This is a genomic window from Gemmata sp. (assembly GCF_051859125.1).
In the GTDB taxonomy this organism is placed as follows: Bacteria; Planctomycetota; Planctomycetia; order Gemmatales; family Gemmataceae; genus Gemmata.
This window is the reverse complement of sequence record NZ_JBHYGG010000035.1, coordinates 1-56,752: the sequence shown is the minus strand read 5'-3', so window position 1 is coordinate 56,752 and position 56,752 is coordinate 1. Positions and strand designations below refer to the sequence as shown.

General features: G+C 69.8%; 48 protein-coding genes (1 of these 48 cut by a window edge). 20 read left to right on the top strand and 28 right to left on the bottom strand.

From position 1 onward, the window contains the following. Positions 1-497, bottom strand: the 5' portion of a protein-coding gene (locus ACTIGN_RS05045; RefSeq protein WP_439621714.1) for a hypothetical protein. The gene continues 430 nt to the left of window position 1, outside the view; the window shows 497 of its 927 coding nt (coding positions 1-497); it begins with the start codon at positions 495-497; its stop codon lies off the left edge, out of view. Between the two features lie 286 nt (positions 498-783). Here ACTIGN_RS05045 and ACTIGN_RS05040 point away from each other — a divergent pair, with 286 nt between their 5' ends. After that, on the top strand, positions 784-2,895 hold the full coding sequence (locus tag ACTIGN_RS05040) for a YgiQ family radical SAM protein (protein ID WP_439621713.1): 2,112 nt from the start codon (positions 784-786) through the stop codon (positions 2,893-2,895). Between the two features lie 76 nt (positions 2,896-2,971). Here the strand turns inward: ACTIGN_RS05040 and ACTIGN_RS05035 are convergent, their stop codons facing one another. From ACTIGN_RS05035 to ACTIGN_RS04990, 10 genes are all read right to left on the bottom strand, one after another. Further along, positions 2,972-4,042, bottom strand: coding sequence for a beta-propeller fold lactonase family protein (locus ACTIGN_RS05035; protein ID WP_439621712.1), 1,071 nt, complete (start codon positions 4,040-4,042; stop codon positions 2,972-2,974). Positions 4,043-4,066: 24 nt separating this feature from the next. Further along, the gene (locus ACTIGN_RS05030; protein ID WP_439621711.1) at positions 4,067-4,450 is read right to left on the bottom strand and encodes a c-type cytochrome; all 384 of its coding nucleotides are present in this window, start codon (positions 4,448-4,450) and stop codon (positions 4,067-4,069) included. Further along, positions 4,447-5,415 carry a cytochrome c oxidase assembly protein gene (locus tag ACTIGN_RS05025; RefSeq protein WP_439621710.1) on the bottom strand — a complete coding sequence of 323 codons (969 nt, stop codon included), beginning with the start codon at positions 5,413-5,415 and terminating at the stop codon, positions 4,447-4,449. Before ACTIGN_RS05025 ends, ACTIGN_RS05030 begins: the two co-directional genes overlap by 4 nt. Beyond that, on the bottom strand, positions 5,412-5,777 hold the full coding sequence (locus tag ACTIGN_RS05020; protein WP_439621709.1) for a hypothetical protein: 366 nt from the start codon (positions 5,775-5,777) through the stop codon (positions 5,412-5,414). Before ACTIGN_RS05020 ends, ACTIGN_RS05025 begins: the two co-directional genes overlap by 4 nt. 225 nt (positions 5,778-6,002) lie before the next feature. Then, positions 6,003-6,740, bottom strand: coding sequence for a cytochrome c oxidase subunit 3 (locus ACTIGN_RS05015; RefSeq protein WP_439621708.1), 738 nt, complete (start codon positions 6,738-6,740; stop codon positions 6,003-6,005). Then, positions 6,737-8,701, bottom strand: a complete 1,965-nt coding sequence (gene ctaD / locus ACTIGN_RS05010; RefSeq protein ID WP_439621707.1) for a cytochrome c oxidase subunit I — start codon at positions 8,699-8,701, stop codon at positions 6,737-6,739. Before ctaD ends, ACTIGN_RS05015 begins: the two co-directional genes overlap by 4 nt. Continuing rightward, positions 8,698-9,720: a cytochrome c oxidase subunit II gene (gene coxB, locus ACTIGN_RS05005; RefSeq protein WP_439621706.1), complete on the bottom strand. Its 1,023-nt coding sequence runs from the start codon at positions 9,718-9,720 to the stop codon at positions 8,698-8,700. Before coxB ends, ctaD begins: the two co-directional genes overlap by 4 nt. After that, on the bottom strand, positions 9,717-10,250 hold the full coding sequence (locus ACTIGN_RS05000; protein WP_439621705.1) for a c-type cytochrome: 534 nt from the start codon (positions 10,248-10,250) through the stop codon (positions 9,717-9,719). Before ACTIGN_RS05000 ends, coxB begins: the two co-directional genes overlap by 4 nt. Continuing rightward, positions 10,247-11,182, bottom strand: a complete 936-nt coding sequence (locus ACTIGN_RS04995) for a substrate-binding domain-containing protein (protein WP_439621704.1) — start codon at positions 11,180-11,182, stop codon at positions 10,247-10,249. The genes ACTIGN_RS05000 and ACTIGN_RS04995 overlap by 4 nt, the downstream gene beginning before the upstream one ends. A gap of 8 nt (positions 11,183-11,190) precedes the next feature. Continuing rightward, on the bottom strand, positions 11,191-13,035 hold the full coding sequence (locus tag ACTIGN_RS04990; protein WP_439621703.1) for a methanol/ethanol family PQQ-dependent dehydrogenase: 1,845 nt from the start codon (positions 13,033-13,035) through the stop codon (positions 11,191-11,193). Between the two features lie 204 nt (positions 13,036-13,239). Here ACTIGN_RS04990 and ACTIGN_RS04985 point away from each other — a divergent pair, with 204 nt between their 5' ends. From ACTIGN_RS04985 to ACTIGN_RS04950, 8 genes are all read left to right on the top strand, one after another. Continuing rightward, positions 13,240-14,301: a DUF892 family protein gene (locus ACTIGN_RS04985; protein WP_439621702.1), complete on the top strand. Its 1,062-nt coding sequence runs from the start codon at positions 13,240-13,242 to the stop codon at positions 14,299-14,301. Positions 14,302-14,588: 287 nt separating this feature from the next. Next, complete coding sequence (locus ACTIGN_RS04980) at positions 14,589-15,146, top strand: peptidylprolyl isomerase (protein ID WP_439621701.1); 558 nt, start codon at positions 14,589-14,591, stop codon at positions 15,144-15,146. 253 nt (positions 15,147-15,399) lie between these two features. Continuing rightward, positions 15,400-16,290 carry an alpha/beta hydrolase gene (locus ACTIGN_RS04975; RefSeq protein WP_439621700.1) on the top strand — a complete coding sequence of 297 codons (891 nt, stop codon included), beginning with the start codon at positions 15,400-15,402 and terminating at the stop codon, positions 16,288-16,290. A gap of 59 nt (positions 16,291-16,349) precedes the next feature. Further along, positions 16,350-16,826: a hypothetical protein gene (locus ACTIGN_RS04970; RefSeq protein ID WP_439621699.1), complete on the top strand. Its 477-nt coding sequence runs from the start codon at positions 16,350-16,352 to the stop codon at positions 16,824-16,826. Next, positions 16,823-17,164 (top strand): hypothetical protein, encoded by a 342-nt coding sequence (locus ACTIGN_RS04965; protein ID WP_439621698.1) that lies wholly within the window; start codon positions 16,823-16,825, stop codon positions 17,162-17,164. The genes ACTIGN_RS04970 and ACTIGN_RS04965 overlap by 4 nt, the downstream gene beginning before the upstream one ends. Before the next feature lies 1 nt (position 17,165). Beyond that, positions 17,166-17,492, top strand: coding sequence for a hypothetical protein (locus ACTIGN_RS04960; protein ID WP_439621697.1), 327 nt, complete (start codon positions 17,166-17,168; stop codon positions 17,490-17,492). A 5-nt stretch (positions 17,493-17,497) separates the two neighbouring features. Continuing rightward, positions 17,498-18,469 carry an RluA family pseudouridine synthase gene (locus ACTIGN_RS04955; protein ID WP_439621696.1) on the top strand — a complete coding sequence of 324 codons (972 nt, stop codon included), beginning with the start codon at positions 17,498-17,500 and terminating at the stop codon, positions 18,467-18,469. Between the two features lie 24 nt (positions 18,470-18,493). Next, positions 18,494-18,715 carry a hypothetical protein gene (locus ACTIGN_RS04950; RefSeq protein WP_439621695.1) on the top strand — a complete coding sequence of 74 codons (222 nt, stop codon included), beginning with the start codon at positions 18,494-18,496 and terminating at the stop codon, positions 18,713-18,715. A gap of 162 nt (positions 18,716-18,877) precedes the next feature. Here ACTIGN_RS04950 and ACTIGN_RS04945 read toward each other — a convergent pair whose 3' ends face one another. From ACTIGN_RS04945 to ACTIGN_RS04920, 6 genes are all read right to left on the bottom strand, one after another. Then, positions 18,878-20,830, bottom strand: a complete 1,953-nt coding sequence (locus tag ACTIGN_RS04945; protein WP_439621694.1) for a sigma 54-interacting transcriptional regulator — start codon at positions 20,828-20,830, stop codon at positions 18,878-18,880. 286 nt (positions 20,831-21,116) lie between these two features. Continuing rightward, positions 21,117-22,031: a DUF1559 family PulG-like putative transporter gene (locus ACTIGN_RS04940; protein ID WP_439621693.1), complete on the bottom strand. Its 915-nt coding sequence runs from the start codon at positions 22,029-22,031 to the stop codon at positions 21,117-21,119. Between the two features lie 316 nt (positions 22,032-22,347). Then, positions 22,348-23,493, bottom strand: a complete 1,146-nt coding sequence (locus ACTIGN_RS04935; RefSeq protein WP_439621692.1) for a lysostaphin resistance A-like protein — start codon at positions 23,491-23,493, stop codon at positions 22,348-22,350. 3 nt (positions 23,494-23,496) lie between these two features. After that, entirely contained in the window at positions 23,497-25,029 is a 1,533-nt protein-coding gene (locus tag ACTIGN_RS04930; protein ID WP_439621691.1) for a hypothetical protein, read from the bottom strand. Positions 25,030-25,265: 236 nt separating this feature from the next. After that, on the bottom strand, positions 25,266-26,246 hold the full coding sequence (locus ACTIGN_RS04925; protein ID WP_439621690.1) for a glycosyltransferase family 2 protein: 981 nt from the start codon (positions 26,244-26,246) through the stop codon (positions 25,266-25,268). After that, a complete protein-coding gene (locus ACTIGN_RS04920) occupies positions 26,239-27,222 on the bottom strand; it encodes a hypothetical protein (RefSeq protein WP_439621689.1) in 984 nt (327 codons plus the stop codon). Before ACTIGN_RS04920 ends, ACTIGN_RS04925 begins: the two co-directional genes overlap by 8 nt. A 266-nt stretch (positions 27,223-27,488) precedes the next feature. Here ACTIGN_RS04920 and ACTIGN_RS04915 point away from each other — a divergent pair, with 266 nt between their 5' ends. After that, entirely contained in the window at positions 27,489-29,045 is a 1,557-nt protein-coding gene (locus ACTIGN_RS04915; RefSeq protein WP_439621688.1) for a 30S ribosomal protein S1, read from the top strand. A 161-nt stretch (positions 29,046-29,206) separates the two neighbouring features. Here ACTIGN_RS04915 and ACTIGN_RS04910 read toward each other — a convergent pair whose 3' ends face one another. The 3 genes from ACTIGN_RS04910 to dcd form a co-directional block, all read right to left on the bottom strand. After that, positions 29,207-29,806 carry a leucine-rich repeat domain-containing protein gene (locus tag ACTIGN_RS04910; protein ID WP_439621687.1) on the bottom strand — a complete coding sequence of 200 codons (600 nt, stop codon included), beginning with the start codon at positions 29,804-29,806 and terminating at the stop codon, positions 29,207-29,209. A 153-nt stretch (positions 29,807-29,959) separates the two neighbouring features. Then, complete coding sequence (locus tag ACTIGN_RS04905) at positions 29,960-33,664, bottom strand: vitamin B12-dependent ribonucleotide reductase (protein ID WP_439621686.1); 3,705 nt, start codon at positions 33,662-33,664, stop codon at positions 29,960-29,962. A gap of 159 nt (positions 33,665-33,823) precedes the next feature. Next, entirely contained in the window at positions 33,824-34,396 is a 573-nt protein-coding gene (gene dcd / locus ACTIGN_RS04900) for a dCTP deaminase (protein ID WP_439621685.1), read from the bottom strand. Positions 34,397-34,699: 303 nt separating this feature from the next. Here dcd and ACTIGN_RS04895 point away from each other — a divergent pair, with 303 nt between their 5' ends. The 6 genes from ACTIGN_RS04895 to ACTIGN_RS04870 all read left to right on the top strand — a co-directional run bounded on the left by ACTIGN_RS04895 (position 34,700) and on the right by ACTIGN_RS04870 (position 39,862). Then, complete coding sequence (locus ACTIGN_RS04895) at positions 34,700-35,545, top strand: esterase/lipase family protein (protein ID WP_439621684.1); 846 nt, start codon at positions 34,700-34,702, stop codon at positions 35,543-35,545. Positions 35,546-35,798: 253 nt separating this feature from the next. Further along, positions 35,799-36,203 (top strand): EVE domain-containing protein, encoded by a 405-nt coding sequence (locus ACTIGN_RS04890; RefSeq protein WP_439621683.1) that lies wholly within the window; start codon positions 35,799-35,801, stop codon positions 36,201-36,203. Positions 36,204-36,997: 794 nt separating this feature from the next. After that, entirely contained in the window at positions 36,998-37,840 is an 843-nt protein-coding gene (locus ACTIGN_RS04885) for a hypothetical protein (protein ID WP_439621682.1), read from the top strand. A 98-nt stretch (positions 37,841-37,938) separates the two neighbouring features. Then, a complete protein-coding gene (locus ACTIGN_RS04880) occupies positions 37,939-38,574 on the top strand; it encodes a tetratricopeptide repeat protein (protein ID WP_439621681.1) in 636 nt (211 codons plus the stop codon). 5 nt (positions 38,575-38,579) lie between these two features. Then, positions 38,580-39,209, top strand: coding sequence for a hypothetical protein (locus ACTIGN_RS04875; protein ID WP_439621680.1), 630 nt, complete (start codon positions 38,580-38,582; stop codon positions 39,207-39,209). A gap of 158 nt (positions 39,210-39,367) precedes the next feature. Further along, positions 39,368-39,862 carry a peptidylprolyl isomerase gene (locus ACTIGN_RS04870; protein WP_439621736.1) on the top strand — a complete coding sequence of 165 codons (495 nt, stop codon included), beginning with the start codon at positions 39,368-39,370 and terminating at the stop codon, positions 39,860-39,862. A gap of 108 nt (positions 39,863-39,970) precedes the next feature. Here ACTIGN_RS04870 and ACTIGN_RS04865 read toward each other — a convergent pair whose 3' ends face one another. The 3 genes from ACTIGN_RS04865 to ACTIGN_RS04855 all read right to left on the bottom strand — a co-directional run bounded on the left by ACTIGN_RS04865 (position 39,971) and on the right by ACTIGN_RS04855 (position 43,237). After that, positions 39,971-40,297, bottom strand: a complete 327-nt coding sequence (locus ACTIGN_RS04865; protein ID WP_439621679.1) for an ATP-dependent Clp protease adaptor ClpS — start codon at positions 40,295-40,297, stop codon at positions 39,971-39,973. A 90-nt stretch (positions 40,298-40,387) separates the two neighbouring features. Continuing rightward, positions 40,388-42,157, bottom strand: coding sequence for a SpoIIE family protein phosphatase (locus ACTIGN_RS04860; protein WP_439621678.1), 1,770 nt, complete (start codon positions 42,155-42,157; stop codon positions 40,388-40,390). Positions 42,158-42,289: 132 nt separating this feature from the next. Continuing rightward, positions 42,290-43,237, bottom strand: a complete 948-nt coding sequence (locus ACTIGN_RS04855; RefSeq protein ID WP_439621677.1) for a 2-hydroxyacid dehydrogenase — start codon at positions 43,235-43,237, stop codon at positions 42,290-42,292. Positions 43,238-43,422: 185 nt separating this feature from the next. Between ACTIGN_RS04855 and ACTIGN_RS04850 the strand changes: the two genes are divergently transcribed. Further along, entirely contained in the window at positions 43,423-43,905 is a 483-nt protein-coding gene (locus ACTIGN_RS04850) for a hypothetical protein (protein WP_439621676.1), read from the top strand. A gap of 150 nt (positions 43,906-44,055) precedes the next feature. Here the strand turns inward: ACTIGN_RS04850 and ACTIGN_RS04845 are convergent, their stop codons facing one another. The 3 genes from ACTIGN_RS04845 to ACTIGN_RS04835 all read right to left on the bottom strand — a co-directional run bounded on the left by ACTIGN_RS04845 (position 44,056) and on the right by ACTIGN_RS04835 (position 50,061). Next, on the bottom strand, positions 44,056-45,873 hold the full coding sequence (locus ACTIGN_RS04845) for a redoxin family protein (protein WP_439621675.1): 1,818 nt from the start codon (positions 45,871-45,873) through the stop codon (positions 44,056-44,058). Between the two features lie 153 nt (positions 45,874-46,026). Further along, on the bottom strand, positions 46,027-47,478 hold the full coding sequence (locus ACTIGN_RS04840) for a DUF1501 domain-containing protein (protein WP_439621674.1): 1,452 nt from the start codon (positions 47,476-47,478) through the stop codon (positions 46,027-46,029). 33 nt (positions 47,479-47,511) lie between these two features. After that, positions 47,512-50,061 carry a PSD1 and planctomycete cytochrome C domain-containing protein gene (locus tag ACTIGN_RS04835; RefSeq protein WP_439621673.1) on the bottom strand — a complete coding sequence of 850 codons (2,550 nt, stop codon included), beginning with the start codon at positions 50,059-50,061 and terminating at the stop codon, positions 47,512-47,514. 347 nt (positions 50,062-50,408) lie between these two features. Here ACTIGN_RS04835 and ACTIGN_RS04830 point away from each other — a divergent pair, with 347 nt between their 5' ends. Further along, complete coding sequence (locus ACTIGN_RS04830) at positions 50,409-51,518, top strand: radical SAM/SPASM domain-containing protein (RefSeq protein ID WP_439621672.1); 1,110 nt, start codon at positions 50,409-50,411, stop codon at positions 51,516-51,518. 13 nt (positions 51,519-51,531) lie between these two features. Then, positions 51,532-52,305 carry a hypothetical protein gene (locus ACTIGN_RS04825; protein ID WP_439621671.1) on the top strand — a complete coding sequence of 258 codons (774 nt, stop codon included), beginning with the start codon at positions 51,532-51,534 and terminating at the stop codon, positions 52,303-52,305. A gap of 387 nt (positions 52,306-52,692) precedes the next feature. On the opposite strand, the gene ACTIGN_RS04820 is transcribed toward ACTIGN_RS04825, so the two are convergent. Then, positions 52,693-54,054: a glycosyltransferase family 4 protein gene (locus ACTIGN_RS04820; protein WP_439621670.1), complete on the bottom strand. Its 1,362-nt coding sequence runs from the start codon at positions 54,052-54,054 to the stop codon at positions 52,693-52,695. A gap of 102 nt (positions 54,055-54,156) precedes the next feature. Between ACTIGN_RS04820 and ACTIGN_RS04815 the strand changes: the two genes are divergently transcribed. After that, positions 54,157-55,356: a pyridoxal phosphate-dependent aminotransferase gene (locus ACTIGN_RS04815; RefSeq protein ID WP_439621669.1), complete on the top strand. Its 1,200-nt coding sequence runs from the start codon at positions 54,157-54,159 to the stop codon at positions 55,354-55,356. 141 nt (positions 55,357-55,497) lie between these two features. Here the strand turns inward: ACTIGN_RS04815 and ACTIGN_RS04810 are convergent, their stop codons facing one another. Next, positions 55,498-56,280, bottom strand: a complete 783-nt coding sequence (locus tag ACTIGN_RS04810) for a phosphoribosylformylglycinamidine synthase subunit PurQ (protein ID WP_439621668.1) — start codon at positions 56,278-56,280, stop codon at positions 55,498-55,500. Positions 56,281-56,752: the final 472 nt, after the last annotated feature.

Sequence of the window (56,752 nt, the reverse complement as noted above, 5' to 3'; positions counted from 1 at the left end):
ACGGGCCCCGGGTGGTTCTTCTTCGTGGGCAGGGGGATGATCTCGACGCCGCCGGGGGCCATGACCGTCGGCCCCCACGGGGCGAGGTCCGTCGGCTCCGTCCCGATGTTCGTCACCTGCAATCGAACGTCGACCCGGGTGCCGGTCTTGCCGAGCTTCAGCTCCATCACCTTCTGGACGCCGTACTCGGTCTCGGGCGGCGGGGTGAACCGGACCGCGAGGTCGCCGATCGCCTCCCACTTCACGGGGCGGTTGTCGGGGAAGTACGTGCGGGTGAGGTCCTCGGGGGCGAGCCAGAACCGGTGCCCGCCGCGGAGCTGCCACTCGGGCTCGCCGGTGCCGCCCATCATCGAGTCGTAGTTCTTCATGACGTTCACCCCGCCCGGGAGCCGGTACGAGATGACGCGGGGGCCGACGTCGAGGGTGACGACCAGTTCGGCGTCGGCGTTGGCCAGGCGCAGGTTGTTCTTCCAGCCACGGTACTCGATGACGTCCACTTGGCGGCTCCGTCTGCGGCGGGGTCGGGAGAGAAGAGATTTATCCGCAGATTACACAGAGGACACAGATTTTCAGAAAGAAATCAGGGGACAGAAACCAGAGATCCGCAGGGAACAAGCAGTTTGCCCCTTATCTCCTCTGTCCTCTGTCTAAAAATCTGTGTCCTCTGTGTAATCTGCGGGTAAATCTCTTTGCTTTCATCGCCGCCCGATCCAAAGTCGCGCACGAAACACGCGCCTGCTATAATTCCTGGGCACCCGCGTTTCGCCGAAAGACCACCCGACCATGCCGACCCCGACCGCCAAGTCCGCCCGCCTGTCGCTACCGATGTGGACCGAGCGGTACGCGGCCCCGCACGCGCCGACGACCGCGGAGGAGATGCGCGCCCGCGGGTGGGACGCGGTGGACGTGGTGTTCGTCACCGGCGACGCCTACATCGACCACCCGAGCTTCGCGATGGCGATCCTGCACCGGGTGCTGGAGCGGGCCGGCTTCCGCGTCGCGATCCTGAGCCAGCCCGAGTGGACGTCGTGCGACCCGTGGCGGCAGTTCGGCAAGCCGCGGCTGTTCTTCGCCGTCAGCGCGGGGAACATGGACTCGATGATCAACCACTACACGGCGAACAAGAAGGTCCGCAACGACGACGCCTACTCGCCCGGGGGCCGGATCGGCCTGCGCCCGGACCGGGCGACCCTCGTGTACTGCCAGCGGGCGCGCGAGGCGTTCGCCGGCGTGCCGGTCATCGCCGGCGGGGTCGAGGCGTCGCTGCGGCGGCTGGCCCACTACGACTACTGGTCCGACACGGTGAAGCGGTCGATCGTGCTCGACAGCAAGGCCGACCTCGTCGCCTACGGCATGGGCGAGCACAGCATCACCGAGATCGCGAAGCGGCTGGCCGCCGGCCAGACCGTCAAGGACCTGCGCGACCTGCGCGGCGTCGCCTACGCGATGGGGGCCAGGGAGTCCTCAGAATTGCGGAACGCGGAATTCGGAACGCGGAACGAAGACCGGTCCGCCCCGTCTTCCGATTCCGCACTCCGCACTCCGCACTCCGCGTTCGTCGAGATCCCGAGCTTCGAGGAGGTCCGCGACGACAAGCGGAAGTTCGCCGAGGCGACGCGGGTCATCCACACGAACACGAACCCGTTCAACGCCGCGACGCTGGTGCAGTTCCACGACCGGCAGGCGGTGGTCCAGACGCCCCCGGCGCTGCCGCTGTCCGCGGCCGAGATGGACGCCGTGTTCGACCTGCCGTACAGCCGCCGCCCGCACCCGAGCTACACCGAGCCGGTCCCGGCGCACGAGATGATCAAGGACTCGGTCACGAGCATGCGGGGGTGCTTCGGGGGCTGCACGTTCTGCTCGATCACCGCCCACCAGGGCCGCATCATCCAGAGCCGCTCCCCGGAGAGCATCCTCAAGGAGGTCGAGAAGCTCGCGGCCGACCCGGAGTTCAAGGGGGTCGTTTCCGACATCGGCGGCGCGACGGCGAACATGTACCAGATGCGCTGCACCCGGCCCGAGGTCGAGGCGAAGTGCAAGCGGCTGTCGTGCATCCACCCGGGGGTCTGCAAGCTGCTCGGCACCGACCACGGGCCGACGATCGAACTGCTCAAGAAGGCCCGCGAGGTGGACGGCGTGCGGCAGGTGTTCGTGTCGTCGGGCATCCGCATGGACCTGGCGCAACTGTCGCCCGAGTACGTCAGCGAGTTGGCGGCGCACCACACCGGCGGCCGGCTGAAGGTCGCGCCCGAGCACACCAGCCCGGGGGTGCTCGCCCTGATGAAGAAGCCGAGCATCGACAACTTCGGCGTGTTCGCGGAGCAGTTCTCGGAAGCGTCGGCCGAGGGCGGCAAGCCGCGGCAGCAGATCGTCCCGTACTTCATCGCCAGCCACCCGGGCAGCGACCTCGCCGACATGATCGACCTGGCCCTGTACCTGAAGCGGAACGGCTACCGGCCCGACCAGGTGCAGGACTTCATCCCGGCCCCGTTCGACATCGCGACGTGCATGTACTACACGGGGCTCGACCCGTTCACGAACAAGCCGGTGCAGTCGGCGAGGAACCTGCGGGACCGCAAGATGCAGCGGGCGCTGATGCAGTTCTTCAAGCCCGAGAACTACTTCACGGTCCGCGAGGCGCTGATCCAGGCGGGCCGGGCCGACCTGATCGGCGGGTGCGACGGGCTGATCCCCGCGAACCCGCCGCGGGAGGCCATCGAGGCGAAGCGGCGGCAGGCGAACGAGGCCCTCCGGGGCGACCACTACCACACCGTCGCCAACCCCGCGAAGGGCGAGGCGCCCGGCGAGCGCGGGGCCGAGCCGCCGAAGCCGACCGGCTACCGCCCGGGGCGGACGACCCAGCAGCGGCGACAGGGCAAGAAGAAGGGCCGCTGACCGGGGCTCGACCGCCGGAACCTGAGCCGGCCGCGGGCGCGGCACCAGTCCGTCGCCCGGAACCGCGCCCGGTGGGCTACTCCGGGGCCGGCACGACCGCGACGCCCCACGGGCTCTTCCCCACCTTCACCCGGGCGACCTCCTTGGCCGCCCCCGTGTCGATCACCGACACGTCGTCCGACGGCCCGTTCGCGACGAACAGCCGCTTGCCGTCGGGCGCCGCCGCCAGCCCCCAGGGCCGGGGGCCGACCTTGATCGCGTGCAGCACCTTCCCCGCGGCCGGGTCCACCACGCACATCGTCCCGCCGCGGCCGGTGGTGACGTACAGCTTCGTCCCGTCGCCGCTCACCAGGGTGCCCATCGGCCGCGACCCGGCGGGAAGGGTGATCGTCTGCACCACCTTGTGCGACGCAGTGTCGACCACCGCGACCGTGCCGGCGGTCTCGGACGGGACGAACGCCTGCGACCCGTCGGGCCGGAACGCGACCGTCCGCGGCCGCCCGCCGACCGCGACCTCGGCGACGGTCTTGTTCGCCTTCGCGTCGATCACGACCACCTCGCCGTTCGTCTCGCAGGTAACGTAGACGAACTTGCCGTTGGGGCTGAACGCGGCCCCCTCCGGCTCCTCCCTCACCTTCACCACCGCCTCGACCTTGCCGGCGGCGAGGTCGAACACGGTGGCCGTGGCCGCGTCCTCGTTCGAGATGTACAGCCGCTTCCCGTCGGGGCTGACGGCGAACTCCTCGGGGTCGGTGCCGGCCGGCAGCCGCTTCACCACCCGCTTCGCCTTCAGGTCGATGACCGCGACGCCGTCCTCGGCGCGGTCGCCGCCCTCCACCTTCGGGAGTACCGGGGCGCCCTTGTCGCCGAGCTTCGGCGGGCCGAGGACCGGGCTGCCGCTGACGGCGACGTAGAGCGTCTTGCCGTCGGGGCTGGCGTGGACGCCGCGGGGCCGCTTGCCGACCGGGACGGTGCCGACCACGGTGCCGGTCGCCGCGTCGATCAGGGTGACGTCGCCCGACCCCTCGTTGGTCACGCACACCCAGTGCCCGCGGGCCGCGGCCCCCTTCGGCGGCTCGGGGTCCGCGGCGGCGGCGAGGGCGGCCGCCAGGAGCGTTGCGCCCGCGAGCGTAATGAGCCGGTTCATGCTGGTCTCCTCGGGTGAAGTGGGTCAGCGGAGCGTGTACAGGTACGCGGAGATGTCGCGTACCTCGTCGTCGGTCGCGCCGACGTTGGGCATGGCCGTCCGCGGGTCGACCGCGGGCGGGTCCCTCAGCCACCGGGCCATGTTCTCCGGCGTGTTCAGCAGCACGCCGGCGAGGTAGACGCGACTGCCGACGCGCGTCAGCGGCGGGCCGACGTTCGCGTCGGCCCCGGGGACGCCGGGGATGGTGTGGCACGCGGCGCACCCGCGGCGGCCGATCGCGTCCCGCCCGCGGGCCGGGTCGCCGCCGGTGATGCTGGCGGCGTACTGCTGGCGCTCGCCGCTCCGGGTGGCGTCACACGCCGGCACCGCGACCAGCGCGGTGACGAGAAGGGCCGCTCGCGTCGTCACGGTCGCACCTCCGCGGTTGCCACGGCCCGGCGGGGGCGGGCTCGCTCGCCGGAGGCCCGCAGCCAGCCGGCGAACAGCGCCAGCCCGGCGACGATGTACACCGTGCAGGCCGGCACCCACATGATGAGGCCGCCGGCCTGCTGGTCCTCAAGGGGCGTCAGCCCCCACGCCTGCGTGGTGCCGGCATAGTCCGGGTACCACACGACGCCCGCCAGGGTGATGAGCGCGCCGAGGAACCCGCTGTGGGCGGCCGTGGTGAACAGGTACAGCACGGCCGCCCCGTACCCCGCCGCGCCGCCCCCGCGGTGGAGGATCGCCCACCAGAACAGCACCGCCGACAGCAGGAAGCTCAGGTGCTGCAGCGCGTGGACGAACTCGCTGTGCAGCGCCGCCCCGAACAGCGCCGGGACGTGCCACGCCCACAGCACGACCGCGTGCAGCAGCCACGCGACGAGCAGGTTCGTGACGAGGGCCCACGCCGCCTGAACCGGGGCCGGCTTCGTCCACCGGAGCAGCCCGCGGACGCGGCCCGGCGGCAGCGCCTTGAGCGTCGCGACCACCGGCCGGCCGAGCACGAGCAGCGGCGCGGCCACGAGCATCATCAGCTCGTGCTGCACCATGTGGACCGAGAACAGGACGTTCCCCCACGGGTGCAGCGGCGAGGCCAGCGCGACGGCCAGCGCCAGCCACCCGCCGGCGAAGCACGCGGCCTGCCACCGCCGGACGCCGCGGCCGGTCCCGGCCTCGCGCCACAGCCGGCGCACGCCGCGGGCGTACACCCAGGCGGTGACGAGCAGCGGCAGCACGACGAGCGGCTCCAGCGGCCACGCCCCGGCCAACTCGTGCCAGTCGCGCGGCCCGCCGTCCGCCTCCCCGCCACCGCCGTGGGCGCGGGCCACGGCGCTCGCGGCGGCCCACGCCGGGGGCACGAGTGCGAACCGAACGGTAGCGGCGCGGCGCGTCATCCGGCCCCCATCGTGCGGGGGAGCGTGGCCACGGCGACCCACTGGGCGACGATCACGCACGCAAACAGCGCGCCCGTCATCATCCCGATCACGGCCATGTAGCGGACGCGCCCCGCGGCCGGGGCGTCGGAGCCCGACGGCCACCCGCCCACCACGCGCCACGAGCGCCACGCGAGCGCCAGCCCGCCGAGGGCCAGGAGCAGGCACGCGGCACTCAGGGCGTGCAGCGGCGCGAGGCGGTCGCGCTCGGTCGCCCACGCCGAGAGCGCGAACGCGCCCTGGAGGTGAACCACCCACGCGACCGGCCCCGCGAGGCAGCCGGCCCACAGTACGGGCGTGTCGGTCAGTTGCAGGCGGGCCACGGTCGCACCCCTCACACCGGGTCGTGTGGATTGGTCTGCGGGTTTTGCCCTAACCCCTTGCGGGATCTTCTGCTTCAGGTGGCCGCGCTTCGCGGCCGGGTGAGGGGTATTGCCTCAACAGTTCCGAGGGCTCGACCCCTCACCCGCTCGCAGAGCCTCGCTGCCCGCTCCCGCAAGGGGAGAGGGCGGATACCAAACCACGGCGACCTCGCACCGGACCCGGGATCACACCAGCCGCGGGAACCAGTACACCGCACCGTACAGCACCGCGCCGACGACCACCGTCCAGTACCAGTACGCGGCCGTCAGGATCACGTCGGTCGCCTGGTTCTGCCCCAGCCCGTACAGGGCGGTCCACAGCAGCATCACGGCCAGTTCGACCACCTCGATCGCGACGTACAGGAGGTGCAAGCCGAGCATCGTCCACACGAGTGCGGCGTAGGCGTTCTCGTTCCACTGCACCTTCAGGGCCGGGAACTCGTGCCACCGCAGCACCAGCGACCCGGCGCCGAGCGCGACCAGCACCAGCAGCCCCAACAGCACGCCGGCCGGGCGCTCGGGCGGCGGGCGGCCCCGCCCGCGCGGCACCTCCGACGGCGTCGCCGCGTTCCGCCGCTCCAGCGCGTCGAACTGCCGCTGGCACGCGCGGTCCACCCACAGCATCAGCGGCACCGTGGCGAGCAGCACGAGCAGGTTGGCCGTGCCGACCGGCAGGTCCGGGACCGGCTTCAGGAGGGGCGGGTCGTGCTGCGCCGCCGGCGGCGGCCACCCCGACTGCGGGTAGTTCCGCCACAGGTACACGTAGCTCGCCAGCAGCAGCGCGACGGTCGTCGTCTCGATCAGCATGAACAGCACGTTCCCCCACCACATCGGCGAGCGGCCGTCGCGGCTCTCGGCCGGCAGGTGCGAGACGTCGATCGTCGGGCGGGCGGTCGTGGCGGTCGGGGCGGTGGTGGGGGTCACGGCGGCCCCTCCCCGGCCACCGCGGGCCGCGTCTGCGGGTGGTGGATCGGCTCCGGCTCCTTGCTGGGCCAGAACCAGCCCAGGAGCGTGACGGTGAGGCCGGCCATCCCGACCGGGAACGCCCACGCGGTGAACACGAGGCCGACGAAGCTCGCGCCCGTGACCAGGGCCGCGAGCAGCGGCCAGACCGAGTCTTCGGCGACGTGGTGGCGGTGGTGCGGCACGGCGTCGTGCGGCGTCGTGACCAGCACCTCGCGGGTGTCGGTCGCCAGGCCCGTTACGACGGGGGTCGTCGCGGGGTCGTCCTCCCAGAGCGGCTCCCGGCCGCGGACCGTGGGGAGCCGCTCGAAGTTGTACGGCGCGGGCGGCGACGCCGCGGCCCACTCCAGCGTGCCCGCGCCCCACGGGTCGTCGCCCGCGGCCGCGCCGTACCGGAGGCTGCGGGCCACGTTCACCAGGACGCAGAGCAGCCCCGCTGCGAGCACGAACGCGCCGGCCGTGGCGAGCAGGTTCAGCCCGCCCCAGTTCTGCTCCGGCAGGTACGTGTACACCCGCCGCGGCATGCCGCGCAGCCCGAGGTGGTGCATCGGGAAGAAGGTGACGTTGAAGCCGATGAAGACGAGCCAGAACGACACCCACGCGAGCGGTTCACTGAGCATCCGCCCGGTCCACTTGGGCAGCCAGTAGTGGACCGCGCCCAGGAGCGGGAACACCGCCCCGCCGATCAGCACGTAGTGCAGGTGCGCGACCACGAAGAACGTGTCGTGGACCTGGAGGTCGATCGACACCGACGCGAGCATGACCCCGGTCAGCCCGCCGATGACGAACACCGCGAAGAACCCCAGCACGAACAGCATCGGCGACTTGAGCCGCACCTTCCCGCCCCAGATGGTGGCGATCCAGCAGAAGATCTGGACGCCGCTGGGGACCGCCACCATCAGGCTCGCGCCGGTGAACACGCCCTGCCCGACCCGGGGCAGCGGCGTCGCGAACATGTGGTGGACCCACACCCCGAACGCGATGAACGCCGTCGCCACCAGCGAGAGCGTCAGGGCGGTGTAGCCGAACATCGCCCGCCGCGTGAACGTCGGCAGGATGGCCGACACGAACCCGGTGGCCGGCAGGAAGATGATGTACACCTCCGGGTGCGCGAAGAACCAGAACAGGTGCTGCCACAGCAGCGCGTCCCCGCCCTCGGCCGGGTTGAAGAAGTGCGTGCTGATGCCGGTCATGCGGTCGGCCGCGAGCATCGTGCTGGACAGCATCACGGCGGGCATGGCGAAGATGACCATGAACGCCGTGACCACCTGCGACCACACGAACAGCGGCACCCGGTCGAGCGACATGCCCGGGGCCCGCTGCGTGAACGCCGTGGCGATGATCTCGACGGCCGCGATCAGCGTGCTGACCTCCACCAGTGTGACCATCTGCGACCACACGTCCACCCGCTTGCCGGGGGAGTAGTCCGGGCCGGACAGGGGCACGTAGCTGAACCACCCCATGTCCGGCCCGGTGTTCAGCACGAGCGCCGCGTAGAGCATCAGGCCGGCGGAGAGGTACACGTAGTAGCTGTAGTTGAGTAGCCGCGGGAAGCAGACGCAGCGGGTGCCGACCATGAGCGGCACGAGGTAGATGCCCATGCCGGTCATCACCGGCACGGCGAACAGGAACATCATCGTCGTGCCGTGCGTGGTGAACGCCTGGTTGTACGCGTCCGGCCCCAGGGCCGTGCCCCGCGGGGCCGCGAGTTGCACCCGCATGGCCAGCGCGAGCAGGCCGCCGAGCAGGAAGAAGCCGAACGCGGTGGCGACGAACCGCAGCCCGAGGGCCTTGTGGTCGGTGGTGGTGAGCCAGCCGTACAGCCCCGGCCGCCGGCCCCAGGTCCGCCGCAGCGCGAGCCGCTCGGCGCCCCCGCCGGGCGGCGGGGCGGGGTCGGGCGCGCCCTCGAAGCGGTCGGTCACTTCAGGCTCTCCAGGTAGTCGAGCAGCGCCCGCAGGTCGTTGGGCTCGAGCGGGTTCACGGGCATCCGCACCCCCGGCTTCACGCCGTGCGGGTCGGTCACCCACCCGGCCAGGTGGCCCCGGGTCGTCGGCAGCGTGCCGGCGGCGATCCGCGGGCGGGACGCGAGGTGCGTCAGGTCCGGGCCGACGCGGCTGGCCGCGGCAGTGCCCTGGACGGTGTGGCACATGACGCAGGTGTTCTTGAGGAACACCTCGCGGCCGCGCCGCTGGCCCTCGGTCGCGGGCTCGGCCGCGTCCCGGCGCTGGGCGTCGAGCCACCGGCGGAAGTCCTCCTCCGGCTCGGCCACGACGAGGAGCCGCATGTTCGCGTGCTGCAGCCCGCAGAACTCGGCGCACTGGCCCCAGAACACCCCGGGCCGGTCGGCGCGGAGGTGGGTGCGGGTCGTCTGGCCGGGGATGGCGTCGGTCTTGCCGTGCAGGTTCGGCACCCAGAAGCTGTGGATCACGTCCGGCGACTCGAGGTCCACCCGCACCCCGCGGCCCACCGGCAGGTGCAGCTCGTTGGCGGTGGTCACGGCGTCGCTCGGCGCGGCGGCGTAGCGCACCTCCCACCACCACTGGTGGGCGGTCACCTTGACCGTCGGCGCGTCCGGGTCGGCGAGGGCGTCGATCCGCCGGCCGGTGAGGAAGTCGGCGATCAGGAATACGAACAGAATGGCCACCGTGACCGCGACCGCCGCCGCGACCGCGAGGCCCTTGCGGACCTCCTGGTCGGCCGGCGGGGCGGTGACCGGCTCGTCGGACGCGCCCCGCGGCCGCCGACGGAACACCGCGTAGGCGAGCGCGGCCATCACGAGGGCGTAGACCGCGGCCGTCGTCCACAGGAACAGGTGCCACAGCCCGTGAATGCGGTCGGCCTGCACGCCGGCCGGGTCCACGGCCGACTGTCGCTCGGTTCCCGTGCAACCGGCCGCGAGCAGGCACGCGGCAGCAGGGAGTAGGAGTGCGGCCCGCGTCATTTGGGCTGGTCCCCCGCGTCCGGGGGCGGCGCGACCACGGGCGATTCCCTGGCGCGGTTCTGCTCCGTCGGGGGGCCGCTCATGTGGTCGCTGCGGCCGGGGGCCGCGTCGCCGGGAGCCTGCCCGCTCAGGCTGCGGACGTAGGCGACGAGCTGCCAGATCTGGTAGTCCGGCAGCGTGCCGACGACCGTGATGCCCGGCTCGCGGGCCTCGCCGCGGAACGCCGGCATGCCGTTGGGCCGGCCGCGGGCGATCGTGTCGAAGACCTGCTCCGGCTCGTACCCGTAGACCCACTTGTCGTCCATCAGCGGCGGGCCGATCGCGCCGCTGCCGTACCCGTGGCACCCGTTGCAGTTCATCGCCTGGAACAGCCGCTTCCCCTCGGACAGCGCGAAGGCGTTCTGTTCGAAGTCCTGCGCGTACCGCACCCCCTCGGCGAACGGCGCCGCCGGCCGGTAGTCGCGGTCCTCGCGCCGGCACGAGGCGAGGGCGACGCCGCACGCGGCGGCGAGGAGGAGGGCGCGCGTCACGGCGGCCCCTCCTTGCCCTGCTTCGGCCCGCCCGCGGGCTTCGCCACCCGCGGCACGCCGTACTCGTCCAGGATCTTGTCGATGTCGGCCCTCCGCGCCTTCAGGATGGCGTCGAGCCGGTCGCGGAACTCGGTGTTGCCGCGGCGGACGCCGAGCGCGATGCCGAACGTGAACGGCAGGCCGCTTGCGTCCACCGCCGGCGCGACCGGCGTGAGGGCCAGCCGCACCGCCGACTTCTTGGCGAAGTACCCGGCGGTCGGCCCCCACACCACCGCGACGTCGACGTCGCCCCTGGCGACCGCCTCCACGATGCGGGCCGTCGGGTTCGGCTCGGCGTAGTCGCCGTACACGGTGAACCCGACGACGTTGTCGACGACGCCGCGCGCCGCGAGGGCGTGCGCCGGCGGGGTGTTGTACCCGTCGTCGCCGATCAGTTGCACGCCGACCCGCAGCGCCTTCAGCGCCGGGTCGTCGAACGAGGCGACCGCCGGCGCCCGGTCGGTGCGCGTCACGAACGCGTAGGTCGAGCGGTAGTACGGCGCGGTGGTGGTCGCCAGGTCGAACCCGACCGGCACCCCGAGGACCACGTCGCACTCGCCCTCCTTGAGCGCCTGGCGGAAGAACCCGCGGCGCTGGGCGCGCCAGGTGTACTCGACCTCGGCGCCGAGGTCCGCCGCGACGAGGGCGGCGATCTTGTTCTCGAACCCTTCGAGCTTGTCGTTGGTGAACGGCAGGTTGTTCGGGTCGGCCGAGACGCGCAGCACCTTCTTCCGCGGCACCGGTGCCGGGGCGTCCGGGCCGAGCGGCGCCGGCGCCTGGCTGCCCGCGTCGGGCGGCGGGCTCACGCCCCCCACTCCCCCCGGCGGGCGCGCGACCAGGTACGCCGCGGCGGCGAGGGGCAACAGGCACAGGGCCAGCACGCGGCGCGTCATGCGGGGCCTCACGGGAGCGCGAACACGTACAGCGTGCCGCCCTTCTTGGTGTGCTGGGGCAGGTCCTTCATGGCGTTGAGCCAGCCGTTGACGCCGGTGGTGTCGCGCGGGTCCAGTTCCGCCGACACGATCGAACCGGCCCACCCGCCGACGCCCGAGAGGACCGCGACGTACTGCTTGCCGTCGGGGCCGCGGAACGTCGTCGGCTGGCCGATGATTCCGGAGTCCACCTCGTACTTCCACAGCTCCTTGCCGGTCCGCGCGTCGACCGCCTTGAACCACCGGTCCATCGTGCCGTAGAAGACCACGTCGCCGGCGGTGGCGGCTGCCCCGGACCAGACCGGGAACCGCTCCTTGACCCGCCACGCCGGCTTCCGCTTCACCGGGTCCCAGGCGGTCAGCGCGCCGCGGCTGCCGTCGCCGGGGTCCACCGGGTCGGCGTAGATCTTCGAGTTGGCCCCGACGTAGGGGGTGCCGGCGATGTAGTTGACCTCGACCCCCTCCCAGTCCATCGAGAGCGTCTGGTGCGGCACGTAGAGCAGCCCGGTGCGCGGCGAGAAGGCGCTGGGCTGCCAGTCCTTCGCCCCGGCGTGGACCGGGGCCACGTCCCGGACCACGCGGCCGACCTTCACCTTCTTGTCCGGGTTGACGACCAGCCGGCCGGTCTTCAGGTCCACGCCCTTCGTCGCGGTGACCCGGACGAAGGCGTCGGCGGACAGCACCTCGCCGGTCGCGCGGTCGAGGACGTAGACGTAGCCGTTGCGCTCCGGGTGGACGAGGACCTTGCGCGGGCGGCCGCCGATCGTCAGGTCGAGGAGGACGTGCTCGTTGACCCCGTCGTGGTCGAACTCGTCGTGCGGGGTGTACTGGTAGAACCACTTCGCGTCGCCGGTGTCCGGGTCGCGGGCGAACACGCCGCACGTCCACTTGTTGTCGCCCGGCCGCTGCTCGGCGTTCCACGGCCCGGGGTTGCCCGTGCCGTAGTAGACGAGGTTCAGTTCCGGGTCGTAGGAGACCCAGCCCCACACGGTGCCGCCGCCGATCTTCCAGTGGCCCGGCGGCCACGTCTTCACGCCCAGGTCGGTGCCGCGGTCCGCCTCGTAGAACGGCTTGAAGGCGGGGCCGATCTTCACGTCCGCGTCCGGCCCGGTGCTCCACGCGGTCCACGCGAGCGCACCGGTCGCCGCGTCGAGCGCCTTGAGCCACCCGCGGACCCCGAACTCGCCGCCGCTGTTGCCGACCAGCACCTTCCCCTTCACCACCAGCGGCGACATGGTGACCGTCTCGCCCTTCTGGATGTCGCCGACCTTCGTCTTCCACAGTTCCTTGCCGCCCGCCGCGTCCACGCCGCACACGTGCCCGTCGAGGGTGGTGATGAACACCCGGCCGTCGGCGAACACGGCGCCGCGGTTGACGGTGTCGCAGCACGCGACGCCCTTGGCGAACGCGGCCGGCTTCGGCTCGTACTTCCACTTCACCGCCGGGCCGGGCTTCGACAGGTCGAACGCGTACAGCGCGTTCGGCCACGGGGTGACGACGAACATGGTGTTCGCGGCGACCACCGGGGCCGCTTCCTGCCCGCGGTGGATGCCGGTGTCGAACGTCCACGCCAGCTTGAGGGCCGGGACGTTCGCGGCGGTGATCTGATCGAGTTCGCTGTACCGCGTGTTCGCGTGGTCCTTCGCCGCCATCGGCCAGTCGCCCCCGGCCGGCGCGGGCTGCGCGTGTGCTCCGTGCGGGGCGGGGGGAACGAAGAACACGAGTGCGCACGCGGCCCCGACCGGCAGGACGAACGCCGCGCGTGCGAGGCGGCGGGGCGGTCGCGCAACGGGGTCGGTCACGTCGCTGGCCATCGCCACATCCTCGGGTCGCACGCGCGGTTGCGGAAGGGTGCCGCGGGCGTTGGCGGCACTTCCCGACCGGCGCGTCGGGAGTCATGGAAGCCCACGATCGCAAGCGAAATCGCGGACTTCACCCGAGCAAATCCGGTGCCCGCGGCCGCGTGGGTGGTACGTCGTTTGCCATGAGTCCGGTGCCCTCCCGGGAGTGAGAACGCCATGCCCGACGAGACCGACACGCCGCCCGAACCCGTGGCCGCCGAGCGGCCGGCCCCCGCCGCGTCGCGGCGCACCCGCAGCAAGCAACCGACCGGTGCCGTCAAGCGCCGCACGCGGGCGACGCCGAAGAAGCAAGCGGAGGCGCTGCGCAAGGAACTCGCGGCCGTGCGCCAGGAACTCGACGGCGCGCGGCGCGAGACCGCCGAGGTGGTCGCCGCCTGCCGCGACGCCGAGGCCCGCGTCGCGGCGACGCGCGGGGACGCCGACGCCATCCGCCGCGCGGTGGCCGAGGTCGATACGGCCGCCGCCGCGTCGCGCGGGTTGGCGGACGCCGCCGCCGCCGAGGTCCGGCGCCTGCAGGACCAGTTCGCCCAGACCGAGGCGCGGGCCGACGGGCTGCGGGCCACGCTCCAGGCGACACGGGACGAGTTCGCGGCGCTCGGCGCGGAGTCGCGGCGGACGCTCGACCAGTTCCGGGCCGCGGTCGACGAGATGCGCGGCGTGCCCCCTTCGGACGGGGGTGAAATAGCCCCCGACGGCGGGCTGCCCGACGTGCCGCCGTTGGCCGCCGACGAGCGGGCGGGCGACCTTCGTGCGCGGCTCGTTCACGCGCTCAACGACGCGTGGGGACTCGAAAAGGAGCAGGTCGGCCTGCTCCAGACGCTGGCCGACGAGAGCGGCGACCACGACGTCCGCACGCTGCTGGAGGACCACCGGGCGGCGGCCCGGCGGCGGCAGGAGGCGGCGGAGGCGCGGCTGGGGGCGCTCGGCGCGCGGCCGGCGAGCGGGCGGGGGCTCCTGGGCCAGTTGGCCGCCCGCGTGTGGGACGCGGTGCAGGCCCCGCGGGACCCGGTCGACCGCGCCGTGCTCGCCCTGACGAAGGCGGCGGGCGCCGCCGAGTTCGCGGCCGGGGTGTACGCCGCCGCGCACGCGCTCGCGCGCTCGGCCGGCGACGCCGAGACGGCCGAACTGGCCGCGGCCCACTTCGCCGACGGGCGGGACCGGGCGAACCGCCTCCGCGCGGCCATCGCGGCGGCCGCCGTTCGCGCCGCGCGCCGGTAGGCGTGCGGCTCCGACCGAATCACACAGCGTCGGCCGGCTCGCGTGCTGGAGCGAATCCGGACGAGGCCCGGACGGACCCGGCGGGAGCGGCTTCCTTGTCTTCCCCTCCTGGGGACCGATAATCTCCTCATCGGATTCTTCCAATGGGGGCCATCATGCGTCAACGTTCCGTGGTCCTCCCGCGTGGAATCTTCCTGTCGGCCTGCCTTGCGGCCCTGCCCGCGTGCTCCATGAACAGGCCGGACACCGAGGGCGGTCAGCCCACAGCACCCGAGAAAGTGAATCCAATGGCAGACGATTACAAGCCGTTCCACGCCGTGAACCCGAAGAACCCCACGGTGTTCTTCGACATCACCATCGACGGCAAGGCGGCGGGTCGGATCGAGATGGAACTGTTCGCGGACACGTGCCCGAAGACCGCCGAGAACTTCCTGCAGTTGTGCGTCGGCACCAAGAGCAAGGCGGGCACCCCGCTCGCCTTCAAGGGCTCGGCGTTCCACCGCGTGATCCCGAACTTCATGTGCCAGGCGGGCGACTTCACCCGCGGCGACGGCCGGGGTGGGGAGTCGATCTACGGCGGGAAGTTCGACGACGAGACCTTCGCGGGCAAGGCCGGCAAGCACTTCGGGCCGGGCACCCTCTCGATGGCCAACGCCGGGCCGAACACGAACGGCTCGCAGTTCTTCCTCTGCACCGCCGACACGCCGCACCTCGACGGCAAGCACGTCGTGTTCGGACAGGTCGTGAAGGGGTACGACGTGGTCAAGAAGATCGAGGCGGTCGGCTCGCGGAGCGGGCAGACGTCGGCCAAGGTCGTCATCAGCGACTCCGGGAAGGTCGGGTAGTCCTCCCGCGTCGGGCGGTACCGAGCGGTCGCCGGGTGCGGTCCGACGCTTCCACACTGCGTCGGACCGCGACGGCGGCCCGACGCGACTGCCGCGCCGCTCGTGCGGTCGCACCGGGCACCCCCGACAGCGTGGAACCCTTCACCTCACCGACGCGTTCCGGTCCGACACGCACCCGCCGCTACCCGCTCGCCCCGTCCTTCGTTCGTCTCCCCTCCGAGACCGCGACGAACCACACTCCCGAGGTCGAGTCATGAAGTGCCGCGTCCTGGTCCTCGCGGCGTGGGCCGCGATCGCCTGCCCCGTGGCGTTCACCGCGGCCCAACCGGGCGCGGCGAAGGCGGAGAAGTTCCCCGACCCGCCGAAGGACTACGACAAGAAGCGCGACGGCGTCGCCCGCGGCACGCTGGAAACGGTCGAGTACGACTCGGCGACGGTTGGCATCAAGCGGAAGGCCCGCGTGTACACCCCGCCCGGGTACGGCAAGGACCAGAAGTACCCGGTCCTGTACCTGCTCCACGGCATCGGCGGCGACGAGAACGAGTGGGCCCGGGGCGGCGCGCCGGACGTGATCCTGGACAACCTGTACGCCGACAAGAAGGCGGTGCCGATGCTCGTGGTGCTGCCGAACGGCCGGGCGTCGAAGGACCTGACCGCACGGGACCCGATCCCCAAGCAGTCGCCGGCGTTCGCCGCGTTCGAGAAGGACCTGCTCACCGACCTGATCCCGTTCGTCGAGAAGACGTACCCGGTGAAGGCCGACCGCGAGTCGCGGGCCATCGCCGGGCTGTCGATGGGCGGCGGGCAGGCGCTCAACTTCGGCCTCGGCAACCTCGACACGTTCGCGTGGGTGGGCGGGTTCTCCTCGGCCCCGAACACCAGGCGCCCCGCCGACCTCATCCGGGACCACGCGGACGCGGCGAAGAAACTCAGACTGCTGTACGTGGCGTGCGGCGACAAGGACGGGCTGTTCCGGATCAGCGAGGGGGTCCACAAGATGCTCGACGAGAACAAGGTGCCCCACGAGTACCGCGTCGTCCCCGGCGGCGGGCACGACTTCCGCGTTTGGAGGAGCGACCTGTACCACTTCGCACAACTGGTGTTCCGCGGGCCCGCGGCGGAGAATAAGGGCACGGACAAGTAGCCGGTGAGCAGTACCGCGACCGCGGTTCGATGTCCGCCCACCCGAGCCGGAGAGAGATAATGGCAGACGACAACCCGCTGACCGTGTTCGTCGCGGACAGCCCGAAGGTGGCCGAGGCGGTGGTGGCGCTCCTGAGCAAGGAGGGCCTCACGGCCGAGTTGGCGGCCCCGGTGCCGAGGGCCGATCCCGAGCCGGTCCTCGGCGGGGCCGACATGGTCACCACGGACGGGATCGAGGTCCGCGTGGCGGACGAGAAGCAGGCCGAGCAGGCCCGCGAGGTGCTCGGCACCGCGATCGCGCGTGCGAAGCTGGACGCGCTCCGCGAGAAGCGCGCGACCCGCACCGGCACCGTCACCGCGGCGTGCGAGGAGTGCGGGAAGACGTCCGAGTGGCCGGCCGCCTCGATGGGGACGACCGAGACGTGCCCGCACTGCACCGCGTACATGGACATCCCGGACCCGGACGACGACTGGTCCGGCGTGGACGTGGGCGACGCCGAGGGCGATGATGAGGAGGAAGGGGAGGGCACGAAATGAAGGTCGAGAAGCACATCGACGACGCGCTGAAGGGCCGCGACGATCTGGTCCGCATTCTGGACGCCGCCGCCGACTTCCTGGCGTCGCGGGACACCGACGCGGACAGCGAGGCCGTGGTGCGGTGGCACTTGAGGCCCGGACCGAGCGGAGAGCCGACCATCGGCCTGGACCTCCAGGACGAAGACTACAAGCGGGGCCAGTGGTTCGCGCCGAACCAACTCGTACCTGCCGACATGCGTGAACTGCGGCTGGTTCAGCTCTGGAACGACGTCCTCCAACAAAGGACGCACCGCCAGATGCGGAAAGTCAACGAACTCATCAGCCAGTTGGAGGACTGAGATGGCCGCGAAATCGCTCACGGAGGCTGTTCGGGATCTCCAGATCGAACTGAACAAATTCATCAGTCACCTGGACGGGATCAAGGACGAGGTTCGCCGCGCAAATCTTTTGGAGATCCGCGACCGCTTGACCAAACTTGAGGCAACGCTTGAGACGCTGGACGTCCCCGCCCTGCTCGTCCAACTCGGGGTGCTCCAGGAGCAGATCGCCGAGTTGAAGAAGTGGCGCGACGAGAGCGCGCGGCGGGTGTTCCAGGTCGGGCTCCTGTTCGGCGGGTCGCTCCTCACCCTCGGCATCCAACTGGCCGTCCTGTTCCTGAAGAAGTGACCCCGATGTCCGCAACGCTCCCCCCGTTCACCGTGTCCCCCCAGGAAGCCGGCCACACGCTCGCCAAGGTGCTGCGGTCGCGGCTCGGCGGCCCGTCGTGGGGCGAGGTCCGCAAGCTCATCGCCGCGCGGCGCGTCAAGGTCGGCGACGCCGTGTGCTCCGACGACGCCCGCCGCCTCAAGGAGGACGAGGTCATCGTCCTGTTCGACCACCCGAAGCCGCTGCCCCGCGTCGCGCACCCGGACCGCCTCGTCGTCCGCCACCTCGACGACCACGTCGTCGTCGTCGAGAAGCCGGCGGGCGTCAACACGGTCCGCCACCCCGCGGAACTCGAGTGGTCCGAGCAGCGCCGCGAACTCGACCCGACGCTTGAAGACCTCACGCAGTGGGCGATCGCCAAGCAACTCGGCCGCTCGTCGAACGACATCCCGCGGCTGCGGATCGTCCACCGGCTCGACAAGGAGACGAGCGGCCTCGTGTCGTTCGCCCGGTCGGTGCTGGCCGAGCGGGAGCTCGGGCTCCAGTTCCGCAAGCACACCGTCGTCCGCCGCTACCTCACCGTGGTGCCGGGCGTCATGACCGCCCGCACGATCACGTCGAGCCTCGTCCCGGACCGCGGGGACGGCCGCCGCGGCAGTACGTCCATGCCGGATGTTGGTAAGGTGGCGACCACGCACGTCACGGTCGAGGAGCGGCTGCCGGGGTACACGCTGCTGTCGTGCCGGCTGGAGACGGGCCGCACCCACCAGATCCGCATCCACCTGTCGGAGTCCGGGCACCCGGTGTGCGGCGACAAGGTGTACACGAAGCGGCGTGACGGCTCGGTGTTCGACGACACGAGCGGCGCGCCGCGGCTGGCCCTGCACGCGACCGAACTCGGCTTCACCCACCCGGCGAGCGGCGCGACGCTGCACTGGGCGATGCCGATGCCGGCCGACCTGATGAAGTTCGTGGAGAGGCTACGCGGAGGGAAATAGGCCAGAGATCCGACGTAGCCACTCGTGCAGTCGATCCAGTTCTGGCTCCCGCCAAACGAACCGCCGGACCTCGTGGTGGCGCTCGCCGTCTCGACCCGTGAGCGTCATCCAATCGCCATCATCCACAACACGGTCCGCATGCTCGGGAACCGTCTCAGGAAAACCCCAGAAGCCACTTCTGCCGATGAAATCGGTCAGCATCAGCCAAGTGCCGGACGTCAGGTACTGGTGGCCGCTGTCGAGTGATACTGCGTCACGCCGGGAGGCGACAAACCACCCATCGCGTCCACGCCCGTAAACGTGAATGGTGAAGGTCCACTCAAAGGCGTCGCGATGCTCCAGGCGGTATCCGGCTTCCGCGCCGGCCGGTAGTTTTAGCCTCGCCACAGTGGCCCCCGTGAGGCTCGACTACTTCACCAGTCCGTAGCTCTTGATCTTGCGGTCGAGGGTCGAGCGCTCGATGCCGAGGATCGCGGCGGCCTGCGACTTGTTCCAGTCCGTGTACTTCAGCGTCTCCAGGATGTGCGCCTTCTCGATCTCCTCCAGCGAGACGGGCTTGAACGCGCCGTGCCCGGCGGCCGGGGTCGTCTTCTCGGGGTCGCTGAACACGCTCAGGTCCACCTCCGACAGCCATACGTCCGCGACGTCGACGAGCGGGCCGGAGCCGAGGGCCACCGCCCGCTCGATTACGTTCTTCAGCTCCCGCACGTTCCCGGGCCAGCGGTGCCCCCGGAGCTTGTCCAGCGCCGCGGGCGTGAACCCGCGGATCTTGCGGCCGGTCTCGCGGACGAACCGCTTCAGGAAGTGGTCGGCCAGGAGCGGCACGTCGGCGGCGCGGTCCCGGAGCGGCGGCACGTCGAGTTGAACGACTTGCAGGCGGAAGAACAGGTCGCGGCGGAACGCGCCGCCCCGGACCGCGTCCTCGAGCGGGCGGTTGGTGGCGGCGACCACGCGGACGTCGGCCTTGATCGCCACGTTCCCGCCGACCCGCTCGAACGGGTGCCCCTCCAGCACCCGGAGGAACTTGGCCTGCGTGGGCAGCGACATCTCCCCGATCTCGTCGAGGAAGATGGTCCCCTGGTCGGCGGCCTCGAACTTCCCGATCATCCGCTCGGTCGCGCCGGTGAACGCGCCCTTCTCGTGGCCGAACAGCTCGCTCTCCAGCAGCGACTCGGTGAGTGCGGCGCAGTTCAGGCACACGAACGGGCGGTCCCGCCGCGGGCTGCTCTGGTGGATCGCGCGGGCGACGAGTTCCTTGCCGCTGCCGCTCTCCCCGCGGATCAGCACCGTCGCCTTGGTCTCTGCGACGCGGCCGACCTGCGTGGCCACGACCGCCAGCGCCGGGCTCTCGCCCACGAGCTCGGACTCGACCCGGAGCAGGTCCTTGAGGCTGCGGACCTCGGCGGTCAGCGACGACTCGGTCCGGAGCCGGTGCCACACGGCCCCGAGCTGCCGGGCGACCGCGAGGGTGAACTCCAGGTCGTCGGCGTTCAGCGGCACCGCCGGGTGCGCCCGGTACAGGTGCAGCAGGCCGACGAACTGGTCCCCGAACGTCACCGGGGCGCAGATCAGGCTCGAGATCTGCAGCTCGGTGAGGCTGTCGCGGTTCTTCAGCGCGGCGCTCTCGGCGACGTTCGCGGCGAGGACCGCGTGCTTCGAGTCGAGCACCTCGTGGCTCACGAAGCTCGACACCTTGTGGTACGTCCGGGTGCCGATCCCGCGGGTCCGGTACACGACCGGCTCGGGGTCCTTGTTGTCCCTCAGGGCCAGCACGGCGACGACCTCGGCCGGGGTCGCCCGGAAGATCGCGTCCACCACCAGCTCGCACAGCTCGTTGAGGTCCCGCGCGCCGGCCATGTCGAGCGCGAGGCGGTACAGCACCGAGATCGCCTGCTGCGGCTGGATCCGCTGCTGGTCGGCGACCGTCTCGTCCTCCATCTGAATGGTCGGGTCGGGCTGGTACCGGGTGGTCCCGAGCCGCTTGCGGATGACGAGGCCGTCGGTCCGGTCGGGGCCGTCGCCGTCGCCGCCGGCCGCGTGGGGGAGCTGCGAGAGCTGCTCGACGAACACCAGCTTGGTGCGCCCGACGCGGATCTCGTCGAGCGGCCGGAGCGACCGCTCGGCCCGGACCGGCTCGCCGTTGACGTGCGTCCCGTTCAGGCTCCCGAGGTCGCGGACGAACCACCCGTTGGCGTCCGGGTACACCTCGGCGTGCTCGCGGCTGCACAGGTCGTCCTGGAGCGCGAGCTTGTTCGCGGGCGAACGGCCCATGCGGTACCGCGTCCCGAGCTGGAGCGGGTACACGTCACCGAACCCGTCGTCCTTTCGGGCGACGAGGAACGCGCTGGGGAGCTTCGACATGAGCCGTCGGGTGCCGGTGGAACGAGTCTCACTCTACGATAGAGCGGGAACACCATTTCGGGCAACACCGATACCGGCTTTCCGGCCCGCGCGGCTCCAACCGGCCCCGAGACTTCTGACGCGGGGCGAACCCCGCCGGACTCGTCCCGGGGCCACCGGATTCCTGTCTACTGGTCTGGTCCGAGCCCGAGCGCCGAGCGAGGGGTCACGCTCACCCCTCGCTCGGCGCTCGGGCTCGGACCAGGGCCGCTCTTGGAACCTTGCGACCTGCACACCGTATCGGGCGTCAGTAGTTCCCCACCACTTCGCCGCCGGCGGGGGTGACGAGCGGCCACCACACGGTCGCGGGGTCGATCGCCCCGGCCAGGCTCCGCACGCTCCCGTCGCCGAACGCGGCCATCATCCCGCCCGTGTGGGCGGTGGACGCCACGCGGTAGTCGCACGCCGCCTGGTCCCACTTCGGGTTCACCTGGAACATCGACGCGGCCCCGGTCTGCCACAGCGCGAACACCGGGTCCCAGTTGTCCACGCAGTCCCATCGCGACCACGCGTTCCCGCCCGGCTTGCCGCCGACGGTGAAGTTCCCGATCGTCCCGGCGATGTCGCCGCAGTACCCGAGCTTCTCCGCGAACATGATTGTGCTTGACGTGCCGTCGGCGAACGTCGTCGGGAGGCGGGCCTTGCCGTTCAGTTCGTACCCCACGTTGTCGCACGTCGCCGCGCCCGGGACGGCCGGGGCCGTCCCGAACACCTGGTAGTTCCCGGCGTAGCTCCCGGCCTCCCAGTACATACGGAGCTTCGCCTGCGGCAGGCTCGGGTCCGACGGGCACCGGACCACCGGGAGGATCGTGATCGCCGACGGGTCGTTCACGTAGGTGGTCGGCACCTTCTCGTTGCGGGTGGTGTTGAACGGCACCACGTCCCACAGCGCCTTCTGCTCGACGTAGGGGAGCAGGTGCCAGAAGACCGACCCGTGCGCCCCGGCGAACGAGCCCATCTGCGGGGGGAGCCGCCCGATCGCGTCGTTCGCGCCGTGGGCCGCCAGCGCCCACTGCTTGAGGTTGTTGTTGCACTTGGTGCGGGCCGCGGCCTCGCGGACCTTCTGCACGGCGGGGAGGAGCAAGCCAATGAGGATCGCAATAATGGCGATGACGACCAACAACTCGATGAGGGTGAACGCGGACCTGGGACGGCGGATCATGTGACTAACCCCGGAAGAGAGAGGACGACCGGCGGTGTGCGGGGCCGCCCCTGAGTTGGGGCGGCGGTCGGGCAGCGCCCCGATTCTAGCTGAGGGCGGTGCGAACGCGAGAGCGAAGGAGCGCATTTTCCGCCCACCGGTCCCGAGCGTACCCGAGAAGTGATGACGCGGGCGTGATACCACGTCCGGTTGAGCCGGAACCGTGGTGGACGGGTCCGAGCCCGAGCGCCGAGCGAGGGTCCACGTGAACCCTCGCTCGGCGCTCGGGCTCGGACCAACACGAACCCAACAGATCCGGTGAGAGGTCGACGCGACGTCACGGGGCGTACTGCGACAGCAGGTACGCCAGGACCCCGAACGAGCCGAGCGCCAGGAACATCGCCGCGGGGCTCACCTCACCGTACTCGGTTCGCCGCTGCGCTTCCGGCGGCGGGGCCGAGACGCCGGGGTACTCGGGCGCCCACCCGGACGCGGTCGCGTCGTCGCTCAGCTTCGCCCGGCTCGTCCACAGGGCAACGCTCACGAACACGATCAGCCCGAGCGCCGCGATGTCGATGACCGCACGGTAACCCGGCTTGTCCTCCTGGAGCGCCGCACCCGCGGCCCGGAGCGCCGGGTTCAGCAGGGCGAAGATCGTCAGCCCGTTGTTCAGGAGGTGGAGGACGACCGGCACCCAGATCGAGCGCGAGGCGAGGAACAGGAAGTGCAAGTACGCGCCCATCAGGCCGGTGATGAACACCAGCGACGGGTCCATGTGGAGCAGGCCGAACAGCACGGACGTTGCGAGCACGCCCCAGCGCAGTCCGTATCGAGCGCACAGCCCGCGGCCGAGGAACCCGCGGCACCAGAACTCCTCGACCACCCCCGGGCCGACCGCGACCGCCAGCAGCGTGACGACCAGCGGCACCGTGGCGAAGGTGCCGTTCAGCGCCTCGTTCGCCGCCGGGCGGGTGATCCCCGTGAGCCGCAGGAACAACTCCTGAATCCCCTCGGCCAGGAGCATGAACGCGGGGACGACGAGGACCGCGAGGAACACGTGAAGCCCGGCCGGCGTGCGGACGCCGATCTGCCGCTTCCAGTCGCGGCCGACCACCCGCGGGACGACGAGCAGGATCGCGCCGACCGACGCGACCTGTGCGGCGAGCATCCCGTAGGCGAGCGACTGCGCGATCTCGGTCGGCACCGGCGGCCGCGGCGGGTCGTTCGGGCCGGCCTTGGCCGCGGCGCTGACGAACCCCGCGAGTTGGTCGTTGAGGAACTTCCCCGCGTCGTCGCTCCGGGCGGCCGCGACGCCGAGGAACGCGACGATCATCGCGATGGCACTGCCGAGTTGCACGGCGAGGAAGAACCCGCACCACAGCACCGCACCCCAGAACCCGGGCCGCGGATTCTGCGGGGCCGAGGCAGGGGGCTCGACCCGGGTCACGAGCGGCGGTGCGTCGGCGGGAGGTTGGTCGGGCATGGTTCAGTACCGCTTGACCCCGGTGTATTCGAGCAGCGACAGCACCCACGGGTTCCGCCACGGGTTGGCCGCCGGGTAGAACACCGCGAACACGGAGAACGTCAGCAGCACGGCGCACAGTCCGCGGCCGCCCCGCGAGGTCGCGAGCCGGTCGGCCGCGGGCGGGACCGCGAGCACCCACAGCGGGATCAGCCAGAACAGCCACCGCGGGCCGCTCGTGTTCCCCCCGTAGTTGTAGCTCTGCGTGCGGGTCAGGTAGAACGCGAACACCGTCACCGACACCACCAGCGTCATTGCCGCGAACACCTCGGGCGTCCACCCGGTGCCGGCCGGCTTCGCGAACATCTTCCGCACGTCGGCGGCGCTGCGGATGCCGAGCCCCACGAGCGCCCCGAGCGAAAGGAACCACACCGGCGTCAGGCTGAACCACCCGTGGTGCCCGAAGAGCAGGTGGAAGGCGTAGACCGCCGTCGGCTCCTCGTTGAAGTCGATCCCCTTCGCGAGCGGCGTCCCGCGCTTCGCCCAGTGGCTCCCAACGAAGTTGTACCACGGCCCGCCGAACTCGCTGTACGCCGGCATCAGTTGCCCCATCGCCGCCGCGTTGCACGCCAAGAGCGCCAGCAGCGGCAGGATCGCGCCCGGCACGAAGAACAGCAGCGTGTTGCGGGTGCGCGCGACGAGCAGCGGGAGCCCGAGGGCCGCGAGCAGCGCCGCCGCCGGCAGGTCGAACGTCGCCGCGAAGCTCGCGAAGAACCCGCAGCACAGGTAGCCCGCGGGCGGCATGTCGCGCTTCTCTTGCAGCGCTCGCACCAGCGGGTACGCGGCGAACAGCACGCAGAACGCGGCCGGCGAGTGGTTGTTCAGCGTGCCCGAGAATGTGACGAGGAACGTGCCGACGGCCCCGGTCGTGAACGCGAGGATGCGGCCGAAGTCGGTCTTCCCCGCACCCTCGACGAGGCGCGCGAGCAGCACGAGGTACACCGCGAACGGCAGCACGTTCACGGTGAACACGATGAGCGGCATCACGACGAACCGGTCGCGGACGATGTCGAGGCCGAACACCTTCTTCAGGAACCAATACTCCCCGGCGAGGAGCGTCGGCATGAGCGGCGGCTTGCTGCTGTAGAACTCGCGGGTCTGCGGTCCGGTCGCGCCGTCGCCCAGCGGCCGCAGCACGATGTCGAGGCTCTTGTACTGCGGCTCGGCGACAATCCCCTCATCCTTGAACCGCTTCGGATCTTCGCCGTCGGGGTACACCCGGCGGCCGATCGCGTAGGTTCCCTCGTCGACGAGTGCGCGGATCGTGGCGAACCGCGAGCGGTCGTTCGAGCTGAACATCGGCGTGGGGTCGGGGCGCGTCGCGGGCCACGCGCGCGGCGGGTCGGGCGCATTCGCCGTGTACCCGTCGGCCGGCGGCGTGTACCGGCTCGGCTCGAACAGGTTCTCGGCCCCGAACACGCGGGCCGCCGCGGCGGCGACCGCCACCGCCGTCAGCAGCAGGTACACGGTGCGGCGGGTGTCGGAGGCGTCGGACATGGCTGGCCCGGAGAAGGAAGAATGAGCCGCACGATCAAGACCGATCCGAGGCACGATTCAGACAGAAAACGAAGACGAACGATGGCCGCAAAAAAGCACAGAAGTCACAAAAGAAGAGCGTTGAGCGAGAAGCCAGGAGCACGGGTTTCGAGTCCTTCCTTTTTGTGACTTCTGTGCTTTTTTGCGGCCAACGTTCTTCGGTGTTGATCGTGTGTTCGCTGCGTTCATCGTGCGGCTCATTCCTTTTGCTGCGTGCGTTCGACGACGCTGAACGGTTCCTGCTCCATCATTTTTCGCGCCACGACGAGTTCGGCCAGCAGCCCGGTGAACAGGAACTGCGCCCCGCCCAGCACCAGCCCGCCCGAGAGCACCAGTACGTAGAGCTGCGTCACCGCCCCGAAGCCGAGGGCCGGGTCGATCTGGTGCAGAACGAGGTTCACGAGCAGCGCGAAGAAGCCGAGGAACCCGAGGCCGGTGGCGAGCAGTCCGTAGCTGCCGAGGAGGTGCTGCGGGCGGCGGCCGAACTTCGTCAGGAAGTGGACCGTCACCAGGTCGAGGAACCCCTTCACGAACCGCTGCCACCCGTACTTCGACCGCCCGAACTGCCGCGGCCGGTGGTGGATCGCCAGCTCGCCGACCTTGAACCCGCGGCCGGCCGCCAGCACCGGCACGAACCGGTGCATCTCGCCGTACAGGTGCAGCTCGCGGAGCACGTCGGCCCGGTACGCCTTGAACCCGCAGTTGTGGTCGTGCAGGTGGACCTTGGTGACCACCCCGACCATGCGGTTGAACACGCGGCTCGGGAACGTCTTGTGGATCGGGTCGAGCCGCACCTTCTTCCACCCGCTCACCACGTCGAGCCCGCCGCGGACCGCCTTGAGGAAGTTGGGGATCTCGTGCGGGTCGTCCTGGAGGTCGGCGTCGAGCGTCATCACTACGCCGCCGCGGGCCGCCTTGAACCCGGCCTCCAGCGCCGCGGCCTTGCCGAAGTTCCGCCGGAACCGGACCCCGCGGACCCGCTCGTCCTTCGCGGCCAGCTCGCGGACCAGTTGCCACGAGCCGTCGGTGCTGCCGTCGTCCACGAAGATCACCTCGACCCGCAGGTCGATCCCGGCGACGACTTCTGTGATCTCAGTCAACAGTGGAGCGAGGCTGTCGTGCTCGTTGAACACGGGGATCACGAGCGACAGCAGGCCGGGGTCGGCGGCGTCAGGCATTGTGGTGCGGCGGGAAGGTGGGTGCGGGTGCGGGAAGGAGGTACAGAGCGGCGGCGACCAGGACCTCGGCGGCGGTCCACACGAGCCGGAGGACGAGCGCGATCACGACCGCCAGCCCCGCGGCCTCCTGCGGGCCGAGCGCCTCGGCGAACCGCGGCGTCAGCGCGACCTTCAGGACGTACTCGCGCACGCCCAACCCCCCGGGGACGACGAGCGCGACGAACCCCGCGACGTACGCGATCGCCGACGCGCCGAGGTCGGCCGGGTACGTCTCGGTGAGCGCGGCCGATTGCGGGGCGACGGCGGCGATCGTCAGCCCGAGGCTCAGCCCGAGCAGGCCGTGCCCGACCGCCCCGTGAACGAGCCCCTGTGCGAGCAGGAACACCGACGGGGCCGGCAGCGGCCGCGCGTCCGGCCCACGCTTCTTCGCGACGACCCGCGCCGCGAGCTTGTTCAGTACGCCCAGCGCCACCGGCAGCGCCGCCACCGCGAGCAGCGCCGCGACGTTGCTCGACAGGTCCACGGGCAGCACGCCCAGTTGCGGGAGGAGCAGAACGGCCAGCAGCGCCCCCGCGGCCATGCTGCACAGCGCCTCGTAGGTCGCGGTCACGGCGACGGGGAGCGGGTGCCCGCCGTAGTGCCGCAGGATGCCGACCCGCAGCAGGATCACCCACGCCTTCCCGGGGACGTACTTGCCGAGCTGGCTGACGAAGTACGCCCGGAGCCCGAGCCCCCACGACACGGCGACGCCCTGGTTGTGCAGCAACCTCACCCAGAACGTCGCCCAGCAGCAGTGCGCGAGGAGGTACAGCGCGCCGGCGGGTACGAGCAGGTCGAGCCGCACCCGCAGTTGCCGCGGGTCGAAGTCGGCGTGCGTCAGGATGGTGTGGAAGTACCGCGCCACCCCGGCGACGACGGCCAGCGCCAGGGCGGTCTTCGCAGCGAACCACAGCCGGTGTCGGGTCTCTGAAGACATGGGGCGATTCTAGTGGCCGCCCCGGCACCCACCCAGTGGACCCAGGGTTTACACCGTCGGACCCAGGGTTTACACCCTGGGCTACGGACTGCCGCCCCCTTCGGGGGCTCGGGTAATTGGTTGGTTTGAAGTCCCGGAGGGACGACAGTGCGTAGCCCAGGGTGTAAACCCTGGGTCTTCTGGGTTCGTGGTGCCTCGCCTAGCACGTTCCGTTGTCGCGCTTCCCCCGGCCTGATAAGTTTCACAGAACGAATGGAGGACCGACGATGAGCACCGAACCGACCCCGCCGACCCCCCCCGCCGCTGAGAATACCGCCGCCCCGGCCCCGGCCCCGACCCCCGCACCTGCGCCCGTGGCGGCCCCGAAGCCGCCGCCCGCGACCGGGTACCGCGGTCCCGGCGTGCCGGCCGGCCCCGGCAGCAACAACCGCGGCGGGCCGCCCAAGCCCGGCGGCCCGCGGCCCGGCGGTGCGTCCCGCGGGTTCCCGGCGGGCGACAAGCCGCCCCGCGACAAGCCGCTGAACGTGGGCGGGATGCCGGCGAACCTGTCCGAGGGCGGGTTCAAGGGGTTCAAGCCGAACAACCGCGAACTCGACAAGATGATCGAGGACGAGCTGAACCAGGCGATCAGCGGGTTCTCGGAGCTCGAGGCGTCGGCCGCGCACACCGGCCAGCGGAGCACCGGGGCCCGCACCCCCGGCCAGCGGAAGTCGGGCCGCGTGGTCAGCATCCACGGGCAGGACGTGTTCGTCGAGGTGCCCGGCGGCCGCGGCCAGGGGCTGCTCCCGCTCGAACAGTTCGACGGGGCCGCCCCCAAGGTCGGCGACGTGGTCGAGTTCGACATCGACCGGTACGACGCGGCCAACGGGCTGCTCCTCCTGACCCGCGAGGGGTCGGTCCAGTCGGTCACGGACTGGTCGAGCGTGTCGCTGCACATGATCGTCGAGGCGAAGGTCACCGGCACCAACAAGAACAAGACCGGCCTGACGATCGAGGTGAACGGGATCAAGGGGTTCCTCCCCGCGAGCCAGCTCGACATGTACCGGGTCGAGGACATCGACCAGTTCATCAACCAGCGGCTCCGCGTGCAGGTCGTGGAACTGGACCCCGAGGAGCGGAACCTGATCGTCAGCCGGCGGGCGATCATGGAGCGCGAGCGGCAGCAGAAGGCCGAGCAGTTCTGGGCCACGATCCAGGAGGGGGCGGTCCTCAAGGGGATCGTGAAGAGCATCAAGGCGTTCGGCGCGTTCGTGGACCTGGGCGGGGCCGACGGGCTGATCCCGATCTCCGAGTTCTCGTGGCAGCGGGTCAACGACCTCAACGAGGTCGTCAAGATCGGCCAGCAGGTCGAGGTGAAGGTGACCCGGGTGGACCGCGACGCCCGCAAGATCGGCCTGAGCGTGAAGGAACTCATCACGAGCCCGTTCACCGAGTTCGCCGACCGGGTGAAGGCCGGGGCCCGGCTGCAGGGGAAGGTCACGCGGGTCGCCGAGTTCGGCGCGTTCGTGGAGCTGGAGCCGGGCGTCGAGGGGCTCGTCCACGTCTCCGAACTCTCCACCCAGCGGGTGCGGCGGGTCCGCGACGTGGTGGAGGAGGGGCAGGTCGTTCAGGTCGAGGTGCTGAGCGTCGACCCCGAGACGCGGCGGATCGCGCTGAGCCTGAAGTCGATCTCGCAGGAGAAGGAGGACGCCGAGACCGCGGCCGAGACCGCCGAGCGCGAGGCCGACGAGAAGGCGGCTGCCGAGAAGATGGCCAGCCGCCCGGTGAACCCGAACCTCCGCGGCGGCATCGGGGCCGCGCCGTTCAAGTACGACGCGCCGTGACGGCCAAGGTAGGTCACTCGCTCCGCGAGTGACACCGGTCACGATGACGAGTACCCCGCCCGGATCGATTGGTGGCACAGGCCTCTGGCCTGTGCCACCAGACGGTTCCCTTCGGTGCGCCGGGGCGCGACTCGCGGAGCGAGTCGCCCACCGTGCGGCACTCACGGCCCGACGACGCGGCCCTTCACGTCCTTCTTCAGCGCCTTGATCCCCGCCGCGGTCACGTTGGTCCCCGACACGTCCAGGAACGTGAGCCCCTTGAGCGGGGCCAGTTCCTTCAGCCCCTTGTCAGTGAGCCGCGTGTTGCTGAGCTGGAGCTTCTTCAGGTCGGTGAGCGGGGCGAGTTCCTTCATGCCCGCGTCGGTGACCTGGGTGCCGCTCAGGTCGAGCGTGGCGAGCCCGGTCAGCTTCCCGATCTCCTTGAGCCCGTCGTCGCTCACGGCGGACTTCTCCATCCGCAGCACGGTGAGGCTCTTCAGTGCCGCGAGGTGCTTCACCCCCGCGTCGCCGACCTTCGTCTGGCCCAGGTCGAGCGTGGTCAGGTTCTTCAGGCCGGCAAGGCTCTTCAGGCCCGCGTCGGTAATCGGGGCCTTGATCAGGTACACCTCGGTGACGTTCTTCGACTTCTTCTCGCGCTGGACGGTGCCGCCGAGCTTCTCGACGAACTTGACGGAGGCCTCCTCGGCCGGGTCGGCCCGCACCTCGCCCGCGAGGCCGAGCATCGCCGCGATGAGAAACGCGAACAGGAACATACGCGACATGGGCAGCGTCCCTTGGAAGTGAGGAGAGAACCCGCACTGCGATGCTACCCCGCCCGCCGCGGCGGGGCAACCACCCGGTAAACACCGCACCCACCGAAGGGCTGGGCCGCTTCGGTGGGTGCGCGTTAATCGCCAGTCATCGCTCACTCGGGGTCACCCGCAGCCGCTGGTGACGCCGCAGGTGTCGCACCGCATGCACGCCCCGCTGCGCACGAGCGTCATCGCCTGGCAGTTGGCGCACGGGTCGCCCTCGTACCCCTTCGCACGCGCCTGGCGGATCTTGTCGACCACCGAGCCGGCGACCGGCTGGTAGCTGCCGCGTTGCACGTTGACCGCCGGGGCGGTTGCGGTCGCGGCGGCCTTCGCGGGCCGGGCGTCGTTGCTGATCCGCGGCGGGGTCGGGGCGTTCACCGGGGCCGGCGCCGCACTCCCCGGCTTCAGGTGCGTGGACCGCGGCGGGGCCAGCGACGGCTTCGACTGCGACGGGACGTTCGGGTCCACGGTCCGCTCCGAGATCACCTCTTCCGTCTCGAAGTCCGGGTCGTCCTCCGGGTCGTGCTGCGCGTCGGCCCGCAGGTCCTCGGGGTTGACGTGCGCCAGGTCGTGCCGGCCGAGGTACGTGATCGCGAGTTCCCGGAAGATGTAGTCGATGATCGACGTCGACATCTTGATGTACGGGTTCCCCTGCACGATCCCGTTCGGCTCGAACCGGGTGAACAGGAACGCGTCGAGGTACTCCTCGAGCGGCACCCCGTGCTGGAGCCCGAGCGACACGGCGATGGCGAAGCAGTTCGTCATGCTCCGGAAGGCCGCGCCCTCCTTGTGCATGTCAATGAAGATCTCGCCGAGGGTGCCGTCGTCGTACTCGCCCGTGCGGATGTACATCTTGTGGGTGCCGATGCGGGCCTTCTGCGTGTACCCGGCGCGGCGGTCCGGGAGCCGGCGGCGGCGGGCGATGTACCGGTGGACGATCCGCTCGGTGATCCGCTCGGCCACCTGCACCGGCTCGGGCCGCAGCTCCCGCTCGGGCTCGGCGACCACGTTCGCCAGCACCGCGGCCTCGGCCGAGTCGGCCACCGAGTTCAGCGGCTGGCTCAGCTTCGACCCGTCGCGGTACAGCGCGTTCGCCTTCGTCATCAACTGCCACGACAGCCAGTACGCCTTCTTCACGTCGTCGAGGGTCGCGTCGTGCGGCATGTTGATCGTCTTCGAGATCGCCCCGCTGATGAACGGCTGGGCGGCCGCCATCATGCGGATGTGCGACTCCCACGACAGGAACCGCTTGCCGGTCTTGCCGCACTTGTTCGCACAGTCGAACACCGCGAGGTGCTCGGCCTTCAGGTGCGGCGCGCCCTCGACGGTCATGGTGCCGCACACGAACGTGCTGGCCTCGGCGACCTGCTGCTTCGAGAACCCGAGGTACGCGAGCAGGTCGAACGCCGGCTCGTCGAGCTTCTCGGCCGGCACCTTGAGGACGTTCTTGAGGAAGTCGTCGCCCAGGGTCCAGCGGTTGAACACGAACGGCAGCTCGAACGCGCCGGGGAGCTGCTGCTCGACCTTCTTGAGCGCCTCGTCGGTGAACCCCTTGGCCCGGAGGCTGCCGGGGTTCACGTGCGGGCACCCGCTGAGCGTCGCCGCGCCCTTCGAGAACCGGACGATGTCGTCCACCTGCCACGGGGCGTACCCGAGCTTCGCCAGCGCCGGCGGGACCGACTGGTTGATGATCTTGAAGTACCCGCCCCCGGCGAGCTTCTTGAACTTCACCAGCGCGAAGTCCGGCTCGATGCCGGTCGTGTCGCAGTCCATGATGAGGCCGATGGTGCCCGTCGGCGCGATGACCGTGACCTGCGCGTTGCGGAACCCGTGCCGCTCGCCGAGTTCGAGCATCCGGTCCGACTCACTTCGGGCCGCGGCGACGAGTTCGGGCGGGCAGTACCGGGCGTCGATGCCGACCGGGGTGACGGTGAGCCCCTCGTACTCGGCGGGGGCGGCGTTGTACGCCGGGCGGCGGTGGTTGCGGATCACCCGCAGCATGTGGTCGCGGTTGGCCTGGTAGCGGTCGAACGTGCCGACCTCGGCGGCCATCTCGGCGCTCGCCGCGTACGCCCCGGCGTGCATGATCGCGGTGAGCGCCCCGCACTGCGCCCGGCCCTCGGCCGAGTCGTACGGGATGCCTTGGACCATGAGCAGCGCGCCGAGGTTGGCGTACCCGAGGCCGAGCGTGCGGAAGTCGTACGACTTCTGCGCGACGGACTGGCTCGGGAACTGCGCCATGTACACGCTGATCTCAAGAATCAGCGTCCAGATCCGCACCGCGTGCTTGTAGCTGTCGATGTCGAACTTGTTGGCCTTCGTGTCGAAGAACGTGAGCAGGTTCAGCGACGCGAGGTTGCACGCCGTGTCGTCGAGGAAGGCGTACTCCGAGCACGGGTTCGTGGCGTTGATGCGGCCGTCGACGGGGCAGGTGTGCCACTCGTTGAAGGTCGTGTCGAACTGCACGCCGGGGTCGGCGCAGCTCCACGCGGCGTAGGCGATCTGGTCCCACAGTTCGCGGGCCTTCAGCGTCTTCTTCGCCTTCGGCGCGCGGTTCTCCGCCTTGGCCTTCTCGAGCTCCGTGCGCCAGTACAGGTGCCACGGGCCGTTCGACTCCACCGCCTTCATGAAGTCGTTGGTGATCCGCACCGAGTTGTTGCTGTTCTGGCCCGACACGGTGTAGTACGCCTTCGACGTCCAGTCGGTGTCGTACTCCTCGACGTCGAGGTGCGTGAACCCCTGCTTCGCGAGCTGCATCACCCGGGCGATGTAGTTCTCGGGGATCAGCGCGGCGCGGGCCTCCAGGACCGCCTTGCGGAGCCCGGCGTTCTTGATCGGGTCGAACTTCTCGTCGGCGGTCGGGTGCGTCTGAATCGCGCGGAGGATCGCGTTCAGGTGCTTGTTCATCAGCTTGGAGCCGGTGACGAGGTCCGCGACCTTCTGCTCCTCGGTCACCTTCCAGTTGACGAAGTCCTCGATGTCCGGGTGGTCGAGGTCGAGCACGACCATCTTCGCGGCGCGGCGCGTGGTCCCGCCGCTCTTGATGGCCCCCGCCGCCCGGTCGCCGATCTTGAGGAAGCTCATCAGGCCCGACGACTTCCCGCCCCCGGAGAGCGGCTCGCCCTCGCCGCGCAGCGCCGAGAAGTTCGAGCCCGTGCCGCTGCCGTACTTGAAGATGCGGGCCTCGCGGACCCACAGGTCCATGATGCCGCCGTCGTTCACCAGATCGTCGGTGACCTGCTGGATGAAGCACGCGTGCGGCGCCGGCCGCTCGTACGCGGAGGTCGAGCGCTCGAGTTGCTTCTTGTTGGGGTCGACGTAGAAGTGCCCCTGTGCCGGGCCGGCGATGCCGTAGCCCCAGTGCAGACCGGTGTTGAACCACTGCGGGCTGTTCGGGGCCGCCATCTGGGCCGCGAGCATGTAGCACGTTTCGTCGTAGAACGTGCGCGCGTCGCGCTCCGACGAGAAGTACCCGCCCTTCCAGCCCCAGTACGCCCAGCACCCCGCGAGCCGGTGGAACACCTGCCGCGAGTCGGTCTCGCCGCCGAGCGGCGTGTCGGGCGAGTCCGCGGCGCTGCGCTGGAGCCACGTCGGCACGCCCTCCTCGGCGACGCGCGTCAGCCGCTGCGGGACGCCGGCCCGGCGGAAGTACTTCTGCGCCAGGATGTCGACCGCCACCTGCGACCACTTCTCCGGCACCATCACGTCGTTCATCTCGAACACGACGCTGCCGTTGGGGTTCCGGATCGAGGAACCCCGGGCGACGAAGTTCAGCCCAGCGAACGGGTCCTGGCCTTCGCGGGTGAACCGGCGAGCGATCTGCATGACAACTTCCCGGGGGAACTCGGTCGCGGGGGGCAGCCGTTGGGCCGACCGGTGCTCTTGCCGGTCGGCTCGGGCGGCCTGGCCCGCGACCGATACGAGTGTACACGATGTTTGGCTAAATGTACAGTAGTGAGCGAGCGGTCCTGCGATTGGGCAACATCAAGTGTTACCGCGCGGCGCCCCGCTTCCAGTCACGATCGGCAGCGTGAGGCCGGGTTGGTCCTGGTACTTGCCCTTCTTGTCGGCATAACTGGTACGGCAGACCTCGTCGGCCTTCAGGAAGATGATTTGAGCAATTCCCTCGCCGGAGTAGATCTTCGCCGGGAGCGGCGTCGTGTTGCTGATCTCGATGGTCACGCGGCCCCGCCACTCGGGCTCCAGCGGGGTGACGTTCACGATGATCCCGCACCGCGCGTAGGTCGATTTCCCGACGCACACGCACAGCACGTCCCTCGGGATTTCGAGGTACTCGACCGTCTCGGCCAGGGCGAAGCTGTTCGGCGGGATCAGGATCGAGTCGGCCTCGATGTCCACGAACGACTTCGGGTCGAAGTGCTTGGGATCGACCGTGCTGCCCCAGACGTTCGTGAACACCTTGAAGTGCCGGTCCACGCGGACGTCGTAGCCGTAGCTCGTGACGCCGTAAGAGATTACGCCCGGCCGGTGCTGCCCCTCGGCGAACGGCTCGATCTTCACGTCACGCTTGATGAGCCAGTCGGGTAGAACGCCCACGGGTCGCCTCCTGCGCCTCTTCGATCGACGGTAAGCGTGTCAATCGGCAGAGCCGCACCCCAGACTCCAGCGACAAACCCCCATCTTACCCCGCACGCGCCGTTCCGTTGGCTCAAGGTAAGGCGCGTGATGTCGGGCGAACCCTGAGCGCCAGCGAGGGGGTGCGCCTCACCCCCTCGCTGGCGCTCAGGGTTCGTCCCAATGGGCGGCACGCGCCGTTTCAAACCGGCGTAGCGGGCCACCCACGCAATCCGGTACAAGCGTCGTGCCTCACGTTCACCTGTCGGTCCCCCGGGAGCACGCATGACCCCGAGCCTGCCGCTTGTCCTCGCGGCCTTCGTTGCCCCCGCGGTCGAACTGCCCACGGAACTGTGGCAGGTCGCCCCCGAGCGGAAGGGGGTGTTCGCGATCAACCCGCCGCGGACCAAGGATCGGGCCGTGCTGCTCATCCCCGGGCTCAAGATCCACCCGTTTCGCCCCAGCTATGCGACGAAGCCCGAACTGCGCGAGTACCAGCAGCCGAGTTCGGAGTTGGTGCGCACGCTCGCCAAGGACGCGGACGTGTTCGCGTTCGGGTACGCGCAGACGGTGCCGCTCGACGCGGTCGCGATGTCGCCGGGACTGCGCGCCGCGGTGGGCCGGTTGAAGCAGGCCGGGTACGAGGAGGTGGTGCTGATCGGGCACTCGGCGGGGGGGATCATCGCCCGGGTGTTCGCCGAGGCGCACCCGGACTCGGGGGTGACGAAGGTCATCACCGTGGCGTCCCCGCACGCTGGGGCCGAGCTGGCGAGCCTGAAGGTCGGCTACCCGAGGGTGCAGGCCCCGTTCGTGGAGTCGCTCGCGCCCTCGATTCGCACCCAGGTCGCCGGCACCGGCCAGTTCGACGAGAAGCTCCAGATCACGTGCGTCGTGTGCAAGGTGAAGCGGATCGAGGCCGACGGGCTCGTGAAGCTGTCGAGCCAGTGGCCCGACGACTGCCGCAAGGCCGGCGTCCCCGCGGTGCTCGTCCAGACCGACCACTGGCACGCGATGCTCGCGCCGCAGTCGGTGAAGGTCATCAGCGAACTGGCGAAAGAGAAGCTGACGCGGTGGACCCCGGAAGAGGTCGAGAAGGCCCGTAAGGTGCTGTTCCGCGACTTCGACAAGTAAGCGACGTCACGTTCCCCAGTGCTTCCGCACCGGGCTCAGAACGTCGACCCCCTGCGGGGGTGAAGAGTTCGAATCTACAGCTTCGGGCTTCCGCCCCGGAGGGGCCGACGTTCTGAGCCCAGTGCGGGAGCACTGGGTGATTTTGAGAAGAGCGGCGTGACCCCGGCCGCAAACAAGTTGTGAAGCACGTGGTGAGTGCCGGGGCCACGCCGGACCATTTTACGCGCGACCAAGTGCCCAGGAGTGAACCACAATGGCCCTGTACCTGTTCAAGGAAGAGCCCGGCACGTACAGCTTCGCCGACCTGGAGCGCGACGGCACGACGACGTGGAGCGGCGTCAAGAACGCGCTGGCCCAGAAGCACCTCCGGGCGGTCCAGAAGGGCGACCGCATCTTCTTCTACCACACCGGCGACGAGAAGGCCGTAATCGGCGTCATGGAGGCGACCGCGGCGGCGGTCCCCGACCCCGGCGACGCGAGTGGGAAACTCGTCGCGGTCACCGTGAAACCGGTGCGGAAGCTGAAGAAGCCTGTGACGCTCGCCGCGATCAAGGCCGACGCGGCGTTCGCGAACTGGGAGTTGGTGCGGCAGTCGCGGCTGTCGGTGATGCCGGTGCCGGACGAGCTATGGAAGAAGATCGAGGAGATGGGAAAGTAGTCGGCATACTCCGTGTGCCGTTCTCTTGTCACACGACGGCACACGGGGTGTGCCTGATCCATTCGGAAGAAAAACGTGAACGCCCCGGGGTGCAAAACACCCCGGGGCGTTCAGTGAGTCGGCGGTTAGATCCCCGACGACTCGTAAATTGGGCAGCCGGCTATACGGTCCGCCCGTAACGCGGCCATTAAGCCAGCCGGCCCTCGAAATCCTGGTAACAATAACTACTTGGCACAGGACCACCTCCTTTCAACAAGGACTCGCTTCAGAAGGCCCCTTACCAGAGGGACCTCCCTCCGCCTCCAGCCCGTCGCGCCTCGGACGCGCGACCCGCTCAAGCCGCTGGAATAATACACCGCTCGGGCGTCCAGGGGAAGGGTTTCGCACTCGAGAAACGCGACGAAATCGTGCGGGGCCCCGCGTGTCCGGATTTCCCCATGCGGGTCGTTGATCCCGCGCGACCTGACCTATCGGGCGGTGGACGTGGAGCATGCGCCGCGAGTGGGGCAGGGTGATCGGCCTGACAACAATTCTTCCGGCCAAGTGAACTGGTTCCGGACCTGAAACGTTGATTCCGGACGTGGGTTGGGGAGTCACCCGGAACCATTCCGAACGCAGCACCACAACCGAGCGACGCACCCCAACCTCGCGGCTCCGGAACGCCACCGCACACCCACGAACCCGGCGCGAAACTTCGCCGCCCCCGTTGGCACTCCCGCCAACGCCCGCGACAATGGCCCTGTTGTGCTTCGGTCGTAACGGACCCCGACGCACCCCCTCAACAGGGCCAGCCAATGTACCACGCGCTCATGCTCGTCGCTCTGGTGTCGCTGCTCCCCTCCGCCCGGCCCGCGGTGCTGACGGCGGCCGCCGCGAAGCAGGGCGGCGACCTGAAGCTGTCCAACGTGCGCCTTACGATCGGCGAACTCGGCGGCCCGCGGCCCGCGGCCAAGCTGCTCCCCGGCGACGTGCTGTTCATCGGGTACGACATCAACGGGCTGACCATCGATGGGGACGGGACCGCCAAGTATAAGATGTCGATGGAGGTCCGCGACGCGGCCGACAAGTCCATCTTCAAGCAGGACCCCCGCGAGCTGGTCGACTTCGTCCCGCTGCGGGGCACCAGCATCCCGGCCCGCGCGTTCATCACCATCGGGCTCGACCAGGACCCCGGCACCTACACGTGCAAGATCCGCGTCGAGGACCCGAAGGTGAAGGGGAAAGAGGACACGGTGACCGTCAAGTTCGAGGTGCTCAAGCGGGACTTCGGGATCGTCGCGGTGTACTCCAGCCACGACGAGCGGGGCCAGTTCGCCGCCCCGACCACCGGCGTCGTCGGCCAGACCCTGTTCGTGCAGTTCAGCGTCGCCTCGTTCCAGCGGGACGCGAAGACCAAGCAGCCGAACATCGAGTTGCAGTTCCAGCTCGCCGACGACAAGGGAACCCCGACGCTCGAGAAGCCCCGGACGCACATCCAGGACAGCGGCGTCGAGGCCGCCGACGGCGCGTTCGGGATGCGGTTCCCGGTGTTCATGAACCGCCCCGGGAAGTTCACCGTCCAGCTCACCGCGACGGACAAGGTGGCCAACAAGAAGGTCACCTACGAGCTGCCGCTGACGATCCTGCCCTCGAACTGACTCCGGGGATGGGAGATTGGAAGTCGGAGGTTGGAAGTGGAACCCTTCGCCTCGCTTCCAACCTCCAATCTCCAACCCCCAACCACCCCGAGTACAAGATGACCCCCGCCGAGCGGACCGAGCAGATCGCACGATACCGGAACATGGTTCAGGGCGACCCCGAGGACGACCTGGCCCAGTTCCGGCTCGGGCAGGCGCTCATGGAGGACGGCCAGTTCCCCGAGGCCGTCGAGGCGTTCGAGCGCACCCTGAAGCTGAGCCCCGGGTTCTCGCGGGTGTACCAGTACCTCGGCGAGTGCCTCATCAAGGAGGGCCACAGGGACAAGGCCGCCGAGGTGCTGACGCGGGGCTGGGCCACCGCCGACGAGCGCGGCGACCGGCTCCCCCGCGAGGCGATCGCCAAGCTCCTCGTGTCGATCGGCGCACCGGTCCCGGCCCCGGTGCCCCCGAAGGTCGAGGACGACGGCAGCCCCGACACCGGGTTCCGGTGCCAGCGGCCCGGGTGCATGGAGGGCAAGCGGGCCAAGCCGCTCGCCGCCCCTCCGGTGTCCGACGAGATCGGCACCCGCATCCAGGCGGACGTCTGCTCGGCGTGCTGGACGCTGTGGCTGAAGGACCAGAGCATCAAGGTCATCAACGAGCTGCGGCTCGACCTCAGCTCCGACTTCGGCCAGGGCGAGTACGACCGCCACATGCGCGAGTTCTTCGGCTTCGAGGACGCCCCGAAGGCGTGACCGCCGTGACCACCTACCTCATCCAGTACGGCCGCCCCGGCTTCCTCGGCCGGTTCCGCTCGGAGCTCGCCCTCACGCGGGGCGAACGGGCGGCCGTGCGCACCGTGCGGGGCACCGAACTCGGCGAGGTGCTCGTCGCGCTCGACGGGGCCGGCGACGACGGCGAAGTCCTCCGCCGCGCCACGGCCGACGACGAGGCGATCGCCGCCCGTACCGAGGCGACCGCCCAGGAGGTCCTCGCGGCCGCGACCGACGGCACGATCGAACACACGCTCCCGCTCGTGTTCGCGGACGTGGAGACCACCCTCGATGGCGTCGCGATCCTGCACGCACTGCCGTGGGACGCCTGCGACGCCACCGCCCTCCTCGAACGACTCTCGGACCGGTTCGGCCTCGCGGTGCGGCTCCTCGACCTGTCCCGCTCGCCGACCGCGAAGGACGAGCCCTCGCAGGGCGGGTGCGGCAAGCCCGGGTGCGGCACCGAGTCGGGGGGCGGGTGCTCGACCGGCGGGGGGTGCTCGACCGGGTCGTGCTCCCGCGGGGCGGTGAAGAGCGCCGACGAACTGACCGCCCACTTCGCCGACCTGCGCCGCCAGATGGAGGCCGCCGGTCCCGCCCGCACCCCGCTGAACTGACCCGCCCCGTCCGTACAATCAGCCCGGTCGAACCGCGCCCGCACCGACGCGGGCGCTCTCACCCCAGGAGTCCAAACATGCTCTCGACCAAGGTGCTCCGGCTCTGCTGCGTCGCCCTCGGCGTCCTCTCTGCGGGCGGGGCACGGGCCGCGAACCCGATCGTCGTGATGGAGACCAACCACGGGACCGTCAAGATCGAGCTGTTCGAGGACAAGGCCCCGGTCACGGTCAAGAACTTCCTGAAGTACGTCGAGGACAAGCACTACGACGGCACCGTGTTCCACCGGGTCATCGACGGGTTCATGATCCAGGGCGGCGGGTTCGAGCCGGGGATGAAGGAGAAGAAGACCCGCGACCCGATCAAGAACGAGTCGAACAACGGGCTGTCCAACGCCCGCGGGACGATCGCGATGGCCCGCACCAGCGCCCCCGACAGCGCCACGGCCCAGTTCTACATCAACGTGAAGGACAACAAGGGGCTCGACGGCTCGCCGGACAAGGCCTCGGGGTACACCGTGTTCGGCCGCGTCACCGAGGGCATGGACGTCGTGAACAAGATCAAGGAAGTGAAGACCGGCACCAAGGCCGGGTTCGAGAACGTGCCCGAGGACGACGTGGTCATCAAGTCGGTGAAGCTCGAAGCGGGGAAGTGACCACGCCGAGTAAAGAAAAAGGTAAGGAGTAAGCGGTAAAGACAGAAGCCGTGCCGTCGAGCCGCTTCTGTCTTTACCGCTTACTTCTTACCTTTTTCATTCACCCAATCATTCGGCCGGTTCGAGTTCCGCGGTCATCGACCCCTTGCACCGCGGGATGCGGGCGTCGGGGCCGAAGGCGTGGATCTGGTCCCTCTTCAACTCGGCCCGCTCCAGGCTCGTGGTGCAGACGACCGCGCGGCCGGTCGAGTCCACCAGCTTCGCGAGCTGGTACCCCTTCTCGACCGGGTGGCCGAACAGCGCCTTGAGCATCTCGATGACGTACTCGAACGTGTGGTCGTCGTCGTTCAGCAGGATCACGTTGTACGGCGGCTGCCGCTTGGTGCGCTGCTCCTGTTCGACGTCGGCCTCGGGCAGTGTGGTTGTTCCGCTCATCTTCGCGTCACCTCCGGTGGTCCGCAGCACGCGCGGCGCGTCGAACCCCGATCGGGCGTCCCTCGGTACATCTTACGGGTTGGGGGCGGGTCATGTGGCCGCGGGCCACGCGCCGGTCGCCCGCGGCCGGGTGACCCCCGACATCGGGGCCAGCCGCTCCTCCAACCGGCCGAAGCACACGACGGCGATGTCGTCGTTCTGGGGCACCCCCCCGGCGTGGCGGCGGACCTCGGCCACGAGCCGCTCGCCCATCCGCTTGGGCCGCACCGTGTCGGGCAGCTCCGACCCGTCCGGGAACAGGAACCGGTCCACCCGGTCCATCCCGAACATCTCCCCGGCGGGGCTCATCGCGTCGGTGACGCCGTCGGTGTACACGGTGATCGTGTCCCCGAGGTCGAGGAGGACGGTCATCATCTCGTACTCGTACCCGGGCACCACGCCCAGCGGCAGCCCCGTGGCGTCGTTCGAGATCGCCTCGCCGAGCTCGCCCTTGGTCCCCTTGAACAGCTTCGGGTTCATGTGCCCGGCGTTCACCACCGTCAGCTCGTGCGTGGCCGGGTCGAGCACCATGACCGTGAGCGTCACGAACCGGTCCTGGAGCCCGCCGCGGATCATCTGGTCGTTCAACAGGGTCACCGCCCGCGCCGGGTTCGGCTCGGTGACGAGCGAGAACTTGACCTCGGAGCTGAGCTTCGCGACCAGGAGCGCCGCCGGGACGCCCTTGCCGGCCACGTCGCCCAGGACGATCGCGACCCGCCCGTGGGGCAGGGTGACGAAGTCGTAGTAGTCGCCGCCGACCGTCTGGGCCGGGGAGTAGTGCGAGAAGAACTCGTACCCGTCGTGGGTCGGGAGCGTCTGCGGGAGGAACCCGAGCAGCACCGTGCGGGCCAGTTCGATCTCCTTCTGCTCCTTCTCGCGGGCCAGCACCGAGGCGTGCAGCCGAGCCTTGTCCACCGCCACGCTCGCCAGGTTGGCGACGATCGCGAGCAGGTTCAGGTCGTCGGTGTTGAACTTCTTGGTCCGGTTCTGGGTGTCGAGCTGGATCGCGCCGACCGGCCGGCCCTCGGCGCTCATGAGCGGGACGCACATCACGGACCGGATCTTGAACTCGGCGATGCTCGCGGCCGGGCCGAGGTTCGTGTCGCCGGTCGCGTCCTCGCTGAGGAACGCCTGCCGCGAATCGATCGCCTTGCGGACGATGGTGCGGCTGAACCGCGGGTCCTCGGTGCCCACGTGCCGGCTCTTGACCACCTTCGGGATCGGCCGCCCGCCCTCGTCCAGTTGCAGCACGAAGCACCGGTCGGCCTGCTTGAACGTGCCCAGGAGCGTGTCGGCGATCTGGACGAGCAGTTGGTCGAGGTCGAGGGTCTTCGACAGCCCGGTGCTGATGTCCAGCAGCGCCCGGAGCCGGTCGGCCGGGGCCACCTGGAGGAAGTCGTTGGCGTTGGCCGCGCCCTGGCTCGCCTCGATCGTCGTCATCCCGCCGGCGTCGGCGTCCTCCTCGGACGCCTCCTTCTGCATCCACGCCGGGAGCTTGCCCGGCTTCACGAACCGCTCGTCGCGGAACTGGAACAGGAAGTCGCAGATCTTGATCCGGTCGTCGGGCTTGAGCGGCTGGCGGCCCGGCGGGCTGACCTCCTTGCCGTTGACGAACGTGTGGTTCCGGCTCTTCAGGTCCTCGATGAGGTACGTCCCGTTCTGGACGGTGATCCGGGCGTGCTCGCGGCTGACGGCGTGGTGCGGGATGACGATCTGGCACCGGTCCGCGTCGCGGCCGATGACCTGCGACTCGCCGGTCAACTGGATCGTCTTGCTGGTGTTCACCCCTTCGGGGACCTTCAGCAACTGGAGCGTGGGCATGGAGTGGGTCCGGGAAATCGCCACCGGGGGGAGTCGGCACCGGCGTCGAGATGGGTGTCCCGAGAGAACATAAAGAATACCCCCGGATGTTACTGCCGAACGGGCCGGAACGCAAGAACGACGGCGGCCCGGTTACCCCGCGCCGACCCGGAACGGGAGCGGCTGCCGCTCCAGCCCCGCGAACAGGTTCACCACCGACATCTCCGCCATCTTGTACCGCGTCTCGACCGTCGCGCTCCCGAGGTGCGGGGTGACGACGAGGTTGTCGAGCGCCAGGATCGGGTGGCCGCGGGGCAGCGGCTCCGGGTCGGTCACGTCGAGCGCGGCCGCGTGGATCCGCTTCGCCGCCAGCGCCTCGGTGACCGCGTCCAGATCGACCACGGCCCCGCGGGCCACGTTCACCAGCGTCGCCGTGCGCTTCATCTTCGCGAGTTCCCCCCGGCCGATCAGCCCGCGGGTCTCGGCCGTTAATGGCACGGTCAGCACGACGTAGTCCGCCTGGGCCAGCAACTCGTCGCACGTGGCGTACCGCGCCCCGAGGGCGATCTCGGCCTCGTCGTTGCGGTTCCGGTTGCAGTACAGTACCGTCATGTCGAACCCGCGGGCGCGCCGCGCGACCTGCCGGCCTATCCGCCCCATGCCGAAGATCCCGATGGTGCTCCCGTGGATCTCGCGGCCGAGCATGTGCGACGGGTCGAACCGCAGGAAGTTCGGGCCGCGGGCGTAGCGGTCGCCCTCGACGAGCCGCCGCCCGGCCGCGAGCAGCAGCGCGAACGCGAGGTCGGCCGTCGCACCGTCGAGGACCCCGGGCGTGTTCCCGACGGGGATGCCGCGCTGCGTCGCGGCCCGCACGTCGATGTGATCGACCCCGACGCCGAAGTTGCTGACCACCCGCACGCCGGGGCAGCGGTCGAGCAGGGCGGCGTCCACGGTCGGGTGGCCGTAGGTGTAAATGGCGTCGATCCGATCGGTCGTGGTATCCCACGGCACGAGTTCGACGCGGCCCGCGAGGAGCTCGATCACGACCTCGGACACCGGGAGGTCGGCGAGCACTCGCGGGGGCGGCGGGCTGGAATGCATGACGTGGAACCGGGTTGGGGAAAACTCCGTAAAGTGCGATTGACAGCCCGCACTCATCCGCACAGTATAGTGCTTGAAACCGGCCTCTTCTCTGTTCCGGCCCCACCGTTGTGAGGTTAACCCCTCAGAACGGTGGGGTTTTTTTACGGCCCGATTCTCGCACTTCGCCCGCCCCGGAGGCCCCCATGATCGCGCCGACAGCGGTCGTTGCCGCCCTGGAAGCCGCCGGGTTCACGCACCTCGTTTGGATCCCCGACAGCCACCTGGGGACGTGGGAACCCGCTCTGGCCGGCTCGACGCTCGCCCCGATCCGCGTGACCCGCGAGGGCGAGGCGGTGGGGGTCGCGGCCGGGCTGATGCTCGGCGGCGCGCGGCCGCTGGTCGCGGTGCAATGCACGGGGTTCTTCGAGGCCGGCGACGCGGTGCGGAACGTCGCTCACGACATGAAGCTGCCGCTGAAGATGATCGTCGGAGTGCGGAGCCTGCGGGCGAGTCGTGCGGGAAAGAGTGCGGACAACTGCCCGCACTTCGCCGAGAAACTCGTCGCAGCCTGGGAGCTGCCGCACCGCGAGTTCGACCCGGCGTCGGGCAGCGAGGCCGAGCTGACCGCGGCGCTGCGGGAACTGGCCGAGAGCGACGCGGCGGGCGTGTTACTGTGGGCGGAGTGATGGGAGCACTCAAGCGAAGCAATGGCACGCGGAGGACGTGGATGAAAGGCAGGATTGAAGACCGATCAGCAGGAAACCCGTTCCTTGAAACACGGTCTCGTCTGATCCTCTTGACCCCGCCTTTCATCCGCGTCCCATCGCTTGATTCCGCTACTTTCGGTCGAGCACGAACTCGACGTACCCGAGGTGCATCTCCTCGTAGGTCTGCGGACCCCAGCGGACGGTCTTCTTCGGGTCGGGGTTCGCCGGGTTCTTGTCGCTGTTGTCGTACCACGCGGTGTAAATCAGCGAGCTGCCGCGGGGTGCGGTCACCGGGTCGGCGAACCGGTACTGGAGCTGCCAGTTGAAGTCGTAGTGCGGCACGTCGAGGATGGTGCTGGTCTTCCCGTCGGGCGTCTTCAACTCGTACTTTGCGGCCTTGCCCCGCAGGTGGGCGTGCGGGAACAGCGCCAGCACCTTCGCGTCGAACGGCACCGGGATCTTCGCCTCCACGCGGTGGTTCCCCTCGCCGGGCGGGATCTGGAAACTGTGGTTCGCGATGCCCGCGACGTGGACCTCGTGCCGCGGCGCTTGCTTGGCGAAGATCAGCCCGAGCTTCGTCTGGTCGGTGGTGGCCTTGCCGTTGGGCGTGTAGTGCATCTGGAAGTGGAGCGTCGCGCCCTTGGGGAGCTTCTTCGCGTACCCGTCGGGGTAGACGAGCGAGTTGTTCCCCGGGACGTACACGGCAAAGAACCCGGCCGCCTCGGCCCCGAGCCGCGCCCCCTTGGCCGTCGCGAACACGAGGACGTGGTGCGTCACCTCCCGGGCCGTCGGTTGCACCTCGAGCGCCTGCACCCAGCGGTCCTCTTCGAAGTCCGTCTCGACCTTGATGTGCTGGTACCCCATCACCCCCTCGGCCTTGACCGCGACCGGCTTCGGCAACTGGAACGTCGCGTCGGGCTTCCCGATGAGCCAACCGGATTCGTACTTGCGGGGCAGGGGGGCGTCGGCCGGGTCGCCCTTCTTCAGATCGCCGCCCAGGAACGCGAGCAGGTCCTTCTTGTCGGCGTCGGTCAAGCTGCGGTCGTTGGCGAACGGCGAGTGCGTGGTCTTCGCGCTCGCGGCGAACCACGGCGGCATGGTGCCGTTCTCGACCACCTTCTTGATCGCTCCCTTGTTCGCGACGACATCGTCGTAGGTGTCCAGCGAGAACGGGCCGACGCCGCCGGTGCGGTGGCACTCGACGCAGTTCGCCTGCACGATGCGCTCGATGCGGGCGTGGTAAGTCAGGGCAACTGCCGGAGTCCTGGCCGCGTCGGCGTCGAGGGCGCAACCCGGGGCGGTGGTCGCCACGATCGCGGGCGGCTTCCCGGCGAGCGCCTCGTCGAGGGCAGCCACGAGGTACCTGTTCCGCGGGGCGTCGAGGGCGTAGCCGAGACCGTACTGGTCGTCGATCGCGCCGCGGTACACGACCGTGCGGGCCGCGTCGAGCACGACTACCTCCGTGGTGGATGTCGCGCCCAGCGCGGCGGTGAGTTTGCCGTCAGTGTCGTGGGCGTACCGGCCGGCGAACGCGGAGCCGTCGGGCTTGTCGGTGGCGGTCGGATTCACGAACAGGAACGCGACGCCCTTCGCGGCGTACTCCTTCTCGATGCGGGCCAGCGAAGGAGCGTACTTCTTGCAGAGCGGGCACGTCGTGTTGGTAAACGCGACGACGGTGAGCTTCGCCGCCTTGAGGTCCGAGAGCTTGCCGCTCTTCCCGGCGAGGTCGGTGAACGCGACGTCGGCGACGAACTTGCCGACACCGGCCTCGGCGGCCCGCAGTACCCGCGGGGCGTTCTTCACGGGGTCGGGCTTGGCGGCCGGCGTCGCGGCGGGTGTTTCGGGCGTGCCGGAGCCCGAGCCGTCGCGGAACGGGTTCCTCTTCGCCGGCTCCTGGGCCGCCGCGACACCAACCGAGACCGTGAGCACGAGTGCGAGCAATCGCATTTGACGGGTTCCGCTGAAGGCCGGGGGCGCGAGGTGAGAAGTGATACCCGCGGGCGGTACGGGATGTTTCAGGCACCTGGCGAGCCGGGAGCGTTAGCGACCGGAGTTCCTTGAACCCTCCGGTCGCTGACGCGCCCGGCTCGCCAGGCGACTTCACGCCACGACTTCCTTGACGACGTTCCCCTTCGTGTCGGTGAGCCGCATCTCGCGGCCGGCGTGGCGGTAGGTCAGCTTCTCGTGGTCCAGGCCGAGCAGGTGCAGCACGGTCGCGTGCCAGTCGTGGACGTGGACCTTGCCGTCGACCGCCTCGAAGCCGTAGTCGTCGGTGCGGCCGTGGGCGAACCCGCCCTTCACGCCGCCGCCGGCCATCCACATCGTGTAGCCGCGGGCGTTGTGGTCGCGGCCGTCGCCCTGGCCCGACGGGGTGCGGCCGAACTCGCCGCCCCAGATCACGAGCGTGTCCTTCAGCATGTCCTTGCGCTTGAGGTCTTCGAGCAGCCCGGCGATCGGCTTGTCGATCGCGGTGCAACTGTTCGTGAGCGCGTCCTTGAGGTTGCGGTGGTGGTCCCACCCGGGCATCGCCAGCTCGACGAACCGCACCCCGGCCTCGACCAGCCGCCGGGCGAGGAGGCACTGCTGGCCGAAGCCGCCCGCTCCGCCGCCGCGCGGCCCGAAGCCGCCGCCCATCCCGCCCCCACCGCGCCCGCCCTCGATGCCGTAGAGCTTGAGCGTCGCGGCGGTCTCGGTGCTCGTGTCGAGCAACTTCGGGAGTTCGCCCTGCATGCGGAACGCCAGCTCGTAGGAGGAGATGAGCCCCTCGATCTCGGGGTTCTCGCCGCCGGCCTCGAGCGCGTTCTGGTTGAGCGACTGCACGAAGTCGAGTTGCTCGCGCTGGGCACCCGGCGTCAGCTTCGGGTTCTTGAGGTTGCTCACCTGCGGGTTGCTTGCGCCCCCGAAGCCCCCGCGGCCGATCTTCGTGCCCTGGTACATCGCCGGGAGGAACGACGCGCCGTAGTTCGCCGGGCCGCCGTTGTTCTGCGGCGGGCCGATGGTGACGAACCCGGGCAGGTTCGCGTTCTCAGTGCCCAGCCCGTACAGCGCCCACGCCCCGAGGCTCGGCCTCGGAAACTGGAAGATGCCGCAGTGCATCTGGAGGAACGCCTGCGGGTGGTTCGGCAGGTCGGTGTGCATGCCGTTGAGCAGGCACAGCTTGTCGGCGTGCTTCGCGAGTTCCGGGAACAGGTCGCTGATCCACAGCCCGCTCTCGCCGCGCTTCTCGAACTTGAACGGCGACCCCATGAGCTTGCCGCCGCCGAACACCCCGCGGCGCGCCGGGGCCGCCTTGCCGTCGTCGGCGGTGAGCTTCGGCTTGTAGTCGAACGTGTCGACGTGGCTCGGCGCACCCTCCATGCACAGGAAGATGACCCGCTTCGCCTTCGCGGGGAAGTGCGGCTTCTTCGGTGACAGCGGGTTCGGGGCGCTTGGCGAGCCGGGAGCGTCAGCGACCGGAGTTCCCCGGGCGGCCTGCTCCTGGGCCAGCGCCGCGAACGCGAGGTACCCGAACCCGGACGACGTCGATTTCAACAACTGGCGGCGAGTGAACATCGCGGGCTCCGTGTGCGGGGTGTTGGCGGGCGGTCACTTGCGGTACTGGAACTCGGCGCTCGCGAAGAGCGCCTGGCAGAACGCGGCCCACGTCTCGCGCTCCTGGCGTGCGGCCGGGACGCGGTCCTTCGCGAGCTTGGCCTGGAACCCGTGCAGGAACTTCTCGGCGGTCGCCAGCTCCTTCTCGCCGGGCGGGCGGCCGTAGAAGTTCAGGTACGCGGCCCGGATGCGCTCGGTGTCGGTCGTCGTGGACTTCAGAAGCTTCTCGGCCGCGGCGTCGGCCGACCGCAGCACGAACGGGTTGTTCAGGAGGAACAACCCCTGCGACGGCACCGTGGTCGTCGGGCGGTCGGCGGTGATGAGGCTCGGGTCCGGGGCGTCGAACAACGCCAGCGCCTCCGGCAGGTTGTCGCGGACGATCGGCAGGTACACCGAGCGGTGCGCGTTCCGCGGGTCGTTGATCGCGGTCGCGATCTGGTCGCCGCCGAGCCGCTGCCGGCCCGTCGGCCCCTCGCCGGCACGGGCGACCACCGAGCCGACCGGCGGGGTCGCGTCGAGTTGCCCGCTCACGGCGAGCATGGAGTCGCGCAGGCTCTCGGCATCGAGCCGCCGCGGCGACATGCGCCACACCAGCGCGTTATCGGGGTCGGCCTCGAACGCGGCCTTGTCGAACTTGGAGTCGAGTTGGTAGGCGTGGCTCATCACAACGCGCTTGACGAGAGTCTTCACGCTCCAGCCGCCGTCCATGAAGCCGATCGCGAGGTGGTCTAGCAACTCGGGGTTCGTCGGCGGCTGGCCGGCCGCACCGAAGTTGTCGGCGGTCGGGACGATGCCGCGGCCGAACAGGTGCATCCACACGCGGTTCACCATGACGCGGGCGGTGAGCGGGTTGTCGCGGCTCGCGATCCACTCGGCGAGTTCGAGCCGCCCGCTGCCGGACTTCACCTTGAGCGGCGACTTCGACATCACCTGGAGCGTGCCGCGGGGCACCTTCTCGGCGGTCGGCTGGTCCGGTTCGCCGCGGTTGTAGACCGGGCTGTCGTCGATCGTGCGGCTGCCGGCCCCCCGCATCCCGAACCCGCCCTTGGGGCCGAACCCGCCCGCCCCGAACCCGCCGCCGGCGCGGCCCGGCTTGTCGCGGACGCCCATCGCCTGGAGCTTCGGCGTGCCGTCGGCGGTGTAGCCGTCGAGCTTGCTCTGGGCCAGCGCGAGCTGCGCCGAGGGGAGGATGTTCGCGAGCCTGTCGGTGCTCTCGGCGATGCGCTTCTTGAGGTCGGCGATCTCTTTTTCGAGCGCCGCGCGTTGCTCGGCCGTGAGATTCCTGGCGACCGCGCTCGGGGCGGATTCCGCGGGGAGTTGCAGGAGCGGGCTCGGCCGCTGGCTCTGAACGAACCGCACCGTGCCGTAGCACGTCTCGGTGCTGCGGAAGATGCCCGCGAGGGCGTAATAGTCCTTGGTGGGGATCGGGTCGAACTTGTGGTCGTGGCACCGGGCGCATGCTGCCGTGATGCCGAGTAACGCTTGCGTGGTCACGTCGATCTGCTCGTCCACCACGTCGAGTTCGAACTGCAACCCGTTGTTCTCGTTGAGCGCCTTCGGGCCGATGGCGAGGAACCCGGTGGCGACGAGCCGCTCGGCCCTCACCTTCGGGTCGGCGCTCGGCATCAGGTCGCCGGCGAGTTGTTCCTTGATGAACTGGTCGTAAGGCTTGTCGGCGTTGAACGCGGCGATGACGTAGTCGCGGTACCTCCAGGCGTGCGGGTAGTTGAAGTTGGCGGTCTTGCCGGTGCTCTCGGCGTACCGGGCGAGGTCGAGCCAGTGCCGCCCCCAGCGCTCGCCGAACCGCGGCGACGCGAGGAGCCGGTCCACGACCTTCTCGAACTCCTTCGCGCTGGTGTCGGCGGCGAACGCCTCGACCTCGTCGGAGGTCGGCGGCAGGCCGGTCAGGTCGAGGGTGACGCGGCGGATCAGCGTCCGCTTGTCGGCGTCGCCGACCGGCTTGATGCCCTTCTTGTCCCATGCGGCCGCGAGGAAGGCGTCGATCTCGGTGCGGATTTCGAACTTCGGGTTGGCGACCTGCGGCACCGGAGCGGCCCGGGGCGGAACGAACGCCCAGAACGAGCGGCCCTTCTCGACGTCCACGACGTACTTCGGGGCGGTGGCGACCGCCTTGCCGTCGCGGGGGTCGGGCGCGCCCATCTTCACCCACGCCTCGAAGTCGGCGATCACCGCGTCGGGGAGCTTCCCCTTCGGGGGCATCGCGGTGTCGGCGTCCTTGTGGCGGATGCCCTTGATGAGCAAGCTCTTCTCGGGGTTCCCCGGAACGATGCTCGGGCCGGTCGCGCCGCCCTTTCGCACGCCCTCGCGGGTGTCGAGCGACAGCTCGCCCTTCAGCTTCTCGGCCTCGGCCGAGTGGCACTTGTAGCAGCTCTCGACGAGGACGGGCCGGATCTTCTTCTCGAAGAACGCAAGTTGTTCCGGCGTCGGCTTCTCGGCGTACCCCGTCCCCTTCGCGGGCTGTGCGGCCGTTGGGGCGGCCCAGCCGGCCAACGCGGCGAGGCTGGCGAGGAGGATTCGCGGCATGGCGTGGCACCCCGAAAGGACGTGAGCGGCGACGGCACCAACATAAACCCCGGCACCCGCGTCGCGGTGTCATTCTCATCCCGTTTTCGCAATTGGCGCGCCCTGGAAGTAGGGCGCGAGAGCGGTTGCGGTGTGTCGGGGAGGGGTCTCCGCAAACGACGCGAACTCTTCGCTCACGCGGCGAACTCCTCGCGAACGCGGCGAACTCTTCGCGAACGCCCCCGAGAGGTCCGCGAACGATGCCGGGCTCTTCGCACACGACGTCCAGCCGCGCGCCTCAGAACCGTTCCAGACACCTTTCCACCGCGGCCGCTAAACTGACGGTTGCCCCACCACGAGCCGACACCATGCCCGAGCCCCGTAGCACGCCGCCGCTCACCCGCGGCGACACCCGACCCGTCAAGCGGCGCACCCGCACGTTCCGGCCGAACTACATCTCGTTCGCCGGCACCTACCAGTGCAACCTGAGCTGCCCGCACTGCTGCGTGCCGATCGAGTGGACCGACCGGCTCGACATCCCCACGGCGATCCGGTTCCTCGAACAGGCGCACGAGGCCGGCATCGAGTTCCTCGGCTTCACTGGGGGCGAGCCGTTCCTGTACCCGGAGTTCCTCGCCGCCGTCACGAAGCGGGCCGCGAAGCTCGGGTTCCGGTTCGACAAACTCATGACCAACGGGGTCTGGCACGCCGACGCGAAGCACGCCAAGAAGGTGCTGACACAGCTCCGCGACGCCGGCTTCACGGGCAAGATCGGCCTGAGCGTCGACAAGTTCCACGGCATGGACATCGCGAAGCTCGCCGAGTTCTGCCGCGTCACGCGCGAGGTGTTCGCCCGCGATAACGCGCTGTCGCTGAGCTACGCGAGCCGCACGCCGGACGCGGGGCTGGAGCCGATCCGCCGGCTCGCGAAGGAACTCGACGGCGTGGTCGAGTGGTCCGACATGCTCGGCAAGTTCCTGATGGTGACCGACGACCTGACGATGACGGCGTGCTGGAACCACCTCGCGACGGTCGAGCGGGCCGAGGGGCTGCCGGGCAACCCGTGGGACGGCGAGTGGTTCAAGGAGGACTACTGCGAGGGGCCGGGGCAGGCGCTGATCGTGAACCCGCGGGGCGAGGTGAAGCCGTGCTGCGGGTTCGCGTCGGACCTCGATCAGCTCACCATCGGCAACATCCACACCGACACGGTCGAGCAGGTCATCGCGTTCGGCCGCAATCACCCGGTCGTCGGCACGATCTTCCGCGAGGGGCTCACTGCCATCCGCGACGAGATCCTCGCCCGCGACCCGAACGCCCTCCCCGGCGCGACGAGCAACCACTGCTTCTTCTGCTGGTACGTCCTGACCCGCGGGCTCGCCGCAGGGGTGAACGGCGGCGGCGGGAAGGTCGGCAACTGGACCGGCGAGAAGGCCAACTTCACCGGCGAACTCTTGCAACTCGGCGTGCGAACCCGGTGACCCGGAGCGACCCATGAGCACCTACGCGCCACCTGTGAGCGAGTTGTTGAAGCTCGGCCGGCCCGATCTCGGCCGGACGAGCATCGATTACCCAGCGCTCGGGATCGGTTCGGAACACGTGCCCGAACTGATCCGATTGATGCGCGACGAGAGCCTCTGGGAGTCGAACGACGAGTTGCCGGAGTGGTACGCCAACATCCACGCCTGGCGTGCCCTCGGGCAACTCCGTGCGGTTGAGGCGATCGAGCCGCTTCTGGACTTGATCGCTGACCAGGAGGGCGACGACTGGAACGACTGGGTGATCGACGACGTGCCGCGGGTGCTCGGCGAGATCGGCGTTCCGGCGCTGGCCCCGACGCTCGCGCGGCTCAACAACCGCCGCCCGGGGCAGGAGACCGCGTCCAACTTCGCGACGGCCGCGACCGAGATCGCCCGCCGGCACCCGGAGGTGCGGGCCGAAGTCATCGGGCACCTGGTTCGCGTCCTTCAGACGGGACTGGAACCCGAACCCGAACTGAACGGGTTCATCGTCGCCGACCTGCTCGACCTGAAGGCGGTGGAGGCGTGGCCCGCGATCGAGGCGGCGTTCGCCCTCGGCACCGTCGATGAGTCGATCGCCGGCGGTGCGGCGGACGTGAAGTACCAACTCGCCCTCGGTCCGAAGCCCCTGCCGCACCAGTCGCGCGGGATGTTCCTGCCGCAGTCGGCCCGCAACGCGAAGCAACGGGCCGAGTCGCGGGCCCGGCAGCGCAAGGCCGAGAAGAAGAAGCGCAAGAAGCGGAAGTAAGTGGCGCGAGCTGATCTCAGAACCGGCGAATTGCTGCACCTCGGCGTGCGGAAGTAGGAGAGGCGACGCGGTTTGGTGTAGGGCCGGCTGTGCCGGCCGAGGTGGAGTGCTGGTGCCGGAGTGCGAGGCGGGCGATCTCGCGACGTGGTGCCCCTCACCCGCCGCGAAGCGCGGCGACCTCTCCCCGCAGAGCCGGGGCGAGGTGGGGTGGCTGGCCCGATGCCACGCTCACCCGTCCGCGTTGCTGGTGAGAGACGTAGGGGCAACACCTCGCCCCGTTCCTACGGGGAGAGGTCGCGACGAGGCTTTGCGAGTCGCGGGTGAGGGGCACCACGCGAAGGACGTCGCAATCACGCGGACCCACCGGGTCGCCGATCTTCGAGCCACCTACCTCGCGCCGGCCGGCACAGCCGGCCCTACCTGCCGGGCACGCTCCATCGCGTCCGACACGGTGTCGCGGAACAGCGACAGCGAGCGGTCCCAGGCGAAGTCGTGCGGGAGGCGCTCGCGACCGGCTTCGCCGAGCGTGCGGCGCAGGGTCGCGTCAGATGCGAGGCGGCCGAGGTGGTGGGCGAGTTCGGACACGTCGCCGCACGCGGCCTGTAAGCCGTCGCGTTCGTGCCGCACCAACTCTCCGGGGCCGCCGGCGCGATAGACCACGTTGGGTTTGCCGTTCGCCCACGCTTCGAGCAGCACGAGGCCGAACGAGTCGGTGCGGGACGGCAGTGCCAAGGTGTCGATGCCCGCGAAGAAGTCGCGCTTCTGGGCGTCGGTGAGGACGCCGAGCCGCGTGACGTGTTGCTTACCCGCGAAGCTCGACCAGAAGGTGCGGAAGTTCGGCATCTCCGGGCCGGCGAGCACGACGCGGAACCGCTGGCCGCTCGCCCACGCCCGCTCCGCCGCCCGCAGCAGGTCGCACGTTCCCTTCTCCTCGCTGTTGTTCGCGAGGTGCCCGATCACCGCTTCATCCTGAGCGACGCCCCACAACGAGCGGGCACGCAAGCAGTCACCGCCGGTGCATTCGGCCGCATCGACGCCAAGCCCTTGCAGGTGGAGGCGCTCCTCCCGCACGCCCAGTGACAACGCGGTGTCACGCTCGGCCATTGTTTGCACGAAGACGCCGTCGGCCTGCTGCAGCAACCAGCGGAGGTGCGGGCGGGTGTACTGGCGGCGGGTGCGGTCGTGCGGGTCGGTCGGGTCGCCGATGTGCAGGAACGGCGTGACGAAAAACGGCACGCCGCGCCGCCGCGCCAGCCGCAGCCCGCACAGGATCGGGAACGAGTACGGGAACGCGGTCGCGTGGACCGCGTCGAGCGGCCCGTCGTACCGGCCGGCGTCGCGCCACATCGCGGGGCACACCGGGTTGCACGGACTTGTGAGGCACTGCCACGCGCGCACCGGAAGCAGCGACAGCGCCTTGAGGACGTACCGCCGGGCCGGGAAGAGCAGGGGGGGGTAGCGGAAGACTCGCGGCACGGCCCCAACGCTCCCGCGTCGGGCTAAGGACGTCGGCCCCTCCGGGGCGGAAGAGAGAAACGAAGTCTTCGCCCCGGAGGGGCCGGCGTGTTTAGCCCGGGGCGGAAGCCCTGGGTGTGCGCGTCGCCAGAAGTCTTCCAGCGCCACGGCCGTCGTCGTCCACACGGTCACGGCGTCGCCGCGGGCCGCGAGGTACTCGCACAGCCGGGCCGCGTACGCCTCGGCCCCGCCCAGCGCCGGCGGGTACCGGTGAACGAACTGCGCGAGGTGCATGGGCCGTCCGTTGCCGGGGACTACCGAACCGTGCGGAATCGCCTACGATGATCCCTTGGCGTCTACCGCATTCTCCGCACAGCGTTTGGGGCCAAGCGCGACATGATCCGCACCTCGCAACTCGCCGCGTCCGTCAAGCCGTCCGCCACCATAGCCGCGGGCACGAAGGCCCGTCAACTCAAGGCCGCCGGCATCAAGGTCTGGGACTTCAGCCTCGGCGAGCCCGACTTCGACACGCCCCGGCACATCTGCGACGCCGCCGAGAAGGCCGCGACCGGCGGGCAGACGCACTACACGCCGACCTCCGGCACCGCCGAAGTGAAGGCCGCCATCTGCCGGTGGTACAAGAAGTACCACGGGTTCGAGTGCGCCCCGGAGAACGTCATCGTCTCCAACGGCGCGAAGCACTCGATCCACAACGCCCTCGCCGCCACCGTCGGCCCCGGCGACGACGTCGTCATCCCGACCCCGTACTGGGTCAGCTACTCCGACCTCGTCAGCATGACCGGCGCGAACCCGGTTCTCGTCGAGACCACGCCCGAGAGCGGGTTCAAGCTCACCCCGGCCCAGCTCAAGGCCGGGCTGACGCCGAAGACCCGCATCCTCATGCTGAACTCGCCGTGCAACCCGACCGGCACGATCTACTCGCGGGCCGAACTCGAAGCGCTCGTCGACACGCTCATCGACAACAGCGACGCGGCGATCCTGAGCGACGAGATCTACGAGCAACTCACCTACGGCGACGCGAAGCCGACGTGCGTGGCGACGCTCCGCCCCGGCCTGAAGGACCGCACCATCACGATCAGCGGGGCGAGCAAGAGCTACGCGATGACCGGCTGGCGGATGGGGTGGGCGGTCGCTCCGGCCCCGGTCGTGAAGGCGATGGATACCATCCAGAGCCAGGAGACGAGTTGCCCGTCGTCGGTGTCGCAGGCGGCGCTGATCGCGGCTCTCGACGGCCCGCAGGAGTGCGTGGCGACGATGCGGACCGAGTTCGCCGCCCGCCGCGAGCTCACGTACAAGCTCCTCGACGCGATCCCCGGCGTGAAGGTGGTGAAGTCGGACGGCGCGTTCTACGCCTTCTTCGACGTGACGGCGCACCTGGGCAAGTCGTTCGGCGGCAAGCCGGTCACCGACTCGCTGTCGTTCTGCAACACGCTGCTGGAGCAGGCGTACGTGAACCTGGTGCCGGGGGTGGCGTTCGGGGCCGAGGGGTTCGTTCGGATGTCGTACGCGACGAACCGGGCCACGATCGAGGGCGGCCTGGCGAAGCTCGGCGAGTGGCTCGCCGGGGGGAAGTAAAAGACCGGTTCATCCGCAGATTACGCAGATGGACACAGATTTCAAAACCAAGAGAGAGCAGAGTTTGAAACAAACTCGGTTCTGCTCTCTGGTTCTTTAATCTGTGTCCATCTGCGTAATCTGCGGATGAACCTCTTCTCTTCAACTCTTGCTGAAGAACTCGACGGCGTTGCGGAACAGTTGCAGCCCGTCGCCCTCGGACTTCAACCCCTGGCGCGTCCACTGCGGGTGCTGCGTCGGGAACAGGTGGCGGTCCGGGTGCGGCATGAGACCGAGCGCGCGACCGGTCACGTCGCACACGCCCGCGATGTCATCCTGCGAGCCGTTCGGGTTCACCGGGAAGCCGCCGCGGTTCCCGCCCGCGTCGACGTACCGCAGCACCACCTGTCCCGCCTGGGCCAGCCCGTCGGCGATCCACTGCTTGCGCGTGATGAACTTCCCCTCGCCGTGGCCGATCGGCACGTGCATCTGCTGCACGTTCTTCAGGAACGGGCACTTCCCCGGCGTCGCCCTCAGGTGGACCCAGCGGTCCTCGTAGTGGCCCGAGTCGTTGTTCGTGAGCGTGGCGAGCGGGCCGTCCTCGTCGGGCGGCACGAGCAGGCCGGCCTTGAGCATGGCCTGGAACCCGTTGCAGATGCCGAGGATGAGCTTCTCGTTGGTGTCGTCGCGGAACGCCCGGAGGGAGTCGGCGAGGAAGTGCTGGAGGTACAGCGCCTGAACCTTCCCGGCCCCGATGTCGTCCCCGTAGGAGAACCCGCCGGGGAGGACGAGGATCTGGTAGTCGCGGAGCTGCCTCGGGTTCTCGCGGAGGGCGTTGAGGTGGAGCCGGGTGCCGCGGCCGCCAACCATCTCGAAGGCCGCCTGGACCTCGTGGTCGCAGTTGGTACCCGGGGCGCGGAGGATCAGGGCGTGCGGAGTGGCCATAGGGAATTATCCGTTAAAGGCAAAGTTTGTGCTTGACCCGCGCAAAGTGAGGGCACACACTCGTTGTAATGTCTCGCTGCCCACCTCACCAGGGCACGAACGGGGCTGAGGGATGGCCGACAACCCCAAGCGAATTTAGCCACCTCACAGTGGCTTGGGGCTCCTTTCCCAATTTTTTTCGCCGGGCGGGTTGACAGTTCCCGGGTAGCCCTTATCATTCCATTACCACTGCGACGCGGTGGTGACCGCGACAAGCGAAAGCCAACGTGCCCGAAAGGGTTCGAGGCAAGTAACTTGGAGCAAGCTCGATCTTTGACAAGTTGGTAGCAGATAGCCTTAAGAGGGGTGGGTTTACGCTGTTGGAGCGTGAATCAGACCCCGGCCCAAGTCGGGCGGAGGCTGGTCGGCCGCGAAAGTGGCCGGTCGGGTTCCGTTCGGCAGGTCGAGAATTTGAGGTACGCGAACAACGGCG

What these genes read in the sequence shown, in the direction of transcription:
- ACTIGN_RS05040 (WP_439621713.1), top strand. Translation starts at nt 784, where the DNA reads ATGCCGACCCCGACCGCCAAGTCCGCCCGCCTGTCGCTACCGATGTGG.
- ACTIGN_RS05035 (WP_439621712.1), bottom strand. Translation starts at nt 4,042, where the DNA reads ATGAACCGGCTCATTACGCTCGCGGGCGCAACGCTCCTGGCGGCCGCC.
- ACTIGN_RS05025 (WP_439621710.1), bottom strand. Translation starts at nt 5,415, where the DNA reads ATGACGCGCCGCGCCGCTACCGTTCGGTTCGCACTCGTGCCCCCGGCG.
- coxB (WP_439621706.1), bottom strand. Translation starts at nt 9,720, where the DNA reads ATGACGCGGGCCGCACTCCTACTCCCTGCTGCCGCGTGCCTGCTCGCG.
- ACTIGN_RS04995 (WP_439621704.1), bottom strand. Translation starts at nt 11,182, where the DNA reads ATGACGCGCCGCGTGCTGGCCCTGTGCCTGTTGCCCCTCGCCGCCGCG.
- ACTIGN_RS04990 (WP_439621703.1), bottom strand. Translation starts at nt 13,035, where the DNA reads ATGGCCAGCGACGTGACCGACCCCGTTGCGCGACCGCCCCGCCGCCTC.
- ACTIGN_RS04985 (WP_439621702.1), top strand. Translation starts at nt 13,240, where the DNA reads ATGCCCGACGAGACCGACACGCCGCCCGAACCCGTGGCCGCCGAGCGG.
- ACTIGN_RS04980 (WP_439621701.1), top strand. Translation starts at nt 14,589, where the DNA reads ATGGCAGACGATTACAAGCCGTTCCACGCCGTGAACCCGAAGAACCCC.
- ACTIGN_RS04975 (WP_439621700.1), top strand. Translation starts at nt 15,400, where the DNA reads ATGAAGTGCCGCGTCCTGGTCCTCGCGGCGTGGGCCGCGATCGCCTGC.
- ACTIGN_RS04970 (WP_439621699.1), top strand. Translation starts at nt 16,350, where the DNA reads ATGGCAGACGACAACCCGCTGACCGTGTTCGTCGCGGACAGCCCGAAG.
- ACTIGN_RS04965 (WP_439621698.1), top strand. Translation starts at nt 16,823, where the DNA reads ATGAAGGTCGAGAAGCACATCGACGACGCGCTGAAGGGCCGCGACGAT.
- ACTIGN_RS04960 (WP_439621697.1), top strand. Translation starts at nt 17,166, where the DNA reads ATGGCCGCGAAATCGCTCACGGAGGCTGTTCGGGATCTCCAGATCGAA.
- ACTIGN_RS04955 (WP_439621696.1), top strand. Translation starts at nt 17,498, where the DNA reads ATGTCCGCAACGCTCCCCCCGTTCACCGTGTCCCCCCAGGAAGCCGGC.
- ACTIGN_RS04945 (WP_439621694.1), bottom strand. Translation starts at nt 20,830, where the DNA reads ATGTCGAAGCTCCCCAGCGCGTTCCTCGTCGCCCGAAAGGACGACGGG.
- ACTIGN_RS04940 (WP_439621693.1), bottom strand. Translation starts at nt 22,031, where the DNA reads ATGATCCGCCGTCCCAGGTCCGCGTTCACCCTCATCGAGTTGTTGGTC.
- ACTIGN_RS04935 (WP_439621692.1), bottom strand. Translation starts at nt 23,493, where the DNA reads ATGCCCGACCAACCTCCCGCCGACGCACCGCCGCTCGTGACCCGGGTC.
- ACTIGN_RS04930 (WP_439621691.1), bottom strand. Translation starts at nt 25,029, where the DNA reads ATGTCCGACGCCTCCGACACCCGCCGCACCGTGTACCTGCTGCTGACG.
- ACTIGN_RS04925 (WP_439621690.1), bottom strand. Translation starts at nt 26,246, where the DNA reads ATGCCTGACGCCGCCGACCCCGGCCTGCTGTCGCTCGTGATCCCCGTG.
- ACTIGN_RS04920 (WP_439621689.1), bottom strand. Translation starts at nt 27,222, where the DNA reads ATGTCTTCAGAGACCCGACACCGGCTGTGGTTCGCTGCGAAGACCGCC.
- ACTIGN_RS04915 (WP_439621688.1), top strand. Translation starts at nt 27,489, where the DNA reads ATGAGCACCGAACCGACCCCGCCGACCCCCCCCGCCGCTGAGAATACC.
- ACTIGN_RS04910 (WP_439621687.1), bottom strand. Translation starts at nt 29,806, where the DNA reads ATGTCGCGTATGTTCCTGTTCGCGTTTCTCATCGCGGCGATGCTCGGC.
- ACTIGN_RS04905 (WP_439621686.1), bottom strand. Translation starts at nt 33,664, where the DNA reads ATGCAGATCGCTCGCCGGTTCACCCGCGAAGGCCAGGACCCGTTCGCT.
- ACTIGN_RS04895 (WP_439621684.1), top strand. Translation starts at nt 34,700, where the DNA reads ATGACCCCGAGCCTGCCGCTTGTCCTCGCGGCCTTCGTTGCCCCCGCG.
- ACTIGN_RS04890 (WP_439621683.1), top strand. Translation starts at nt 35,799, where the DNA reads ATGGCCCTGTACCTGTTCAAGGAAGAGCCCGGCACGTACAGCTTCGCC.
- ACTIGN_RS04885 (WP_439621682.1), top strand. Translation starts at nt 36,998, where the DNA reads ATGTACCACGCGCTCATGCTCGTCGCTCTGGTGTCGCTGCTCCCCTCC.
- ACTIGN_RS04880 (WP_439621681.1), top strand. Translation starts at nt 37,939, where the DNA reads ATGACCCCCGCCGAGCGGACCGAGCAGATCGCACGATACCGGAACATG.
- ACTIGN_RS04865 (WP_439621679.1), bottom strand. Translation starts at nt 40,297, where the DNA reads ATGAGCGGAACAACCACACTGCCCGAGGCCGACGTCGAACAGGAGCAG.
- ACTIGN_RS04860 (WP_439621678.1), bottom strand. Translation starts at nt 42,157, where the DNA reads ATGCCCACGCTCCAGTTGCTGAAGGTCCCCGAAGGGGTGAACACCAGC.
- ACTIGN_RS04855 (WP_439621677.1), bottom strand. Translation starts at nt 43,237, where the DNA reads ATGCATTCCAGCCCGCCGCCCCCGCGAGTGCTCGCCGACCTCCCGGTG.
- ACTIGN_RS04850 (WP_439621676.1), top strand. Translation starts at nt 43,423, where the DNA reads ATGATCGCGCCGACAGCGGTCGTTGCCGCCCTGGAAGCCGCCGGGTTC.
- ACTIGN_RS04845 (WP_439621675.1), bottom strand. Translation starts at nt 45,873, where the DNA reads ATGCGATTGCTCGCACTCGTGCTCACGGTCTCGGTTGGTGTCGCGGCG.
- ACTIGN_RS04840 (WP_439621674.1), bottom strand. Translation starts at nt 47,478, where the DNA reads ATGTTCACTCGCCGCCAGTTGTTGAAATCGACGTCGTCCGGGTTCGGG.
- ACTIGN_RS04835 (WP_439621673.1), bottom strand. Translation starts at nt 50,061, where the DNA reads ATGCCGCGAATCCTCCTCGCCAGCCTCGCCGCGTTGGCCGGCTGGGCC.
- ACTIGN_RS04830 (WP_439621672.1), top strand. Translation starts at nt 50,409, where the DNA reads ATGCCCGAGCCCCGTAGCACGCCGCCGCTCACCCGCGGCGACACCCGA.
- ACTIGN_RS04825 (WP_439621671.1), top strand. Translation starts at nt 51,532, where the DNA reads ATGAGCACCTACGCGCCACCTGTGAGCGAGTTGTTGAAGCTCGGCCGG.
- ACTIGN_RS04820 (WP_439621670.1), bottom strand. Translation starts at nt 54,054, where the DNA reads ATGCACCTCGCGCAGTTCGTTCACCGGTACCCGCCGGCGCTGGGCGGG.
- ACTIGN_RS04815 (WP_439621669.1), top strand. Translation starts at nt 54,157, where the DNA reads ATGATCCGCACCTCGCAACTCGCCGCGTCCGTCAAGCCGTCCGCCACC.
- ACTIGN_RS04810 (WP_439621668.1), bottom strand. Translation starts at nt 56,280, where the DNA reads ATGGCCACTCCGCACGCCCTGATCCTCCGCGCCCCGGGTACCAACTGC.